We start from the raw sequence: 57,382 nt of genomic DNA, 5'->3' as shown, positions 1-57,382 counted from the left end.
GCCGCCTGGAACCGGTAGTTTCCTTTCAGTCACTACTTACTCCTTCATCCGAAGCGGTGTCGTCGAGTCGTCGCCTGAGAACGTAGCTCGTGGTGCCTGCGCCCGCCAGTGCTGTGAGTGGACCAAACCCTGGGCCGTCGTCATCGGCTGGACTTGCTGTTTCAGTCTCGTCGGGTGTCGGCTCGGCCGTTTCGGTGGCCGTTGGCGTGGCTGTTTCAGTCGGTGTCTGCTCGTCGGGACGCTTGGCGAATTTCGTAGCGATGGTTGACCCGAACGTTGCTTCCTGTTTGCCGTTTTGCAGACAATCAAACCGATACCCCAACGCGTTATACAGGAGCTGGTAGCCAAACAGCGTCAGCGAGTGGTCGAACAGTCCAAATGGATGGAGGTTTCCTTGCTCGGCCGGCGGGAGAAGCGACCCTAACAGATGGACGCCGACACGCTCTGCCTGTACTGGAAGGCTTGCAAGCCTGACTGCAGCGTCGCGACCAGTATGTACCTCGACAGCTTCGCCGAGTGCAAAGTCTGAGACGCTGTATTCTGGAGATTGCCCTCTTTTATATCCGAGCCGTGGATAGTTCCACGGTTCCTGGATAGAGCGCCCGCGGGTCGACTTGGACCCTGTATTGTCATCAAGAAGTTGCTGTGTCTCCTCATCACCGACTTCGTAGCTGGGAAACCTGTTCTCGGACCGGGAAACGCTCTCCTCGTCGACCGATTCGAGACCGGCTATATCGAGTCCAGCAGCGACTTCGACTCCCGCATCGGTCAACACGAGATTCCCGCCAGCCTCGACATACTCCGTCAGCGCCGTCAGGAACGCCGTATCGATACTGTCGTCATGACAGACCACGAGGTTATCGTACGTCGGAGTGCCATCTGCAACCAGTGTACCGCCGCGAATCTCGTCGGCACCAACCGGTTCAACAGGTGCGTCAGCGTAGTCGGCAAGCGTTTCGAAGACTGACAGCGGTGTCACCTCGTACTCCTGTTGCTGGTAGCCGAATACCGCTTCCGGGTCGGGTGTGTTTTCGGTTGCGGTCAGCTGTGTGGTCCCTGCATCAATCGTCCCTTTGCCGCCGAATACTCTGGTCTTGTGAACATACTCGCCACCGACCGGGCTTGCTGTGCCAACGCCACCGGCAACCGCTTCCCCCGCTCCGACGTAGGACAGGTCAGCCGAGGACCGGGTGAGACTGTCACTTTCGAGGTAAGCGGTCGACCGCTCCCCGGTTGCCACTGCCCCATCTACTTCGTTGGCTGCCTGTCTGATTGTCGTCTCGATTGCGGTCCCGTACGCCTCGAGGTGAAAGCGGGTTATCTCTGGCAGGAAACTGACCCGCATGTCTTCGGGAAAAGAGTTGGCGAACACGATTTCGAGTGTCAGTGCTGTCGCTCCAAGACCGCCTTTCGACTCTGGGGTGACTGCCCAGCTATCGATAGCACCCGTTGGCGTGTAGCCGAACAAATCCAATGCTGACCCGTACTCGAACAGGGTCTCCGGTGTCTCACAGAACCCGTTGTACTGGCAGGCATCCTGATTCTCGTAATCCTCGACTGCAGTCTCAAACGTGTCTTGCCACCTGTCAACCGACCCGAGTGAAGATTCTATATTCCGTTTCAGTGTACGGTTGAGAAGTTCCATCCCAGCCCGGTCACTGGGTGTCCCACCAGCGGGTGTCAGCGAAGCGATTGCACTCGAATTTGCGTACATCCCGTGTAGGTCTAGCAGATACTCGACGTTCTCGTAGGTCCGGAGGTGGTCGACAACGGCGAGTGTATCGGGTGTTTGCTCGCTACTGTTGTCAGGAACGTCGTCGTCTACGTCGCCGATATCATCATCGACGAGGTTTGACCCATCTGGCTCCCCCGGTGCATAGCTCGGCAGAATCCAGCCCGGGACGGGATACTGACGGTTCGGGTCAAGCCCCGCAGCATTGAAACGACGGAAGTCCGGCGGCTCAGTCGGATTATCGTATATCGGCTCCCTGACAACCCAGCCACCGGGGTTGGGGCTGACAAAGAGAAGCACAAACTCCGAGAGAAGCTCTTCGATGTCAGCTCGCTGTCCGTCCAGTATCTCTTCGACAAATCGGAGGCCGGCCTCGATTCCCGCGCGTTCGTCGCCGTGAACGCTCATCATAAAGACCAGTTTCTCCTTCTCGGCGAATGTGGCCGTATCACCGATGTTCTCTGTGACCTCGAGTGTCCAGACATCGCGTGGGTCTGTTGTTTCTTGATAGAGATTCTCGTGTCCGGGTCCGTTCCCGTGAGTCCGGACGTTCAGACGGTCACCATGGCGCTGTTCGAGAAACTCGACGCCGGAGCGAGCCTCTTCTAGCCCGATGAAATCGACACTATCCTCGGGGTCAAGGAAGACACCATCGCCGTACTTATCGAGTTTCCAGAAGGGGTTGGACCCGGGCGCGTACTCGACTTGTTCGGTCGGTTCTGCCTCGACGACTGCTCGTGCGTCCTTGGGAACCAGTTTTGCGTAGGCAGCGAGGTCAGCTTCATGACTCCGGTACGATGGCACGTGTTCCGCGAGTACGTCGTATCCAGAGTCGTCTGTGAACGTGACCAGCGTTGGAATTGTGTGGTCGTCTTCGACGTTGTTCAACAGAAACTCGTAGCGCGGGGTCGTTTCTACAGCTGAAAACGACCGGCTCGTAGCGGTACCAGTCCCGAGGACTGCACCGGCAGCCCCAGCGGAGAGGGCGGCAAACTCTCGGCGGGAGATGGAGGGATTTCCCATATATATCTATGGCTAAATATGCAAATAAAGGCTGTTGTTGCTGAGAGCTTCGCAGACCAAGATGGGAAGATTTGTACTCGATGGACTGGTAGTTTCTGGCAATGGAGACGCCACTGTGGACGGAGCAACATGCCCCCGCGCTGGATGAGTTGCCCCAAAAAGAGGTTAGGGACAACCTCGGCCGCGCGCTCGAAGAACCGATGAATCTTGTTGTCCACGGGCCAAAAGGAAGCGGCAAGACTGCAGGTGTCCGTGCGCTTACGCGGGAGTTACACGACAAACCCGACGCCGACCGAGTCGAAATCAACGTTTCGGATTTCTTTGACTCGACAAAAAAAGAGATCAGTAAAGACCCACGCTTCTCGCAGTTTATCGACTCCAAACGCCGCCGCAACTCCTCGAAAGCGGACCTCATCAACCACGTCCTCAAGGAATCAGCGGCCAACATGCCAGTCACCGGCGAGTACAAGACTGTGTTGCTCGACAACGCCGAGGGGATGCGTGAAGACTTCCAGCAGGCGTTACGTCGAGTCATGGAACAGTACCACGAGGTAACACAGTTTGTCATCGCTACCCGACAGCCCTCCGCCCTCATCTCGCCGATTCGGTCACGGTGTTACCCTGTTCCGGTCCGTGCACCGACGCAAGACGAACTAATCAGCGTACTCAAAACAATTGTCGAACGGGAAGATGTCCCATACGACGAGGAAGGACTAGAGTACGTTGCCGGGGCCGCAAGCGGCGACCTGCGAGAGGCAATCCTCTCAGCCCAGACAACCGCCGAACAGAAAGACGAACTGACGATGAGTACCGCATACGAAGTGCTCTCTGCAGTTGATACCGACGAGCGCGTTCAGGAGATGATTGCCGATGCCGAAGCCGGTGACTTTACTGACGCACGCTCGACACTTGATGAACTACTCATCGATGAAGGGTACAGCGGTGCGGAGGTACTCGAATCGGTGCTTGATGTCTCCCGGTCGCGGTACACCGGTTCGGAACTTGCCACCGTTCATCAGCTTGCCGGCGAAATAGACATGGATATTGCCGATGGGACAAGCGACCGGATTCACCTCTCGCGGTTTTTGGCGAATCTCGACGGTGGCGTCATAGCAGACTGACTCAGTCTTGTGGCTGGTGCTTGCTGGTAGACGTCTGTTTTGCCTCGACTGCGCGCTCTTTGAGCCGGTCGACTCGTGGAATTTCAGTCACGTTTGAGAGGAGAACACTCGCGGTGACTGTCGATCCGTTCGGCCGTGGCTCGTCGCCCGCAAACACCTCGGCTGCGTCACTCTCTTGTTCGAGCCAGTAGCGACCACTCTCGAAGCCTTTCCGTGAAATTTCCTCCGCCGGCCCGGAAACGAGCAGGAGCCCACGGTCTGTACTTGACATCTCACAGGGGGTTGTCAGGTTTCGCGTTGTTGCCTCTTGGACGAGGTCCTGTGTTCGCATCGCAAGCGTCGTCGTCGTCCCATCGTCTTCAGTCTCATCACCGTTCCGGAACAGCGAGACGATTCGGTCAAAGAACCCGCTGTCTTCTAACTCGACAGTTGCCTGTCCGATTACCGAAATACCACCGCTATCAAGTGTCTTTATCAGGTCGCTTGAGTCCAGCGTGTTCTCGGCGATGTCGGCATCCGCAAGTTCATTCAGCCCAAGCATTGCGCTTACTCGTTGGGCAAGCCCATCGTTCAAACTGTCATACGCTGTTTCAAGGGTGTCGGCGCTGTCGTGCCACGCGTCATTATCAAAGAGGATGACGCTGTCGGCAAGGCGAACAAATGACTGAAGCGATTCGGCTGCGTTTACGATGTGTTGGTCGGGTTCGCCGCCGTCAGGAAGAACGCCGATAGCATACACTGGAATGTCGGTCAGCGTCTGGAGGCTCTCCAGGATAACCGCGCCGAGGCCACCGCCGGTGCCTCCAGCGAGCCCACCAACGAGTACGACTGCGTCAAGTTCGTGGAGTTTGAGCTTGTCGAACTCTCGGTGAAGTTCGTTGCGGTCCTCACGAGCAACTGAGACTGCAAGCTCGATATCGCCGTCGACACCTTCCCCGCGGATGTCGGGATGAGTGTCGCCGACAAGGATATGTCTGTCCAGCGGAATATGGTCCATTCCCTCGAACGCCGAGCGGTCCGTATCGAAGGCGAGAAGGCTCCCGTTCGAAAACGACCGACCGGTTGCAGCTTCCTCCTCATGGAGTCGGTCAACGATTCGGCCTCCTGCACCCCCGACGCCGACGAGTGCGAATTTCATATCGGTATCACCGTACTGACCTCTCGGATACTGTCGTCACGGTTAGACAACCGGGTCGAGTTCGTCATCGTCATCCGTGATGAGCTCCTCGATTTCTTGCTCACGGACTGCGTCAAGTTCCTGAATCTTGTTCTGTGCGTCGACCGCTTGGTCCTGAATCTCATCGACACGCGGGGTCTCAGTCACGTTCGAGAGCAGGACGGCCGCGGCCAGTTCGGTTGCATTCTCTCGTGGGTCGTCGCCGGCCAGTACCTCGACGGTATCTGCGGTGTCTTCGAGCCACTGGCGGGCGCTTTCGAGCCCTTTTCTGGCGAACATCTCTGGGGGACCCGAGATGACTACCAATACGCGGTCGGCACTCGATACCTCACAGGGAATCGTCAGCCGGGAGTTAACCGCACGGCGGACGAGGCCCTTGATTTTTGTCGCGTCGGTTGCCTCATCAGCGTTGAACTCTTCGTCGTCTTCTCGGAACCGTCCGATAAGCCCTTTCTGTGCGTCGACTGGGCTCGAAGCATAGCCAATCGAAGAGATACCGCCGGTATCAAGCGTCCGCATGATGTCACTGGAGTCCATCACGTTCTCTGCGACGTCTGTATCGTCTTTCTCGCCCGCAGCGAGGAGTGTGACGATACGAGTCGCCAACTCGCCGTTCATCTCGTCGTACCCTTCTTCGATGGTCTGGTCACGAGCGCGCCAGGCGTCGTTATCGAAGGCGACAAAATTGTCGACTTTCGTAACGAACGACTGCAGTGACCGGGCCGCGTTCAGTGCGGGACGGCCACCCTCGTACTCGCCTGGGAGAACCCCCAGTCCATACACCGGTTCATCGTACATCTTCTGTAGTTCATCGATGACGACTGGACCGGCACCGCTGCCGGTACCGCCACCGAGACCGGCGGAGACGAGAAGGGCGTCTACGTCGTGAATTTCTACGTCGTCGAACGCCCGGCGAATCTCCTCAATCTCGGTCTTTGCGACATCAGCGCCGACTTCGACATCGCCGCCAACACCGTGGCCCTTTGCCCCTTGATGTGTATCGCCGATGAGGACACGCCGCTCCGGTGGAATAAAATCCGGTTTGGCAAGGTCTGTCCGGGCGGTGTTGATTGCCATTGCGTGTCGACAGAGGCTTCGATTCGTCTTATCTTCGAACTCCAGCATCCGGTCAAGAATCTTTGTGCCGGCGTTACCGACACCGATTGTTGCAAGCTTCATAAGTGTGGATTGATGTTGGGTCTGTTGAGTAGCGAGGTATGTCTGTGTTTCGGCCGTGTCTGCCACGGGGTTGCACTCTGTTGAGGTCCAGTATCTCCTCCTATTTGAATCTGTGTCTGACGCACCTGCTGGCGCTTCGATTAACACCGACATTCTCTCGGTGCCAATTGGGTCACCCTCTGCTCACATCGTTGGCTGCATGCGCTTTCTTTGCTGCGACACACGAACTATCTGTAACTTGTCAGTATGAGAGTATCCAGTGAATATAAACCAGCTGGCATCTTGTACTCGGGTATGTCCGTAGAGAAAACTACTACCCGCGCCGAGACTGTCCTTGATGAAGTACAGTCGGTAGTCGTCGTCGACCGGTCGGTTCTGAGAGAGCTGCTGGCCGGCGTTGTCGCCCGGGGCCACGTCCTACTTGAGGACGTTCCCGGGACCGGAAAGACGCTGACTGCCCGGTCGCTGTCGACTGCTCTCGGCCTTGACTTCTCCCGTATCCAGTTTACGCCCGACCTCATGCCCTCTGACGTGACCGGCTCCTACGTCTTCGAAGAAGGAACTGGCGAGTTCCACTTCACCCCCGGCCCCGTGTTTGCCAACATTGTCCTTGCCGATGAAATCAACCGTGCACCGCCAAAGACGCAATCTGCGCTGCTGGAAGCGATGGAAGAAAGACAGGTTACCGTCGACGGCGAAAGCCACAAACTACCGGAACCGTTTATCGTCATCGCGACACAGAATCCCGTTGAGCAGGAAGGCACATTCGAACTTCCAGAGGCGCAGCGCGACCGGTTCATGGTCAAAACATCGTTGGGGTATCCCGATGAAGCGGGCACGCGTGAACTTATCGACCGCCGCGCACAACGGGACCGTCCCGACCCAACTGTCTCACAAGTCATCGACAGTGAGACCGTACTGGAGGTACAGAAGAGCCCTGAGACTGTCTCTGTTGACGACCCGGTCCGAGACTACATTGGCGCGCTCTGTCGAGCAACCCGCACTGACGGACGCGTTCAGGTTGGCGTCTCCCCTCGTGGCGTCCAACGGTTGTTTGAACTTGCCCGTGCCCACGCTGCTATCGAGGGGCGATCCTACGTCGTTCCTGATGATATAAAACACGTTGCTCCCGCCGCACTCGCACATAGACTGGTCCTCGATCCCGAGGCGAGCGTCCGCGGTATAGACCCAGCCGATGTTGTACGATCTGTGCTTAATTCCGTTGACGTGCCTGCGATGGAGACTCCGGCTGAGAGCGCTACCGACGCAGGAACCTGAGAAGCCCCACTGTCGCAACGAGCGCGCTGACCAAGCCGACTGTTGATGGGAGTGAAAATGTTGGTGCAACGAACATCGCACACAGGTACCCGACGACTGCCAACACCATTCCGATAATGATGACGCTTCCCACGTAGGCAACGTGAACGAGTTGTGGCTCTGGCATTGTGGCTCGTCCGCCGACTTCTGCTGTAACCGTGGTCCCGTACTGCCCAATCGCGTACGTAAATAGTCCGCCACTCAGTGCGAGGACAGTCCCGAGTTCGGAGCGCCCAAGCGTCGCCGTTCCGCCGACACTAGCACCGACGGCAAGTGCTCCAACAAGGCAGAGAGCTCCGAGAACTGCTGGAAGTTCTTGTCTTGCCTTCTGGGTAAGGTTAAAATCTGCAAACACTACTCCCAGCCAGATACTGAGGCCGGCAAGCACGAGCAGCGTCGGCACAAGAAACAGTTGTTCTGCTGAGGCTCCAAGAAGTATGCCTCCGCCGATAATGACAGTCACGCTCATTATCGTCCCTACAATGATACCCGCATCTGGGTTCTGCCCGTCTTCTTTGCGATGCCACGATATTCGTACGAACAGCGCGGCAACCGTGATACCCAATCCGAGGGCAGAACAGGCTGTCAGTAACAGCCTGACAACTACCGTATTGAATATGTTCGTAACAACCCAGTCAGCGCCGACAGACTGGAGCATCCAGATGAGTGCGATGAACGACCCTGTGACGAGGACGGTAGCGAGCAGAAATTGCCGTCTCATTGTCACAATCCTGTTTCGGTTCCCCGGTGACGATATGGCGGCAGCTGGCGTCGCATAGGCCGAGAATACCAGTATTTGTGCCGAGAGCATAATGGCGGCCACGAGTTTCCCCCAACTGCCTCCGGTGGTGTAAGTGACTGTCTGAACTATGGACTCGGTTGAACTCGGGGTTGTGACCGACAGACTGAATCCGACAAGTCCCGCGGCCGTGAGCGCCCCCACGAATGCACTGAGGAGTGCTCTTGATGCCGCTTCGTGGGAGACGCTGTTGGTTACTGTCCCGACGACACCTGCTCCGAGTAACGTGGCGACGACAGCAGCAACACCACTATACACTGAACTGGAAACCACAACATTGCCGCCGAGCGTCGAGATAGTGACTCCAGTTATCATCACGCCAACCAATCCAACAGCGATACTAAGTCCCAGCGGGAGAATCGCCGCTCCCAGTGTGGCTCGCTCCGGGCAACCAGTGAGACCGACAACGCTGACTCCGACCAACACCCCAGCGATAGCAGCGCCGATAATGGCTGGCTCGTGTAGTGCCAGCCCACTGATAGCGATAGCGACGCCAACAATGAGCGTATTGCGTGTTGTTCGTGGCAGTTCATCCTCATTGCGAACAATACTCATATATGTGACACCTCTGATACAACCTTATTCAGGACAATACCAATTGGGTCGCCCATATCCCAGTCGACGACGTGTGAACCTGTTTGGCGTGTCTCTGTAAGTCGTGTCCGACGCTGGATAGCGGTCAGTCGGCCGGCTGTATCTTTACGACCGGTCGCAATATCCGGTGAAACGACACAGACGGGATAGCCGTGTTCTCTGAGTTGCTTGACCAAATCCACAGGATAGTCATCAATGAACGACGAAAACAGGATAACCTGTGCGTTGCTCGGGAGCAAAGACGGAATCACAGTGAGCGGTTCGCCCCAGCGTGTCTGGACGTGTTGCTCGGTGTCTTCTGTCTGTTCTCTGATTGCGTCAAGCAGTGATGTCGCTGTGGTCCGGGTTTGGCCGTCGGTTCCCGGCTCCACGAACCGATGGGAGCGGTTGTTGAGGCTGACGACACCCGTTGGATACCCATTGTCGATGACGGCGTCGAACGTCCGTTCGGCGGCAGCGACTATCAGGTTCAGTGCGGGCAGATGGTCGTCCGACGGCGCACGCTGTTGACTCCGCCGGCTATCCACGAGACACACCACTCGCGTCGCCCGTTCGGCTCTGAACTCAACAGTTGCAAGTTCTCGACTGTTCGCGTACCGTCGCCAATCTATCGAGCGGACTGAGTCCCCGGGCTCGTAGTCTCGGACAGAGTAGAATTCGACTCCGTTACCGCCATCGTTTGTCGGTATCTGACCGGCGAAATCGTTGGTCCCTTGATCTATCGGCACGTTATCAACGAACGCCAAGCAGCCAAGTTGTGCATCACCTGCGACAGGCTTTGTTTCGGTTTGTTGGCCGACCGCACTGGGGCCTCGACTCCGGACCGTTGCATCTCTAAAGGCGTGTTCACCGCGACGCAACTCGATTTCGTATTCGATTGTTGCGGTTTCGTCTGGGCCGAGGCTGTAACAGCCTCGCGGAGTTCCACTCACAACTGGGATGTCGGTGGGGACGCCATCGATAACCCGGATATCAGTGAGCGGATATGATGCAGTGTTTCTAAGCGTAAGGTTGACCGTAATCCGTTCACCCGGGTCGCCGGTTTTTACTTCTGTCTCGTGAGCGGTCACAAACTCACGGGTAAGCTCGACGGCTGGTTTCGGTGCGGTATCGAAGCCTGCGGCGGCGACAAACGACAGTGGTGCCACTGCAAGCCCGACAAGAAACGGCGTTCCAGTCGCAACTCCTACACCAACCAGTGCGAGAACAACGCTGACTGCCCATTGGTTATCGTTCATTTTGCACGCACCTCTTCAGGTGACCCACTGGAATCAAGCGTCTGCACCGTTCCAGCTTCATTCGTTTTATTACCTGCTGCAGTTTCGCTCAATGTTTCAGCGCCTCCGGCTTTGACGGTCGTCTCCTCTAGCGCTTCGATAGCTGTAATCGTCCGATTGAGACGACGATAAAAGCCTTGGCCGGGGTCGAGTACACTCCTGAGCCGTTCGCTCAATGGCTGTGTACACCGTGGCGAGAGAAACGCTGCTGCGACGCGGTCGTCGGTCCAGGTTCCACTTTCGAGCATCTGTCGTGCCTGCTCTTGGCTGGCTCCTGTACTTGATTTAACGGCTCTGATGGCGCTCTCTTTGAGGCGGTCTTTGATATTGACGATACTGTAGGTCTCCTCGCACTGGTAGCAGTCGATAGCAGCGTTCTCGATTTGCTGTTCGATCTCTCTTCCGGTGTGCGCTGTCTCTCGTTCGACCTGCTCGACGTTTGACTGGGCAAATTCGTCAGGCTCCGCCTTACCTTTGGCACTGCGCCGGACCGACCATAGGACACTGGTAACCAGTAGTAGTCCACCGGCCGGGAGCAGGTATGCGACCAGTCGGAGCGTGTTTATCACTCCGCTAAAATGCAGTACTGAACGCAACAGACCACCAACAGCGAGTGTTAAGACGGCAATCGTAAGCGAGAGACCGACTACCCAACGACCCAGACGGTGTCGGCTGAGCGTCATTTGGAATCCTCCTCTGGATCGTAGTCGCCAAGCGTATCTACCGCGGTCTGTGCGTCTGCTACGTCTGACTCTGACGGTTCGGTACCTCCATACTCCACATCCCGGAACAACGAGAGCAGGGACTGAACACTCTCCTGTGGATATCCAGCCGAGAGTGCGTACCGAGCGACCTCGCCTGGGGTTCGTGTCTCTCTATTGGAAACGTTGGCGTGGTCGAGGAACATATGCCAGTGTTTTCTGAGGACGGTCTGTCTGTCTGGCGACTGTGTCTCCTCATCAGCTACCGCTGGTGTTTCGTCTTCTGTCTCTGACATTTCACTTTGGTCTGTCTTTTCGTCCCGGGAAAATGCGTCTTCGATGGTTTCGGTCAGTGACGTCTCCGTCGATGTTCCTGTAGAGAACACTGACTCTATCAGTCCGGTAAACGATGGGAAACTCAATGAACGCTTGTCTGTCGAGGTTAGAATGCTCAGACTTGGTTTCGCGAGGCTCGGAAAACTAATCCGGGACAACCGGATTGCGGTCACAGAGTCGACGGTCCTCGCGATGGCTGCTGTTATACCTGCAAGCAGACTTGCTAACACGAGCATCAGTTCTGAAAGGGCCCTTCCCACGTGGCGTTGTTCCGGAATGAACCGCAGGTAGCTCCATACTATGCCAAGGAGAAGCCCCGGAATGACGAGCAAAATAAGGGTTGTCCGGAGATACAGGTTCGAGACGGTCGTCGTTACCTGCTCCTCGCCGACAGTCGCGGTGACTGTCACCTCATCACTGACCGGGAGACGAAGAAACGTCCCGCCACCGTTACCCGTCGTCGTCGTCGTGTTGCCGACGCTGACTGTCGCGTTTTGGATGGACTTCCCGTCAGCGCTCACTGAGATGTGGGTTGGCGCACCGGGGAAATAAACCGGCGTCGAGAACGATACCTCCGGGTCAGGCATTTCGACGGTATGATTCCCTGAAAGAATGTCGCGTTTGACCTGCAAGGACAGGTCTTCCGACGTTTTGGGCAGTTCGATGGTGGCTTTGCCGTCTGCATCGGTTGTCGTGACCGTCTCGCCATCGACGAGCACGGCTGCATTCGAGATATTGTGTTCTCCAATGGTTCCTTTGATGTCAATACGTTCACCCGGGACCCGAAAGCCCCGAGTCTCAATTTGCACGTCTGTGACTGTCTGGAATCGGGCGCTGTCGCCGGTGTCCTCAACAGTAATGTTCACGCTCTTGGCTTCCCGGGGAACAGAAAACGACGCCATTCTCTCCGGGGTCACAGCACCAACCCTTTTCCCGTCAACAAGCATCGTAACTCGCTGATGACCACTCGCTTCAAGCTGTGATTTTGAGACGCCAGCCTGTGCGCGTTCCCCCGGAACAAGCGTTCCGTTGACAATCGGATCGAGGTCCGTCGGTGATTCGCCGAGTGTCGTTTGCTCGGTTTCGGGCGTACTCTCTCCGCCTGCCCGTTCCGGCGTTTCGATCACATTTTCCCAGTCGCCGCTGGCGCGTTCGCCAGGCGGATCGACCCGCGGATCGGCCGCTGGGAGTGTGGCCGCTACAAGCAGTATTCCAACTATGCAGACGAATACGAGCAACAGGTTGCGTCGCGCCCTCATGTTGTTGCCTCTGCCCCGATGAGTGACTGGAGGCGCTCGATACGTTGCTCAACGGGTGGATGTGTCCCCGAAACTGGGTTGCCGGTTGTCCGACCGGCAATCCAGTCAGCAACAGCCGCTTCTCGGTCAGCAACGCGTTCGTCCGATTCCGGTGTCTCCCGTGCGACTGGTCCTGTCACGGGTCGCGTTGGGACCACACAGAGTGCCTGCGTGCGCCGCAGGTCCGTTGCTGGCTCGGCTGTTGCATCCGCCAGTGTTCCAAGCGCTGTAGCCAGCGCGAGTGGCTCTCCTGTAATTGTCGCCGCAGCCTCGTCAGCAGCGTATTCTCGGGCGTGTGAGAGCGTCCGCGTCGCCCAGTTTGCAACCCTCGGAAAGATAACTAGCACTGGTGAGACAACAATATAGACGACGACCGAAAGCGGAAGGAACCACCGAAGTGCGAGGCGCTCATATCGTGAGAGATTCTCCATCCCGCCAAAGGCACGGGGGACGAGTCTGACTGTGTGATAGGCACGCGTTGAGAGTTCGAGTACGAGTGTCGTGACCGTCATTAGCGTCACGTCGCGGTTGACAACGTGTGCAACCTCGTGTGCGAGTACCGCTTCGAGTTCATCCTGGTCGAGTGCCCCAATCAGTCCCGTCGTCACGACGATTGTTGCATCAGTAAACCGACCGACAGTGTAGCAACTTGGTGTCTCGTCGTCAACAATGCGTGTCGAAGGTGTCGGAACGTCGACAGTCATCGAAAGTCGGCGCACAATGTCGTCGACCTCGTGGGTCCCTCCCTCGCTGGACGTGGCCGACGCAGCCAGGACCCGGTTGTAACCGTAGTACAACTGCCCGCTGAGAAAGAGCACTACCACCCCGAGATCTGCTATTGGTGAGAGTGGCAATCGCAACAGGTCCGACAGCACTGATGGATCACCGAGGAAGGCTGCAGTCACAACCGTTGGCACAAGTACTGTAAATCCCCAAAGCAACGCAAGCGCGAACACTGCATTGAGACCGATAAGTAGTCCCAGAACAGCAAGCATTTGCATCCGGAGGGCCATATTATATCACCATTTTCGCGCGGTATGAAAAAAGGCAGGGGTGTGTTACATCGGGAGGAAACAGCCCGAAGAGTCGCGGTTTCGCTTCGGCTCTAGTTTCGGCGTCGCCGAACGACCAGCGTCGTCATGAGCACTGCAACTGCACCGACAACGATGCCAAAGCCAGCACCGTCATCGTCGGCATCTGTGCTGTCTGGCTCGGTAGCGTTGCTTTCGGTTTCGGTACTGTCGCCGCCGTCAGCGCTGGATCCACCATCGCTGCCGTCTTCAGTTGGCGTTTCGGTTTCGGTTTCAGTTTCAGTATTGTTCCCATCCTCACTGCCAGCGCTGTCTTCATTGTCCGATCCGTCCCCACTGTCAGTACCGTCGTCGCCATCTGTCTGCTCAGATTCGACAAGTTCGATATCGTGGATGGCGGTCAAGTCGTCGACAGTCGGGGCAGTAACGACCGTCACAGTACTGCCGTCAGGGACTATCGTAACGGCGAGATTCCATTCGTCACTGTCCTCAAACGTGTACGTATGTTTGTACCCGTCGACAGCCGTTCCGCCGCGGAGTTCGATGAGTTCCTTGTATGTGCTGACGAACGGCTCCCCATCTTCGGCAGAGGCCCAGTCGAGTTGCCAGACTGTGCCACTTTCCTCACCGTTTCGGTACGTGTATATCCGGTCACCACGCCAGCCCTCTGTTTCGGGGTGTGCGTAATTGTAGGGGCTAGCGGCCGGTCCTTCTTCGTCATTGAGGATATTCTGTGGGTTGTAGATGTTCACTGCGCCGCCCGATTCGGCTGTCGGGGCGATGAACATCGATGCGATGCTGGCAACGCCGAGTGTATCGTAGTCTTTGCTGTCTTCCCAGGTAAGGCGTTCCCACTCGTCGTTACTTTGATCAGTGACCTCAACTTCGGTAGGCTCGACGTCCGGATAGGTTTCGGGAAATACGGTATAGAGTGCGGACTTTGGTGGCTCTTCGTATAGTTCGTTCACAGCGTCCCATCCTTCTTGTTGATACAGTGACTGTACGAATGCCGGTCCGTCACTGTATGGCTGGAACGACTGGAAGTATTTCCCCCAGTTTGCTGGCTGTCCGCCACCACTGCTTTCGCTCTCGCCTTGTGTCTCGCTGACACACGACTCGCCCCAGAGGTCATTCTCGCACGCTTCGAGGTAGCGCTGGTCAACGAGGTTCATATCGCCCTCGATAAGACCGTTGATGCCGCTGTCAATATCTGTCGTTGACCGGTCGAGGTCCGTCAGGTTGAATTGCTGGTCCTGAATAGCATGACCGACTTCTTGGGCCAAGACATATTCCTCGATAAGCAGGTTGTCCGGGTCGTCGCTGACCATGACGATGCGGTTCTCTGTCGGACTGTAAAAGCCACCGACTGTCGCACCACGGTTTTGCTCACGGATGTCAATCGAGTCATTTTGCGAACTAATCATCATCATCGTCTCGAACACGGCGTTGTCCGAAAGTCTATCTTTCTTGCTGACATTCCCGTAGAGCCCACTCTGTTCATCTTGGAACTCTTCGCGGGTCTGGACCTCAATAGGCGGCGTGCCGTTTATTGCGTCCAGACAGCGGATTGCTTCCACACGGGCGGTGGTGCGGGCACCCAGATTCGCTAGCTCAGTGTCGTTGAGGCCATCTGTTGTGTCAAGGCTCAATCCCTCGTTGTACCAGAAGCCATCAACCCAGCCGATGACCTCGTCGCCATCAGGGTCGGCGAAATCGTCCGGCGGCTCGGCAGTACATTCGCTGATGTGTTCATCAGATATCACTGCGTTAGTCGATTCCACGGATTGTCTCTCGTCATCAAGACTCGCTGCACCTGGAACGGCTACCACTGTAATAGCCAGGAGGGCAACTGCGAGCGCAAACACGGTTGTACCACGTCTCATTATGACACAACCCTGTGGTTGCTGGGTAATAAGCTATGCTATCTTGGCAAAGAGTGCCAACACTGTGACGTGTTGCGACTGGAGAGTTATTTCTCACTCAGTTGATTCGTGAGAGCCAGGCACGGGGGTCATCAAGCTCTGTGTCGGTCGGCAACCGTTCGGGCGACTCCCAGACGCGGCTTGCTGTCTCGATATCTCGCAGTTCGACAACTGTCTCGAAAAAGTTCTTTCCGCGCTCGTATTGGCGGCGCTTGACACTGAGTCCGAGGACCCGGCGAATCAGCTGTTCGACAGGCCCTTGTCCATCTCGTCGTTGCTCCAGTTTCCGACGCATGTCGTCGTACTCTTCGTCGAAAGCACGGTCCATAATAAGCTCTGCGTACCCCTCGACCGCTGTCATCGTCGTATCGAGTTGTCCAAGTGTCGATCGGTCGAGATTGCCACTTGACAGCTTTTCAATGGTTTCTTGCATGTTGGTTTCGAGGTGGGCGGACAACCACGGAGCCCCGCCGAACTCTGCTGCATGTGTAATCTCGTGGAACGCGATCCAACGACGGAAGCGAGGGTAGGAGACGTCTAGCACCTCTGCAACATGCTTGATATTCGGGCGGACAAAATAGAGTGCATGAGCGTCGTTATCAGCAAGCAAGAGCGGGTCATACTGGCCGAGGACATGGCTAGAGAGAAACCGCAACGAGAAGGCCATTGAGCCTGTGTTTGTCATCTGTGCCACTCCTGGCGCTTTCTGGGTCTGCTGTTCGAGTGGCGTCATCACACGCTCGAACGTTGCTATGTTTGCGTCGAGCCAGTGGTGTCTGTTCTGGATTTCGACACGCTCGGGCAAATCGAAGTCAAGAGATGTAACCGCACGGACGCGGTCGCGCGCATCGCGAGCATCATTGGCGTATGCCTGCTGTTCGGCCGCGGAGACGTCGAGGTTGCCCGGGTCGACCGATGCTTTGGCTGCTTTGGCAACGGCATTCCAGTCGATGGGCCCGTCACCACTCGCTCCTGTGACGGCCCGGACACTGCGGTAAAGTCCCATACTCGAACCTGGTGGCTAATCAATATAGGCCTTCTCCTCCTTTTTTTTATTCCACCTTCGATTTCGCAGCTTTTCGACCCCAACCGGACCGCTAGCTCAACAGACCCCGGTTCTATCAGGACTCAACGAAGCTGACGCCAGTGATGGTGAACTGTGTTCCACCTGCCTCGCTTTCAGTTACTGCGATTTCCCAGCCATGGGCTTCGATTATTTGCTTGACGATTCGGAGGCCCAACCCAGTTCCGGTCCCGCTGGCCGAGTAGCCTGCCTCGAAAATCTGGGCACGGTCTGTTGCAGGGATACCAGCCCCAGTATCTGCAACATAAAAGCCACCCTCCGTTTCACCGACATGGACAGCCACGTCCTCACCAGCGTGTTCGATTGCGTTTCGGTAGAGGTTTTCGAACAACTGTTGAAGTCGGCTTCTGTCTGCCTGTATCGTGCTTGTCACATCGACAGTCAGTGTTGTGTCTCCGGTGTCGACGGTTTGCCAGCTATGTCTGACCAGAGTTGCAAGCTCGATATGCCTGATTTCACCGACTGTCTCACCATTTTGTGCAAGCGTTAGTAGGTCGTCGATGAGTGCCTTGCTTCGGTTGATTCCCTCGGTTGCCTGTGCAAGATGTGGATCGTCATGGTTGTCCTGAGCCAGTTCGATATGTCCTTCAGCCACAGTCAGGGGACTGCGCAAGTCGTGGCTGATGATGTTTGCGAACTCGTCTAGCCGTTCGTTTTTTCGAACAAGTGCTTCCTTTCGGTTGCGTAGCTCCTGTTCTTGACTGATTCGATCCAGTGCAGCCTTGGTGTTTGCAGCGAGTGTTTGAGCGAGTTCAACCGTGGGCTGGTCGAATGAGTCCGATTCCGGTGAAGAGAGAATAAATATGCCGTGGTCACCAAGCGGGAGGCACATTTCACTCCGCACTTCGGTTTCAGGATTGAATAGGTTTGATTCTTCGCGTAAGTCGTCATAAAACCGGTTCTCGTTTGCTTTGAACGCCTCCCAGGCGATACCCTCATCTACCACTGGCATTTCGTCCCACAGTTCACGACTCGCAGACGAGAGGGTAACAGGAACCAGTCCGTCCACGCTGTCGTCGTAAAAATAGATGCCGTTTAGCGGTAAATCGAGGATACTGTTGGCCGACTCGCTCGCTGCCGCTGCCACCTCTTCGGGGTTGCCGGCGGCAAGCAGTTCACGAGTCACATCGTGGAGCTGTGTCAACTGTTCGTCGCGCTGCCTGAGTCGCCGACGGTCCTGAATGTCGTCGGTAATGTTCTGTGAGACGGCCATAACTTGTTCGATATGCTTTCCTGACCTGACCGGAACTGTCTGAATTCGATAACACTCGCCGTTGTATTCTTGCCTGAACGTGTGAGATGTGCCTGCAAAAGCCGCGTCGTAATAGTCACATAGTTCCGACGCGATATCGTCCGGGAACAGTTCATGTGGTGTGTGTCCCTCGATATCTTCGGGTGTAAAGCCAACTTCGCTCAACTCCTCACCACGAGCGCGGAGACAAACCATCTCTTCGTCAATCAGGTACACTGCCCCATCCGGAAAGTTCTCTGCTAACGTCTCATACTGATGTTTTTTCGTCCAAAAATCCTGCTCGCGTTGCTTTTGGCTTGTGATATCGCGTGTGACGATAACTATGCTATCGTCATCATCAGCTGTGACACGGGAAAGCCGGCATTCGAGCGTACGAGTCCCCCATCCCGAAAAGTCCGCAGTCACCTCGCTTCGCAATGTCGCTAGAGAACCATCACGCAATGCGTCGAATGCGTCTGGTTTCTCCTCACGAACTTCTGTGAGATACGGGCTTGACTTCCCGTTGAGTTCTTCACGTGACTGGTCACGAATCTGAGTAAACGCATCGTTGACAAGGGCGTACTGTCCATCCGCGTCGCAGACTGCTACAGGGTCCGGTAGCTCGTTAAATACGGTCCGGTATCGCTCCAGTTCGCGTTCGTGACGTCGCTGGTCAGTGATATCCTGCAGTGTGACAACCAACTCTTCGACCTGCCCAGTCGAACTGACAGGGGCGACCTTACAGTCCCGAATTACGCGTTTCCCCGACTGCGTGAGCGTGACCGTATACTTGACTGCCTCTCCCGTGTCGATACATTTGCGGTAGGCTCCGGTGACTTTGGCTCCGTCGACCGGACCAAGGACCTCCTGTGGCGTCGCTCCGATAACGTTCTCTCGGTCTTTCCCTATCAGCTCAACTGCTCGTGGGTTACATTGCCGATAACAAAAGCCATTGTCGTCAACGTCGACTAAAAGAAGCCCGCTCTGTGCGCTCTCGAAAACGGCTGTATACTCGTCACGCGTCGTTCGAAGCCTGGCTTTTGAGCGATATTGGCTGACCGCGTTCAACACACGGTTTGCCAACAACCGGTACTGTTCGCCGCCAGACTGTTTTTGCAGGTAGTCGGTTGCGCCGGCGGAGATTGCCTCGCTGGCGACCGCTTCATTTCCTTTCCCAGTATACAGAATAAAGGGAAGGTTCGGCTGTGTGCTTCTGACAGCCTGTAGAAATTCAATTCCATCCATTCCCGGCATATTATAATCGGAGATGATACAATCAGGCGAGCAGTCATCTAGCACCGATAACCCTTCCTCCGCGCTAGTCGCCGTTGTCATAGTGAACCGGGCGTCCTCCTCGGTAAGAAATGTTTCAGTCAACTCCGTTACCTCAGACTCGTCGTCGACATGAAGTATCTGAATCTGTGTGTCGACTGTGCCGGACATGGTTTTTGATTGTGTGAACGGTATGAAAGAGTTTTGTAATATTATGTATATAAGTTTGCGAAGAGTGGGACTTCATTCCAAGTCATTTCGGCGAAAAGCATCGATTACTTCTCTCTCAAAGTATCGGATATGTCGGTCACAGTTGACGGTCCGTTTTTTCCCGTAGCCATTCTGTGAGTTCATTGCCGGAGACGAATCCGTCGTCCCGTCGCCCAACGGGGTCGCCATCCACAAAGAGAACGAGAAGCGGGATACGCTGGATTTGAAACCGATTCACCAGCGTCGGGTCATCTCGTGGATTGAGCAACCCGACCGAGAGATTAAGTGCTTGTGCAACAGTACCAATGACCGGTTCCATGCTTTGACAAATGCCACAATTGTTGGTATAAAACTCGACGAGTGCGACGGAATTATGCTGTCGGAACGCATCTAGTGCTGTCTCGTCGGCAAGCTGCTCGGGGCAGTTTTGGGCCGCGATGAGTCCGCTCCCTGACCGCTCGCTTTTCGTCTCATCCATACAAGACACTCAGACCACAGATGCCTAATCTCTTCGGCAGACACACACCCAGACAACCCTTTTTCGAACTCCAGGGTTCCATCTCGGAGCCAATCTTAGCGACGCCATCTCTCTGTGATTGCCTAGCAACTGTCCTCTTTGCCTTGATGAGTCTTTCAAATGGTTGGTTTACGGTCTTGACTTGGACCGTTTGTGTCTGTTCTCGCGCACGAAAAGGTGAATTACTGTGGTAGATGTTTTGCTCTCTCCCGATACGCCCTCCCGCAAGCAACGCCGAGTGGAAACGGCGGATTGACTCCGACCTACCCCGGATTCGGCCGATCTATATAACGTATAATTTGTTTGGTTTGTGAGAACAACTGCCAAATAACTGGTATAGAAAATCAGTCTTGGGTGCTGAAAACAATATGGGATCGGTACAAAACTATGGTGGAGGGGTTCAGTCGTCAGCGGGCGCTATCGAGAGCGATTCTTTGTCGGCGGGCGAGTCCGTTTCAGGGTTATCGATGGTTACATCGAACCCATCAGGACCAAACGAGATTGCGAGCTCGTCGACTGCGAGCCGGTACTGTTCACAGTGGTGTCCACCTGGGTCGATGTGGAGCGCCGATTCGACGATACCGGCATCCTGCAGGTCATCGAGACGACGGTACGCTGTCGCTTTTGAGACACCCGTACAATCGATGAGTTCACTCCCTGTAAGAGAGTTATCACCGAGGGCAGCCAAAACCTGCTGTGTGTACTCGTCGCCAAGGAGTTCGAGCAGCGATTCTGCGTCGTATTCTCGACTATCAGCCCCGTCTGTGACGGGGGATTCCGGTGGGTTCGTCGACAGGTGAGTGCTTGCCATATCTACACTATCGCATCCGTTCCTACTGGAAGGGTATGCTAGTTATTTGCGTAGCCCACTCAGATAGTGTCTAGCTATACAGATTGCAAGGATTGCCGGTATACATACATATCAATGTTGTGGTCTGTCTCAGGGACGGAAACGGGGGAGCGACGTTATATTGGTTCTCACCATATGGATAGATGGCGGCGACATATCGCCGCTTTACTCCGTCCCCCTGACGGACAGCCAGCTTTCATTGAACGGGCGCGGTATCGGAAACCTTGCCCCGGTTTCCCCGCCCTCGCGCCCGTTCGTTCTTCTCTATTTCACCGTACGACCAGTCTTGTTTACCTTTTGTTCATTCAACCACACTGTTAGGTTGTCGTTTTTCGGGCTCGTTGTCCCTGTAGAAAATCGGGTTGATACTACGATATCTGTATAGCTAGTATCCACCACTAAGAGGGTAGAGCACTGACGATGAAATAGCACCGCTGGTGGTGTCACACAAAAAGTGCATCACCGGCTAACAGAATGATGGATAACGGAAACCCACAGATCGATGCTCTGTCGGCTGACACCCTCCCGGTACCGGTATGTCGATTTAGGTTCGATGACGGTGGGCCGGTTGTCAGTGGGACAAACAAGCCGTTCGATGACCGACTGGTAGCGCTGAAAGCGGGTGATTCGTTCACACTGGTGTTCGATTACTTTGACACACCTGATTCCCATGAGATACGAACTGCGCTGCGCGATGGAGAGCAGTTCACTGCGACAGTCGAACCAGATGGTGGCCCGACCCAGCGATACCTTGTCGACGTTACAGCACCGACTGACTCGACTGCCGGCTGTCTGTTGTTTACTGACGTTTCTCACATGTCCGAGACAGATTGCACACCCGCAGAGACGGAACAAACCTGTGAAACAGAAGCCGAACCATTTGAACAGGGTATCGCTGTCGACCATGTTGCCAGTGTTGTGAGCCACGATCTCAGAAATCCACTTGATGTTGCGCGGGCGCGGCTAGATGCTGGTCGTGAGTTTGATGAAGACAAGCATTTTGACCACGTTGAGCAGGCCCACGAGCGCATGGAGCGTATTATTCAGGATGTCCTCACACTCGCGAGAGGCGAAGACGTTGTCGACCCAGATGAGAGCGTCGACCTTGGTCTTGTTGCCAAGCGGGCCTGGGAAACGGTCGAAACGAACGGCGCAACGCTAACTGTTGAAGACGAACTGCCAACTGCACAGGCAGACTCAGACCGAGTCAGCCGACTCTTCGAGAACCTGTTTCGCAACGCCGTCGAACACGGGGCAACGAATCATAACTCACAGACGAGTGACGCTGCTACAGACGCCACAGCCGAGGATGAACATACGTCCACTGAGGTTTCTGTCCAGGTAACAGTCGGAAACATTGCCGACACAGATGGATTCTACGTTGCGGACGACGGTCCCGGGATTCCGGAACATCAGCGCGAGAAAGTGCTCGAACCGGGCTACTCTTCGGATGAGCACGGAACGGGACTGGGGCTAGCAATCGTCGCACGTATTGCTGACCTTCACGGATGGTACGTCGACGTGACCGAGTCGACTCTTGGTGGCGCGCAGTTCGAGATACGAGGAGTTGACCAGCAGTGACTCGTTTCTTTACCGGTCAGACTTGCTCTCTGGCACGATCTATGGAGGACTGATTATGAATGACTCATCTGCCCGCGCGCCAGTCGGAATTCTAACCGTCGACTACGACGGGACTATTCGGGACTGTAACGATGCCGCCTGTGACCTGCTTGAGTGCTCCTGTGAACAAGCAGTGGATTCCCGGATTCAATCGGTCTTTCCTGACTCAATCGAGGCTTCACTCTCGAATACGTTCGCCTCACCACCTGCGGAAGAACAGTCTTTCGAGGAGTATTATCCGTCACTCGATCGGTGGTTCGAGGTGACAGTTGTCCCCGCCGATGACGGGGTTTTCGTCTACGTTACTGACTCGACCAGCCGCTACCGAGAACAACAGCGAACTGAAGCGGTGCGTGACAACCTTGAACGACTGACCGTTCTCAACGAACTTATCTCAGATATTCTTGCCGACCTTGTCGATGCAGCGAGTCGCGAAGAAATTGCGGAGACAATCTGCCGCCAACTCGGCAAGACCGATATCTACGAGTTCGCGTGGGTTGGTGAGCACGAACTCGGCGGTGATGACATTGTCATCCGTGCAGCAGCGGGCCGCACTGGGCGAACGCTCGACGAAATCGACGCCTGTCTCGATGAGGTCACTGTCCCCGAGGAACGGGCCATCGACTCCGGTGAGTCAGTTGTCGTCCAGCCAATTGGGGACGATGACGGCGTTGCCGAGCCGATTCGGCGGGCTGCCTTCGCAGACGGATTACAGTCGTTGCTGGCGATTCCACTTATCTATGGCTCCAGCGTGTACGGTGTCGTCGGCGTGTACACCGCCGAACAGGATGCCTTCTCCGAGCGCGAACGGTCGAGTTTCGAGACCGTCGGTGAAATGGCCGGGTTTGCGATTAACGCGACTCGTCACCGGAACCTCCTGCTCTCAGATACGGTCGTTGACCTTGATTTACAGGTGTCTGACCCCGAAGCCCCGCTTGTCTCAACCGCGAGTCAGGCAGAGACGGCGCTTTCACTTGATGGCGTTGTCCCGCAGGGTGAGGAGTTGCTCTGTTATGTTGTCGCTGAGGAGAACGTGCCATCGGTTGCCACGGCGCTCCGAGAACATGATGGTGCACACGAAGCTCGTGTCATCGGTGAGTACGAGGAGGGTGGTGTTCTCGAAGTCTGTCTCGGCTCGCGGACACCACTTGGGTTACTTGCTGCCAGCGGCGTTACCGTCCGCTCTGGGGAGTTTACGGCCGGCGAAGGTAATATTGGTATCGAATGCTCTCCGGAAGAAGACGTTCGACGCATTGTTGCGGCGCTTTCGCGGGAGTACGATGTTGACGTGCTCGCCAAGCGTGAACGCGAGCGCGATGTTACTACCGCACGGGAGTTTCGGGACGAACTTCGCGACAAACTCACTGACCGACAAGAGAACTCCCTTCGCACAGCCTTTTTCGCGGACTACTTTGAGTCACCCCGAGGCAGCAGCGCACAGGAAGTGGCAGAAGCCCTCGACATAACGGGACCGACGCTGTTACACCACCTGCGTGCAGGCCAGCGAAAACTGCTCGAAGAGTTCTTCGACGTCGCTGATGAATCCTGAGTAACAACTCAGTCTTCTTCTCCTGTAAACCCCTGATACGGACAAACAAACTCGTCACGAACGAGTTGCTCGTCAACAACTGTCAGCCCCAGCTCGGTCAGCTCTCGTCCAACCCGACTGAGCTCATCGTGGTCCTCACCAATGGCGTTGACGTAGACGTTTCGCTCACCAGTCATTATTTCACGAACCGCAGTTACGCCTTCGACTTTCGTCGCCCGCTGTGCGAGCTCTCCGCGTTTGTCGATAGGGGCTGTACAGACAATCTTGGTGTACAGCGGATACCCTGCCTGCTCGTAGTCGATATCGATATGGTATCCCCGGATGATACCACGCTCTTCGAGTTGCGTAATCCGGTTACGGACAGTACTCGCGGAGATACCGATTCCATCGGCGATATCGCTTGAAGATGTCTTCCGAGCGTCTTTCTGTAACTCGAATAAAATTTGCTTGTCAACGTTATCAAGAGGACGACTCATCGCTTCCACATTCTGACGGTTTGTGAATGAATCTTTCTTCTTAGTGAGCAATGTGACTGACGTTCCGGATTACACGTATTATACATGATTTAACAGTATAGTAGTATCCCGGCGTATAAATATCGTTTGAACAGGTGTTTTAAATACTTGAAAGACAATACCACAAATAAGAACGATAATGTTCACAAGAAAGACGATCGTCCGGGACCGACTGGTACTACCTTGGGTGGGTAAGGGTGAGTGTCCTGACTGGGAATCGTCGGCTGCTGTTGGTCCCTTGGTTTGGCGCGGACTACTGACCACTCAGAGGGGGAGATAGATGGTCAGTCACGACGATTCGGAATTAAGCCGCGACCTTGGGGTATTCGAAGTTTTCACCGTGACAGCTGGGACAATGATTGGGGCCGGTATCTTCGTGTTGCCTGGTCCAGCAGCTGAGGGGGCAGGTTCCGCGGCTGCAGTTTCGTTTGGAATTGCTGGCCTGATTGCACTTGTCGCCACGATGTGTGCGGTCGAACTGTCGACAGCGATGCCCCAATCTGGCGGCTCGTATTACTTTACGAGCCGCGCAATGGGGCCACTCGTGGGGGCCGTTGTCGGGTTCGGGGCGTGGATATCTCTCATCTTCAAGGGATCATTTGCCCTTGTCGGTCTTGCATGGTATATCACAGAGTTTCTCGATGTACCGGTTCTTGGCGTCGCAATTGGTGGCGGATTTGTGCTGACCATCATCAATTGGGTCGGTGCCGAGGAGAGCGGTCAGTTACAAAACGCGGTCGTCGTCGGACTTGTCGGGATTCTCGCTATCTTCTCTGGTGGGGGCGTTCTCGCTGCGGACCCCGCAAACTGGTCCACAGCTGCAACGTCGGGGGTTGAAGGAATTATCTCGACAACAGGACTCGTGTTCATCTCGTATCTTGGTATCGTCAAGGCCACTGCCGTCGCCGAAGAAGTCGAAGACCCTGGTCGGACGCTTCCCCGCGCGATGTTCGGGGCCGTCATTTTTGTCACACTCCTCTATATTCTGGTGATGCTCATCGTCACCGGCGTAATGAGTACCGACGAAATCGCCCAAAGCACTGCGCCGGTGGCTGACGCAGGCGGCTTGTTCCTTGGCAGCATTGGCGGGGCAGTTATTACTATCGCTGGTATTCTTGCGACCGTCTCGACAGCCAACGCCGCGGTACTCACCTCATCACGGTTCCCGTTTGCGATGGCCCGTGATAATCTTCTTTCGTCCGCCTTCGAACGCTCCTCACCCCGATTTGGGACACCAGCGCGTTCTATCTGGCTTACTGGCGGTGTCATGGTCGCGCTTGTCTTTGTTCTCGATGTCGAAGGACTTGCAAAACTCGGTGGAACGTTTGGGATTCTCGTATTTGCCCTGCTCAACATCACTGTCGTGATTCTTCGAACTGCCCAGCCGGAATGGTACGATCCCGACTATAGAACGCCATTCTCGCCGGTTCTGCCACTGGTGGGTGCGGCCGCGGCGCTCGCACTGATTCCGTTTATGGGTCTGCTCTCACAGGTCACGGCAGTTGGGTTCATTGTGCTCGGTGTCGTCTGGTATTTCGTTCAGACGCGCGTCGGTGACCCGGTTCAGCCAGACCACGACATTAGAGACCAGATACTCGGTGCCCAGTACCGGCAGTCAATCGACAAAAAAGAGGGGCAAATTGGCGACGATAGCCCGATTGGGAAACACGTGCTTGCCGAGACCATCGAGGGAACAACTAGCCCTCATCTGGTCACAGTCATGCGTGCGTTCGCTGACCGACTGGACGCTGACTTGGACGTACTGACTGTCACCGAAGTCCCGTCACAGCTCCCACTGTCAGAAGCCGAGCACGATGTTGACGACGACTGGCAAGAACAGATTGAACACAAACTGGCGTTGCGAGACCATGCTGTCGTCTTTGACCACGTCCGAACCCACGACCGAACAGATGCACTTCTCAAGAGTGTCAACGACCAGACCGAACTGGTACTGGTTGACTGGCTCGACCCAATCCGGAAACGACACCTCCGGGAGAGTCACGTCGACGAGATTCTGCGTTCGGAGTTTCCAGTCAGGCTGGCCGTGTTAAAACACCGCGGGACGGGTGAGATTGGAGATATCATCGTTGCGACCGAGACCGGGCCGTTCGACCGCGCCGAGGTTGGGGTTGCTGACACAGTAGCCACTGCAACGGGGGCCTCGCTCACGCTGGTCAAAGCCATTCCCGAGGACGCCTCCGAAGCAGCCGAAAACTCTGCCCGCGAGTATCTTGCTGATATGACTGACCTCCTCTCCTCGCCAGCCGAGACGGAACTGATTCGGACAAACGATATCGAAACTGCGCTGGTCACTCGGGCTAATCGGGCAGACCTGCTTGTCATGGGAGCGCCAGCACATCCTGACCGATATCGCGAATTCTTCGGCCAGACGACTGACTACGTAGCCGCTGAAACAGACACATCTGTCCTGGTTGTGAAAGAACCGGGAGAACAAGTCCCGCTTGCACGGCGACTCTGGCGTCGAATCCGGCGCCTCAGTTCGTGACGGAGGGCGTCATGTGCTCACGTATCGATGCTTTCGAGTAGGCTGTCGAGGTCTACTTCGAGGGTGTCTAGTTGGGCCTCGTACACCTTGTGATGGTGTCCCTGCTCTGTATCAATACGTTGGTGAACGTGCACCAACCCTTCCTCGGCAAGCCGATTGAGCCGCCGAAACGCGGTCGGTTTCGACATCGAGGTACACTCTGCGACCTCTGAGCCACTCCGGGGTTCGTCAGCAACGCTCTGGAGGACTGCACGCGTATACTCATCACCGAGAAGCTCCAGCACGACCTGTGTCGATACGCCGTCCGCGGCGGCTTCTTGCTCGTCGGGCGTTTCTGACGTTTTCCGGTTACGGGGACGGTGCTGTAACATATTTTTATCAAAGCACCCTGTCTACTTCGCCTGTATTACTAACTACAAAGAACCTGATGCCAACCACCCTCTAGTAATACAGACATACGCGGTAACTCGCCGTTCGTGGTTGACAGCCGCCCGCTGAGTCGGGCGTTCCTAAGGAATGCCAGCCATTATATATACCGACAACAAACGGAGCAGTAAGACTGGCCTATGGAGGATACGACGGAACACCGTCCTATCGCACTCATCGTTGACGACGAGAAGGAGGTGGCGGATGCGTATGCCCTCCGTCTTCGAGGTCTTTGTGAGGTAGAGACGGCCTACAACGGCGAGACAGCTCTTTCTACGGTCAAGAACGAAGAGATAGATATCGTGTTGCTTGACCGCCATATGCCGGGAATGTCCGGCGATGACGTGTTGGCTGAACTCGATGAGTACGGCTTCGACGGCAAGATTATCATGGTAACGGCAATCGACCCGGGGTTCGACGTACTCGACATGCCTTTCGACGACTATCTCTGCAAACCTATCGACCGCGAAGACGTGCGCACTGCCGTCGAGCGTCAGTGTGAGATTCTGGGGTACGAACTGCTCGGCGACTACTTTGGTGTCGAATCCAAACGCCGCGTCATTGCTGCAGAGATTCCCCACGAAGAACGTAAAGCCCACGAGGAGTACCTCTCAATTGAAACGAGTTCCGAGGAACTGGAACAGCGGGTCCAGCGACTTTTAGATGACGTGACAGATATCGTCGAAAGCTTCGAAGCAATCGGTCGCGAAGGTCGCTGACCTGTAACACCGACCGCCGCTTTTAGCTCACAGTAACGTGTTCGATCATGCCGTCTGCAACAACGACAAACGACAGCAGTATTGTGGTTCCCATACTCAGCGCGCCACTCCAGTGGAAACCTGCCGGGGTAACGTAGTATTGATACAGTGCCAAACAGCCCGTGAGTATACATGGGGTAGCAAACAACGCTACTGTGACATCTGCTGGCTCTTTGGACGTAGCACGGACAATAAGCGTCACAGCGAGTGCAAGCGGCAGACCGACGAAGACAACGACTGAGTCGTCTACGGGACTTATAGTACCGAGATTCCAGTCTGGGCTCACCGCTGAGAACGGGATGAACTCAAACACTCCAAGAAGGCCACTCGTGAATAGCAGTATCATTCCCGCTAATGCGTATGAACTGAGACGACCTATCTCGGACAGACTTGGATGTGAATGTTCCATCAGTTTTTATCACGACAGAGACTCTCTTAAATCTATTGTGAAATAGTCAATCAAATGTAAGATTTGCCGATCTCACACCGCGACAGCGAGCGCACAAGCCCGCGAAGGCCAAGAGAGTTTAGTTCGTTTCGACGTGAATGTCTTCTTCGGGAGCGACCGGTTCATTCGAGCCTTTCAGACGAGTGACTGCGTACGCGACGGTTGCAAAGAGTGCGATACCTGCTGTGAGTTTCTTCTTTGACACCATATCATCCATTTACTCCTTACAAAACATAAACCCAGATTCTGTGTTTCCGAGCGAGAAACGAACTACTGCAACAACTGATTATCGCCGGGAGCCTCTAAGTTGCACTGCTCGGCTTGCTCAACAGCAGACGCTGCCAAACGCTTAATATTGGTTGGCTCAGTCTCACGAACTGTTGCCAGCGGTGGGCGTGTCGCAGGGTTTTCTGGGGCAAGTCGGTTACAGCCCGCATCAATTGTTGACTCCTCGTAGGTCCCGATCTCGCGGGCACGGTCTGTTATTTCGTGTTTGTCTAGCGTGAGGAGTGGTCGGTGGACTGGGCAGTCTGTGACTGCGTCGGTGACCCGGATTGCTGCGCTGGTCTGGCTCGATTTCTGTCCGATAGATTCGCCAGTGACGATTCCGACTGCACCGGTTTGTTCCGCGATGAGTTCGGCAATCCGGAGCATATACCGACGTGTCAACAGCATCTGGTACCGCTCTGTCTCTTCGGCAATCTGTTCGAGGCCGTCGCCGCCGGGGACGACCCACATCGTGAAGCCGTCGGGGGTATATGTAGTCAACTGTTGTGTGATTTCCTCGGCACGAGCGCGGTGGTCAACGCCGCCAAACCGTCCGAGGTTGACGTATACAGGGACGACAGGGCACCCCCGTTTCATTAGGTGCCAAGCCGCCACCGGCGAGTCGATACCACCGCTCATCAGCGCAACGACTGGTTGCTGGGTGCCCAGCGGTAATCCACCGGCACCGGACTGTATACCGACGTAGACGAACGCTCGTTCTGGCCGACACTCCACGCGGAACGTGAGATCGGGGTCGTCGAGGTCAACCTCAGGCTCGATATCTGATGCTTGGGCAGCCTCAAACACTGCCGCTCCACCCTCCCGTTCGATATCCGTGCTCGAAAACGGGTGGTCTTCCTCGTTGCCGGCCCGACGAGCGCGCACTGCGAACGTTCCGCTCTCGTAGTGCTCGCGTGCCGTCTCCGCTAGCAAGTCACGGATAGCGTCCAGTGTTGGGTCGATTTCCCTGACAGAGCTAACGGAGGTAACGCCAAACACTCTGGCAGTGACCTCGGCGACTGCATCGACTTCTTCGGGTGTCGTATGAACGTACAGTCGCGCGTGCTCAGCCTCGATAGACACATCAAGGTCGTGTCGGGCGAGCATCTGCTTGAGGTTCTGCCGGAGTTGCCTTTCCATCCGGTGTTGGACGGACCGGCTCTTGACGCCGACCTCGCCGCTGAACCGCACGAGGACGGTATCGGCTCCGGGTGGGTTCATATGCTGGCAAAACGTGTCGAGGCTTAAACCCACATTGAATCGACTGCCGGTTAGAATGTGGAAAGTTCGCCGTCGATAACCTGTTGAGTCAGGTCAGTCACGCTGCTGAGTTCGGCGTCGATAGCTGTTGCAACCTCGTCGTGGATATCTTCGACGGTCACGTCGTCGTCAGTGACAATCTTTGCGTCTGCAACGTGAGGTCTGTCGATAGGCCGCCCAATCTGTGAGAGAAGGCGAATCTGGACCTCACGGACCCCGGCAACGTCTGCGGCGACAGACTTGGCAATTTCAGTGCTGAGTAGGTTGTAAATCTTCCCGATGTGGTTGATAGGGTTCTTGCCGCTCGTTGCCTCCATACTCATCGGGCGGTTTGGTGTGATAAGACCGTTCGCTCGATTACCTCGACCGACGGACCCGTCGTCACCCTGCTCTGCGCTCAGACCGGTTGTCGTCAGATAAATCGACCCATCTTCGTACTCGTCTGCAGTGTTTACATGCACTGTCACATCGCAGTCAGTGTACTCCGTAGCCAGGTCCGTAACGAACGTCTCGACGTTGGCGACCGCGTCGCGATACGCATCAAGGTCACTGAGATGTTCGTCAACCATCGCGGCGGCGACGGTCACGTCGATGTGGTGTTCCTCGCGCTTGCCCATCACCTTGATATCCTGTCCTAGCTCGGGGTTATTGGACGCATACTCCGTGTTGAGCTTGTGCTCTGTGTTGTAGACAATTTGCTCGGTCTCGGTTAGTGGCGCGTGACCGACGCCGTAGCTGGTATCGTTTGCGATTGGGACAGACTGTCCGTCCTCGCCGAATACTTCCTGAAGATCGCCACTTCCCTCCCCAAGCTTCACGTCGACGATGATATCCGACCCAACGTCGAGATACGGGAACTGTTCGTCGAGATACTCCCGTGCAGTCCGGAGTGCGATTGTCTCGACGGGGATTCGCTCGCCGTCGTAGGTCTTGGTTGCACGCCCGACGATGAGTAAATAGATTGGTTCGAGCATCTCGCCACCGCCAAACGCTGGCGATGCAGTCCCGGCAACTAACTGGGTCTCGTCAGTGTTGAAATGCAGGGGCTTACCAAAGCGGTCGATATATGTCTGGGCAAGGGTGCGTGAGACCTCCTCTGCGACACCGTCACAGATTGAGTCAGGGTGACCGAGACCCTTGCGCTCGACAATCTCTACGTGTTGGTCTTCGACTGCAAGCCCTTCTGTATTTTCGACACGAATGTTCCGCTCTGTCATTGCTCCTGTTTCGACACCGGCGTGTCTATAACTTACGGAAACGCTAATGCTTACTCTGATACCTGTGAGTAATATTTAAGATGAGTCGCCTTCGCTGAGAAGTAAGTCAAGATAGGACGTCCGAATCTGGTCGTCGTGGTCAAGTCCAAGCTGTTCGAGGACATCGATAGTGTCTGCCCGCGCGGCCGAGAGCGCCTGTTCGGTGTCTTTGGCATCGCGTTCAACCTCGACAAATTCGCCAACTCCTTCGACCGTATCCAGCGTGACGGTACAGTCATCGAGGGTGTACCGTTCCCGTGTTTTGGTCACTGTGGCAGCAGCCTCATACCCCAATCCTGTCAGGACAGCATGCATCGCTTCATCGTCCTCGATGTACGTCTCTGCCTCCTCTCGGGTTTTCGAGGCTTCCTCGACAAGTGGTCCTTTGTAGGTCACGGCTGTCCGATTCGTTCCACCGTCAGTTGTTTCACGACGAATCCGCAGTGCTTCGTCGGTTTCGACAAACTCGCGGTCCGGTGCATCGTAGTACGTATCTTCCTGTTGTACCGATTCGATGTGACTCGCGCCCACTCGTTTTAGCGTGTCTCTGACCACCGCGTGCTCTGCGGATACCTTCAGTTCAACCTCGTACATGGGTCTGATTGTGAGTTACACCGCTAAAAACCGCGTGGTGTTGTCAGGCCTGAAACCAGTCTCTGGTCATAGCGCCACGTTCCTACGTGAAATCCTGTCACGAGCGCGTCGAAACGGAGTGCTTAAGAGTACAACGACTGACCAAAACGGTATGAGCAACGAATCCGAGGCCGACGACGAGCAGACACAGGCCGACGGCGACATCGAGGAAGAAGAAGTCCAAGAAGAAACAGAAAACGAAGAGCAGAGTGGACTGCAGGACGACGACTTTATTCACCTCGATTACACCGCCCGTACGATTGAGGACGGCCAACTTGTCGATACAACCTCCCAAGAGGTCGCCGAAGAGGAAGGAATCGACGAGGAGGACCGAGAGTTCGGTCCGCGGACGATTGTGCTCGGTCAGGGTCACATCTTTGCCAGCGTCGAAGACGACATCCGCGGTCAGGAAGTCGATAGCGAAGGGTCCGTGACTGTTCCAGCAAGTGAGGCGTTCGGTGAGTTTGACGAGGATGAAGTCCGAACCATCAGCAAAGACAAGATTCCCGAGGATGACCGCTACCCCGGTGGCCAGGTCACAATCGACGGCGAAGAAGGGTTTGTTGAGACAATCATCGGCGGTCGCGCGCGTGTCGACTTCAATCACCCTCTTGCCGGTGACGACATTGAGTACGATTACGAGATTGTCGACACTATCGACGACCGCAAAGAGATGGCCGACGGACTGGTCGACATGTACCTCGGTCTCGACCTCGAAATGCGCTTCGAGACCGACACCGTTGAAGAAGAACAACTTGTCGAAGACGAGGAGACAGACGAAGACGACGAAGACGACGAACCCGAGTACGAGACCGTCGAAGTCGAAAAGGAGTCCCTTTATATCGAAGCGACGCCCCAGCTGACGATGAACCAGCAGTGGATGATGCAAAAACAGCAGATTGGACAGGAACTCATTGACCTGCTCGGTATCGACCGGATTGTCGTCGAAGAAATTATCGAGGACAGCCCGATGGGCATGCCCGGCATGATGGGCGGCATGGGTGGCGGCGGTGGCGCTGGCCTCGAAGAAGCGCTCGAAGACGCTGACATCGACGCCGACGACCTCGCTGAAGAACTCGAATAAGGCTCTTCTTGAACCGCGAACGCTATTATCCTACAGCCCGCTGTTGCGTGTATGCTTAGACTGGCGGTGGCGACGAACGCAGAGACCTACGATAGGATACAAGAGCCACTGGCAGCCCGCGGTATCGAAGCTGACCATGTGGATTTGACCACCCAGTCGATTTCACTTTCGTCCCCGCCCGTCGATGCTGCTGCATTTGACGTTGGGTTTGTCTATCCCGCGCGGCTTGCTGAGGGTGGCGTCACGGACGCACTGCTTGATGTGCCGTGGGTAAACGGTCGCGACGAGATGCTGCGCTCGCGGCATAAGGGTGAGTGTCTTGCGCGCTTGTCAGCTGCCGGTCTCTCTGTGCCTGAGACAGTCATCGTCTCGAACCCTGCTAACGAAGACGACCTTGTGGCCGCCTTCGAACAGATTTCGGGGCCTGTCGTGGTCAAACCGAACTCGACCACGCGAGGTATCGGGGTTGCAAAAGTCACTGACCTCGACTCCTTTCTTGGGGTCTGTGATTACCTTGATCTCGTCCATGACTACCGCGCGACCGGTGACCAGTCGTTTCTGGTCCAAGAGTATGTGCCCAATGCACGTGATTTCCGTGTGATGCTCGTTGATGGAGACGTGGTTGGCGCAGTTGAACGCCGACTGCCCGACGACGCTCTCGCCGCCGGACAGTGGAAACACAATGTCCATCGTGGGGCTGAAGCAACGGGCATTGACCTCACCGACGACCTGCAATCGCTTGCCAAATCAGCTGCCGATGTGCTAGGTCTCTCTTGGCTCGGCGTTGACCTGCTCGTTACCGACGACCGAGCTGTTGTCAACGAGACGAACGCCCGACCCACTGTCGACTCAGCGACAAAGTACGATGACGGCTTCTGGGACGACGTGGCTGACATCGTATACGAACAGGTGTAGTTGTCTGGCTCTGAGACTGGCCTGTTTGTTCACATTTGTCACATAATGTTTTTATCCGTTGATACGCCACAGATAGATAGCATGAAGCTCTCCTCTTTCTGACGGGGTCTCTCAACGCGTTTGCTTTTCGCCAGGCTGCCGAATAGCTAGCGTGTTGTTGACGCCCGTCTTGCTTGATTTACCCCTAGCGGCAGCGCTGGGGTGGGACAGAGCAGTGAGTACTGCAGCCGTCCATCACACATGTTACAGACGGCAATTGTCGCACAACGAACAGCTGAAGAGAAACCGGACACAGAAGAGATTCGCGGACTGACCGAGGCCGCCGGCGCACGCATCCTCGGGGAGGTGACACAACAGCGACCGCCGGACCCCGGGACCGAACTCGGGCCCGGCAAGGTCGACGAAATCGCCGACATGGTCGAAGCGACGGGCGCGGATACGGTCGTCGTCGACGCCGAACTGACGCCCCAGCAGACGGTTACGCTCGAAGATACCGTCGGGGCACACGTCGTCGACCGCCACCGTGTCGTTCTCGAAATCTTCGCTGAACAGGCCAGAACCCGACGGGCACAGTTACAGGTCGAACTGGCCCGCCTGCGCTATCGCCTACCGCGGGTCAGGGCGCTCTCCGATGAGGGTGCGCTCAACCGATTCACCGAGAGCGGGACGCCCTACTACGACCTGCTTGACCGCATCGACGAACTCGAACGCAAACTCGACGACCTACCCTCGGTCGCCCAGCAACACCGCGAACAGCGCCGCGAAAACGGGTTCGAGCTTGTCGCGCTGGCCGGCTACACGAACGCCGGCAAGTCGACGCTCCTCCGGCGGCTAGCTGAGGAGATGGAACTCGACCCCGAGAGACACGAGGACCTCGATGAGACCGCCACCGTCGAGGACCGATTGTTCAAGACCCTCGAAACGACAACTCGACGCGCAACGCTGAACGGCCGGTCGGCCTTACTGACTGATACAGTCGGCTTCCTTGATGACCTCCCGCACTGGCTGGTCGAATCGTTCCGAAACACGCTCACGGCTGTCGAAGAGGCGGATACGGTCGTCGTTGTGGCAGACCTCGCACAGTCTGCTGACGAACTTCGGCGAAAACTCGAAACCGTCCACGACGCGCTTGGTGACGACCATCCGCCCGTTGTAACCGTGCTCAATAAAGCTGACCTCGTTTCCGAGGCGAAGCGGACAGAACGAGCCAAAGCCATCGCTGACCTCGCACCCGATCCGGTCGTTATCAGCGCAGAGGAAGATACCGACCTCAATGGGTTGACGACGCAGATTTGCAAGCAGCTACCAACGCTAGCGCATACAGAGTTGACACTCCCACTCACCGACGAGGCAATGTCACTGCTGTCGTGGCTACATGACGAGGCCGTCGATGTCGAGGTTACATATGGAACCGATAGGGCAACTGTCGAGGTCGCTGCCAGACCACCCACATTGGAGCGTGCGCGCTCTCGACTCGAAGAGCTTCCTGCCTGACTAAGGCAGAAACAGGGTAAGCGCGAGTGCAAGCGTAAAGGTCAGTGCAAGCCAGAGGGCTATGACCTGCATGAGCTGCTGTTTCAACTCTGTTCCGGCGATTGGAAGGTGCTGTGTCACTTCCATACGCTACCTACACGCCAATAGCCCGTAGCGCTGTTACCCTGATATTGGGGGACATATTTAGTACCTGCCAGCCCACAACGTGTCGTTCACACGGAAGACAACTCAGATATCGATGCTTGTCGAATCGCCATCGCGGTCAAAAACAACTTCGAGCACGCCGTTATTGTAGGTTGCCTGTGCAGACTGCTCATCGACAGAAACTGGGAGTGATACTTGCTCGCGATACTCTCGAGTCTCTCCTGTCGCGTCGAGGTGTAGGGTCCGGCCGTCGCACTGGAGTTCGATATCCTCTTTGTCGACGCCAGGGATATCCGCAACCAGTCGAACCTCGTCGTCGCTCTCATGAATATCCATGTGGACATTTCCGGTCGGTTCCGGACCACCGTTTGTCCCAGCATTGTGTTCGAAATGTACGTTTGCATCGCCGCCCATCATCTCGTTCATCATGCGCTCTATCTCGCTGAAGAACTCGTCGAACGGGTCGTCGCGGTCGTCTCTCATACTACCTGCTAGGTACAACATCCCCAAAAGCCTTCGGCACGCACGGTCTCGACAAGCTTTTGCCTATCTCGGAGGCAGTCGCCATGTTTTTGTTTAGACCAACTCTAATCTTTCCTATGATGTTGAGCGCGAAGATGGAGGATTATCTGAAGGCTATCTACGAGCTCAAGGAGATGAAGGGGGACCCGGTTTCTACCTCTAGCATCGCCGAGTATATGGAGGTGACATCGCCGACAGTCACGAGCATGATGACGAAACTCGAAGAGCGAGAGCTTGTCGACCGCGAGAAATACAGTGGTGTCGAGCTCACCACAGAGGGTGAGACAGTCGCACTTGAAGTTCTCCGGCACCACCGACTCATCGAAACCTACCTCGCTGAACATCTTGACTACGACTGGGCTGAGGTCCACGACGAGGCCGATCGTCTGGAACATCACATAAGCGAGGAATTCGAGCGTCGCGTTGCGGACGCACTCGACGACCCAGCTGTTGACCCACATGGAGATCCAATTCCGACTGACAGCCTGGACCCGATCGACGGGACTGACGGGGGAACGCTTGAGGAGTGCGAGGAGGGGACAACCGTTGTGGTCGAGCGTGTCAGGGACCGCAACGCTGAGGAACTAGATTATCTCAAGGATGCCGGTCTCACGCCGGGGACAGAAGTCAGCGTCACAGAGGTTGCCCCAATTGGAATGGTAACTGTCGGTCTCGACGACTGCGACACTGTCTCGATTCCTGAAACAATTGCGGGTTCGATCCATGTTCGGGCTGCTGATGGGGATGACGATTCTTCTGAGAGCATCTGAACTGTCCAACCATCGGTTATTTTCCACCACCCCACGAAATATCGGTATGCGAGGACTTGACGACACGGACCGTGAAATCATGCGACTTCTGCTCGAAGACGGGCGACGTTCGTACAGTGAGATTGCAGAAACAGTCGGTCTCTCTGCCCCTGCCGTCTCAGACCGCATTGACCGCCTCAAAACAGTCGGTCTCATCGAGCGGTTCACGGTCGCAATTGACCGCGGTATGTTACGTGAAGGAACACCGATACTCGTGAGAATTCAGGCGTCACCGGGCGAGGGTGAGCGACTACACACAGAACTCCAGACGAGCCAGCCGGTCGAACACGTCTTTCGCACAGCCGACGAGACGCTCGTCTGTACTGCAACCGTTCCTGACGGCAATATCGAGCAGTTGTTTGATGCGGAGTTTCCGACTGATGTGATCCGGTCATACGATGTCAAACTTCTTCAGAATACTACGTGGAGTCCCAGCCTTGATAACGCAGAGTTGGCTCCTGAATGCGTCGAATGTGGCAACACTGTCTCTACTGAAGGCGAACGCGAAGAGTTTGACGGTGAGGTGTACCACTTCTGTTGCTCGTCGTGCCTGGCGAGTTTCCGCGAGCAGTACGAACACCTTCGTGACGGTATGTGAACACACTCTGCCCACAGACAAACAGCCGCCGAGTCGCTCAGACGAACCGGACCGCTGTCCCCTGCGGCAACGATTCGGGGACAGTCATAGTCTCCGTTGTCTCTGCACCCGTCCCGGTCGTCACTGTCACCGTCACCGTCTGTCCGGGCTTGAGTCGCTCACCAAACTGCTGGATATTTTCGATATCATCGCTTCCCAGGTCGAAGGTTAACAGCGCGCGGTCCGACGGGGAAATCGACCCTTCGCCCCGGACCATTTCTACCCCGAACGAACCGCCACCAGCATCAATTTGTTCTGGCGTCAGTGTGTGTTGGGTGGCCCCATCCCACGTCACGGTAACGTCGGCAATATCAACTGTGTCGCCAACAGGCGTAACTAGCAACTCGACGACGCCGACGCTTGTTTGGTCGTCGTTAATATCGCTCCCGAACGACGAGACGACGAGAAGCGCTCCGTCGTCGAGGTCGCCTACTGCTGTCTCACCGGGCGATTCGTTCCGGACGTCGATGCCGGCCAATCCAAGCGCTGCCGGGACGACTGCCACAATAACCGTAATCACGATAACGAACGCAAGCAGTCTGCCGACACCGGCCTGTCCCCTCTTGGGGCCTGTCATGGTTTCTGCTTGTGTGTTGTCGCCTCGTCGGTTAAGTATGCTGGCACGGAGTTCTACTCGTGTTCTCAAATCGGGCGCACGTCGAAATCGAAGTGGTCGGTACTGAGAAGGGCAACGCCAAACCCGACAGCGAGGGCAAACGGTGCCCACGCATGATAAAACGCGTTGATAGCGCCCCACAACAGAATAAAGCTCACCAGGTCATCCAGCATGTAGGGACAGTTTCGGACCCGTGACAACAGCGCGGTTCGGTCAAAGGCCGCGTCGATGAGCAGCGTGGCAACGATTGCGCTTAGGACCCATCCCGCGTAGTTCATCGGCGGCACGCCATAGAACCCTCCATCGCCGAACGACCAAAACCCGAGTGCTACCGCTCCGGGGTCAAGGACGAGGTCAACGGCAACAACAGTCGCCGCAACTGCCGGGATTCGGAGTGCCGGGGAGTTTGCACGAGGACCAAGTACCAACAGACAGAGCAGGTAACTGTTGACCACCAGTGGGACAAAAAACAGCGGGAGCGCTAGCGGAATTGTCCCCAGCAACATCGGTCCAAGAGAGACCGAGTAGCTAAACTCACCGTAAGGGAAACCGGTTGTTGCCCCGATATACTCGATAGCGTAGGTATAACCAAACAACACTGCAAGCGCCGCCCCAGCCCGACGGCCAATGAGCGGGAGGATACCGGAAACGAGCGGCAATCGCATCACGAATACCCCTACAAGAACTAGATAGGGGTTGAACGCGAGCACGGATGGGAGCAACTGCTCGGCGCTGGCGAGTAACAGTCCTGCCCCAATAATCGGGAAGACAACGGCGATAGTGAACCGGTTGGTGTCGACAACATAATTGAGGACTGCCTCGAAGTGGTCCCGGTCAGAAAACGTCCGTGTGAGGTTTTTTCTGGCCAGTAGACTACCGTACTCCGGTGAATACGGCTCCTCGCCGTCAGCCATACAGCATCACCCAGATGCGACCCATTGTCAGTACAGCCCCGGTGACAGTATTGAGCACCGGGAACCACCAGTAAGCACGGGCAATATCGATATCAAATGCCTCGATGAACCCCACAAAGGCCGGGTAGATGAGAAAGATACCACCCAATCGCAGGTCGACACTTGCCATCAGGACAGCCGCGAACACCCAGCAGGCTGCACAGTAGATGAGCGTTCGTGTCTGGCCCAACAGTGTCGCGGTCGTTTCGATACCGGCTTGACGGTCCGGTCGGATATCGGGAATTGCCGAAAATGTATGCATCCCCATTGCCCATACCCAGCCGCCAGCGACAGCCAACAGTGGGGGCGCAGTTCCGGCGACAGCACCGTAGGCGACGACAGCTGGCATAACGTACAGCCCGTTCGACACTGAATCGACTATCGGCGTCGTCTTGAAACGCACTGGCGGGACGCTGTAGGCTGCCCCGAGAGCCAGAAACGCCACTATCGCTGCAGTTCCCTCGACGGGAACCACCGAAACAAAAGCTAAGCCTGCTGCTCCGCTAACGAGGACAACGGTAGTAACAGCATTGCCTCCTGCGTATCGGACCTCACGTCCTTCCGCGGACTTTTTGGGATTAACCTCGTCGATATCGACATCAAACCGGTCGTTAATACCGTAGAGAAAGATGTTCGCCGGTACCAGAAAGTACACGAACAGCGCAACGGTAACTGGCTGGAAGAACTCTGTGGTCGCGGTCGCAGCGTAGACCACCCCGACAACCACTGGTCCTGCCAGATACAGCCAGAACCGGGGACGAGAGAGCCAGAACAGATAGCCAGCAAACGTTTGCTCCGACGGCGCAACCCGTCCGAGCAAGTCTGTCACGTCGCTCACGTATGCCGGTCTGGTCGCCAAGCTACTAAAGACGACGGTACCGGTGTCTCAACCCGCAGTCACTCCGGCCCGACAAGTTCCACTTTCACACCCTCGGGGTCCTCGCAGTAGAGTGCATAGTACCCGCCTGCGTAGGGGTGTTGCTCCTCGTACAGAACAGTCGAACCGTCCCGCTTCCGGATGCTTTCGGTCAGTTGGTCTACCTGTTCGCGGGATTTGGCATGAAACGCGAGATGATTGAGGCCCGACTCGTGCCGGTTGAATGGGTGGCCCTCGTCGGCCTGCTTCAGGACGATATACGTCGGCCCACGTATCCAGGACCGACCGCCCTCCCAGTCGTTTTTCACCTCGTAGCCTAGCTCTGCCAGGAACCAGTTCCAGAAACCCAGCGAGGACGGGAGGTCGGCCGTGGACAGCTCGACGTGATGCAGTGTACCCGCGTACTCGGGGTCGGCGTGGTCATACCCCATGCTGACCACTCAAAGCAGGCCAACAAAAGGATAGTGGTCCCGTTACCGGTCGTCGCTTGGCAGTTCTGTCTCAGTTTCTATCATCTCAGCCATCGCGGCCAGCTCTTCCGAGGAAAGCCCCGTCAACAGGTCGACGAACTGCTCGATTTGCCGGTAGTACGCCTGGAGTTCACGGACCCGCTCGAGACTGTCTGTTGCCTGTTCACTGTTGGTCTCTCCGAGCTGTCGTTCGGCCGATTCCAGCGCCCGGGTCATCGTCACGACCTCGCGTTGACCTTCGGTTTCGAGCACCCGCCTCATGACGCTCCACCAGTCACGCTCTGCCTCGAAGAAGGCGCGCTTTCCTTCACCCGGTAGCGACCGCCGCTGTACAAAATAATACCGCTCTAGCGTCGTCATCGCGGTACTAACCGTCGATTTGGCATAGTCGCTTCGTTCAACGAGTTCGTCAAGCGAGAGCGGGCCATCCGCGAAATATAGGATACCATACAGTCGACCGACACTCCGTTTCATCCCGTACATCTCAGCGGTCGTCGCCATCGCCTCGACGACCTCTTCGCGTGCTGTGGCTACCTCGTCCCCAGCACTCGTCCCATCGTTGTTTGTCATTACGGGGCGTTAGGGCGTAAAATACAAATACCTTAGTACTGAATATTCGGTATATGCCGAATATACAAAAAACAAAAACAAGTATCGACGCAGTGCCTGACGGCGGGAAAGAGAGCGGGAACAAAGATGAGTGGGTCATTCGCGGGACGGACATCGAGAAGACCTACGATTCGTGGCTCCCGTTCGGGAGAACGGTCGAGGCCCTCGATGGGGCATCGTTGACGGTCAACGAGGCCGAACTCGTCGGTATCGTCGGCGGAAACGGGTCAGGGAAATCAACGCTGATGGAGATACTCGTCGGGGTGTTAGAGCGTGACGGCGGGACTGTCGAGCGTCGCGGGACGGTTGGCTGGTGTCCACAGGAGACGCTTCTGTATGACCGGTTGACGGTTCGGGAGACGATGGGGCTGTTCGGCAGGGGCTACGGGATGGACAGGGACGAAATTGCGGACCGACTCGGGTGGCTGGCCGACAAACTCGGGTACGAGGAGTACCTCGACACCCGCATTGACCACCTGAGCGGCGGCAACCACCAGAAGGTAAACCTCTCAGTCGCTCTGCTCCACCAGCCGGACGTACTGTTGCTCGACGAACCCTACACTGGCTTCGACTGGGAGACATACCAGACGTTCTGGGACCTCACCGACGAACTGGCCAAACAGGGAATTGCTATCGTCATTATCAGCCACTTTGTTGAGGAACACGACCGGTTCGACCGGATTTACGAACTCCAAGACCACCGGCTCGCTCTCCAGGAGCCGGAAAAACAGGCTGTGCCAGCGGAGGGTGTGTAGATGGGGCGGGCAACCCGTCAGCGGGAGGCCGTCAGCGCGGGCGTCCGTACGTTCCTCCGCGAGCCGACGAATGTCGTCTTGCTGGTCGTCCTCCCGCCTCTCGTGTTGTTCATGTACGACCTCGCGCTCGGCCCGATTACCGAAGCACCTGGTATCGAGTTCGTACCCGGTGGGGCCGAACTTGGTGGTGCGCTGTTCGCGACTGCCTTTCTCTCCGGGTTGCTGGGTGTGTTCCAGGTTGTCGGGACCGTCGACTCAGACAGGCGACTTGTCGTCTGTGGATATCATTCTGTCGGGGTTCTCCTCGCACGCTTCCTGACCATCCTGCTGGCTGGCGGACTCGTGGCGGGGATTACGTTCGTTACTTTTCTCTTACGGAGCAACATCACTCCCGAGCGACCAGCCCTCGCCTTTGGCGTACTCGTCAGTGCCGCGGTCATCTACGGTCTTCTGGGAATTTGTCTTGGCGCTCTTGTTGGGCGAGAACTCGAGGGCTCGCTCGTGTTGGTTTTTCTGGCAGACATCGACTCCTTCGGCGCAATCGGTGCAGTCCCGACCGAGAACGATGTTCTGGAGTACTTCCCACTTGCCACCCCTCATGACATGCTAGATGCGACCGTCTATGAGGGAACGGTTTCGGGTGGGGATGCAGTGACTGTCGCCGTGTACATCCTCGTTCTTGGACTCTTTGCAATCGGTGCAGTTCTTATCGGAGGTGACTCGATATGAGTACCGACACCCTGCGCCGCTCTGAAACGCGGGCAAGACTTTGGACCGCGACGACGGTCGCTAGTCGTGAGGTGTTGCGCGACCCCGTGTTGCTAGGCTTGCTCGCGTTCCTTCCGGTGTATTTCATCGGTCTCTGGGGGTGGATTCTTCCCCAGGACCCGGTACAGGCCGAGATAGCCACCGCCGAGGGAACTTCCACGGTCACCACTGATTTCGTCTCTCTGATGCTGGCGCTGGTCGGTCCTGTAACGGGGGCGCTCTTGGTGGGTATCGCGGGATTGTTTATCGTCCAGCGCTCACGAGGTATCGACGAGCGCCTGCGGGTCGTCGGGTACTGGGGGCCGGAAATCCTCGTCGCTCGATTTGTCCTCCTTGCAGGGGTTACTGCAGTTGTCGTCCTGATATCGTTGGCTGTCACCGTCGTCCGCGTTGTCCCAGAACACGTAGGGTGGTTCCTGTTTGCACTCCTGCTGGCAGCAGGAACTTACGGTGCAACTGGGGTGTTGATAGGGCTATTCCTCGACCGGATGGCTGGCGTCTACCTCCTGTTGTTCGCACCGATGCTTGATATCCTTCTGTTGGGGATGCCCCTGGGCGAACCACCAAGCTGGAGTCGCTGGCTCCCGGGTCACCACGCCGCCGAACTCGCCCTAAGCGCGTTCCTCGCAGAGAGCGTTGCTATCTCACACGGGCTGTGGGGTGTCGCGGTTGTCGCTATCTTTGCAGTACTCTCGGTTCTCGTCTCAGTATGGCGATGACGCCTAGTTTGGACATGGCCAGGCCCTCTGACGGATGAATCTTACCTCAGAAGGACCCGAAACCGGCCAATTATATGTAGCGAATGCATACTTACACTCGACATAATGAGCGAACACGACGCGCCTGAACGAGACGAAGAGTGGCAAGAGATCCTAACCAAAGAAGAGTACAACGTACTCAGAGAAGGCGGTACAGAGCCACGATTCAGCGGTGAACTGCTCGATATCGACGAGGACGGTATCTTTGCGTGTGCCGGCTGTGGGTCAGAACTGTTCCACTCCGAGAAAAAGTACGATTCGGGGAGTGGCTGGCCGAGCTTTTTTGATGTCCTCGACGAAGGTAACATCGAAACACAGGTCGACACGAGTCAGGGAATGCGCCGTACTGAGGCCGTCTGTGCGAACTGTGGCGGCCACTTGGGCCACATCTTCGACGACGGTCCAGAACCAACCGGCCAGCGATACTGTATTAACTCTGCATCGCTCGACTTCGAGCCTGACGAGTAGTCGTTATCACTCAGGTAAATCACCCCCGAAACTTTTTATTCGCTGTCGTCGCGCACACATGTGTGAGCGATATAATCGACTTCAACAAACTGGGGGACCGTTTTCGAGGCGTCCCGCTGCTTGGCGGGCTTCTTGGAGGTATCCTTTCGTTTATCACTGGATACCTCGCATTCTTGGGGCTCGCTGCGGGAACTGGGGACGGTATCGACCTCGAAGCCCAATCGCTTCGGCAGGTCGGACAGTTCTTCTATAACTCGCTTCTCGTGCCAACACACGAACAAACTACGCAAGTCTTTGAGAACGAGGCCCAAGGCGAGACAGTCGTACAGGAAACCATCCGAGATATCTGGTATAACCCGTTTTTCGAATCAGGGACCGTCGATGTAGAGACCAGCACGTATTTGGATGGAAACCTCTACAATGAGCAATCACAGACGCTGACAGCCGAGAATCCTGGTTCGTTAACGCTGCCAGAGTTGACATTTCCAGATATTGTCTATCTTGCCATCCCGGTTGTGGTGTTGCTCGGCATCGGCTTTTTGCTTGCCTACCGGTTCGTCTCGCTTGAGGGTGCCCAATCGTGGGATGATATTTTGACCCGGAGTCTCATCACTGGCGGGACGATGACACTCGGCTTTGCTCTCTTGGTTCTTGCCGGACTGTTCCTGTTCGTCATCGATGGCGTCGCTCTCTTTTCAGGTCTGTCAGGAGAAGACGTGTTTACTCGCCCAGAACGGGTTCCCGCGCTCATGTTTGGGTTAGCCTATCCCGCCGTCTGTTCGTCGGTAGGTGCGTTTCTGGGGCTCGTTGCGCAGCGACCGTCCTTTGACCGTGACGAACACGACAGAACACCAGATGAAGCGACCGAGACGGAGAGTGCGATAGATGGTGGTGGTTCACACGACGACAGCATAACACAGGACCGAACTCATTCCGAAGAATCGGATTCCGAAGAGTCGGATAGAGAAGCCGAGCCAGCGGCCCAATCAGCCAGTACCACAGACTCAGCTCCCAGTACTGACAGACACTGATTACGTCCACCGACAGCAGCTCCACTGCTGTTCGTATCTACAGACTTAGAGTTGGCGAGCGTTTTATTATTGCGTGCGACAATAGTTTGGTAGTGATTTCCTATCACCAACGACAATAGCGGTAATCGCGGCGGTGATGGGGGAACATACACCGAGCAGTCACTACCCCGGTCTTTCTCTAGCGATATCGTTGAAGATACTGACAAGATTCAGTTCGCTCTTGTGAACGAAAATGGGCTTATTCGGACGGACGGAGATAGCCAAGAGCAAGTCGAGATTCCAGTCGGGTTGATTGTGACTGAGAAAGAGCTTGTCTTTGGGGCGGTTGACAGTGACGGTTCGAATGCCGTCTCTTTTGGGTACGGAGAGCTTGCAAGCGTCGACGTGACGGAGAACGCGCTCGTATTCACGACCAGTGATGGGGTACACTGGCGGTTTGTACTCCCGGACTCTGTGCATGACGGTGTCGATGGTGCCATCCGCCATCTGAGTTGGGTAGGTGACGTTCGAAATCACATCCGTAGCACTGTAAACGATGTCGAGTTGGCGACTGGACAAATCCGCGCGCTCAGGGACAACCACGAGTGGGGGGCTGCAGTTGATACCTACCGGAAAATACGCACCCAGCTCGATGCAGTTATTTGCATGGTTCAGACGACAACACCACTGTCTGATGGCACTCTCTCACCAGAACTTGCTAACCTTGACCGCCAGCTAGAAAGCGCGTGTGCTCGCCTGTACATCGACCGTAGCCGGTCACAACTCGAACTTGTGAGTCACCTCCTTGAGTGTCAAGACTATGAGCAAGCAGAAACTGTGTTTGGGCGTGTTATCGATTACTACGACCATGCGCAGTGCCACTCCGAAGAGATTAGACGCGCCGATGCGTTCCAGTTCGGACGCCAGCGTACGCTTGTTGATGACCTCGAAGCACTGCGTTGGGATATCGATACCACCGCGGCAGAACCGGTCCAACAGGCCAAGGAGGCGACGGTACGGGCCGAGACTGCCGAGACACTTTCGGCGGAGATTGACCATCTCGAAACGGCGCTTGACCGGTACCGTGGGATTCAGACTGTTGCGTGGTACGGGTACCTTGCCAACGATGCCGAAGCCATACAAGAGACCAGCAAACAGATTGGCACACAACTCATCGACTGTCACGAGCGCGCTGCACGGACCAAGTGGAATGACGGCTCCCGGCTTGAGACCGAGAACTGGCTTGAGGATGCGATTGAGGCATGTACCGCCGCAACGGAGCACCTCGAACGCGCTCACGAACTTGCTGAAACGTTCGACCCACAGAGAGTTTCTGCATTCGAGTCACGACTGAACCAGATGTTCGATATTCTCCTTGGGATGCAAGACACTGCAAGAGGAAGTGGTACGGTGAAAAATACCAACTCAAAAGAGACCGCTGACACAGGCAACGACGTGACCGCCGATAACCTTCCTTCTGTTCGGACCACTGACAGCCACCAGCGACCGACGCTCGATGATGTTGCGGGGCTAGACCTTCACCATGATATCACGCTCGACTTAGACGGTGAGTCGAGGCCGCTCAACAATTCACAGAGAACAGACAAGGAGTTACCGGCTGATGTCGACGGCCTTGACGACGCTAGGGACGACACAGACAACACAACAACTGAAGACGAAACTCATTCGGAGCCATACCAAACGTCTAATCGAACGGAGTAGGTCCTGATTTGGAAAGTAGAATCGCATTACCTATAACGGTCCAGTTGCTACGCGGGATTACAGGCCGCCAAACCTGAAAACAGTGCGCGAGGGTAGCCAAGCCTGGCCAACGGCGGCGGACTCAAGATCCGCTCCCGTAGGGGTCCATGCGTTCGAATCGCATCCCTCGCACTGTGAGGCGCGTTCGCGTCTCGATACACGGCGTGCGATGCCGTGAACTGCGGCCCACGCGGGCCCTCGCACCAGTGCGGAAGACCCACGGAAGCGGTCTTCCCTCGCACCATTTCCTACTCAACGCTGTCCCACTGAGCAGTGAGCTTCTCCACCGACCGGACTAATTTCAATCAGTGACCGGCTATGGCTCTTATTCGATAGTGACGTTCGATGTCTATCCGTCACGTTTTATTCTGGATACGGTCGCTGTATGGGTATGGACTCTCGAAACATCGAAGCGATTTCGTTCGACCTTGATGACACACTTGTGCAGTACACACGACCCCCTGGTGATGTCCTTCAGGTGTGTTTTGATCGGCTCGGAATCGCCCCAATATTTCGTGTCGAGGAGTATTATGCTCGATACGATGAGTTCGCGAAACAGTGTGACTCGATGGACGAACTCCGAGCAGAATGTTTTGCTACGCTCGCTGCGGAGAACGGACAGGAGCGACACCTCGGAAGGGAGGTCGCAGCGGTGTTCAGCGACGAACGCGACCAATCGAACGTAGAGCTTTTGCCATCCGTTGGCAGCCTCCTTGATGAACTTGTCGACGAATATCAGATTGCTATCGTCACCAACGGCGCACGGGACGCACAACAAAAGAAAATCGAGGCTGTTTCTCTCGACCAGTGGGTCGAGACTGTTGTCATTGCGGGACACGACACGCCACCCAAGCCCAACCCAGAACCGTTTGAACGCGTACTGCAGTCGTTCGAATCAACCCCAGCCACCACAGTCCACGTCGGTGATTCGCTCGAAACTGATGTTGCCGGCGCAACCGCTGCTGGACTTGCGTCTATCTGGGTCTCAGCACAGCCGAATGTACACGACTATGACCCGACGTTCAGTGTGGATTCGGTGGACGAGATACGGCCACTCCTGTTGGAGACCGCGTCAGAATCGGAGGGGAACTAAATCGGTGGTCTGTCGCGGGAGTAACTGTCTATGTTGCTCGAGTTTGAAGACTCGACTCTGATTGGATTCCCTATTGTGCCTTTGTGATACGAACGTGGAATGTCATCATCGGTGTCCGTTTCCTTGACTTGGGACTGCTTTCATCTGGTGTTATATTGCGACAGATTCGAACGAGAGAGACGGACAGAGAATTACTGGAAGCCGACACGACCGCCGGGACGACGGTCCGAATCGGGACCACTACCGCGGAACTCTTCTTCCATCTGTTCGTAGTACTCCCGAATATCGTCGGTGACGGTCGGCCTGACGTTTTCAAGCGCCTGCCGGAAGTGACGCATCGTCACTTCGTCGGCATCCTCATCTTGCCGGAGCGCCTCGATGGCTGCCTCCTGGGTAATCGTTTCGAGGTCGGAGCCAACGTAGCCACCGCTGATTTCCGCAAGCTCTCGCAGGCTGACATCCGCTCCGAGCGGCATGTCGTCCGAGTGAATCTGGAGAATCTGCTCGCGGCCCTCAATGTCGGGTTCACCGACCATCACAAGGCGGTCGAACCGGCCCGACCGGATGAGTGCTGGGTCGATCATATCCGGACGGTTCGTCGCGCCAATGACCATCACTTCACCCATCTCTTCGAGCCCGTCCAGTTCGGTTAGAAGCTGGTTAACCACGCGCTCAGAGACGTTCGATCCGGCATCGCCACCACCACGACCGGGTGCAAGCGAGTCCAGTTCGTCGAAGAAGATGACTGTCGGAGCCACCTGCCGCGCCTTCCGGAACGTCTGGCGGATTGCCTTCTCGCTTTCACCGACCCACTTCGAGAGAAGTTGCGGGCCACGAACACTGATGAAGTTTGCGTCTGTCTCGTTGGCGACGGCTTTGGCCATCAACGTCTTGCCCGTTCCGGGTGGACCATAGAGCAAGACGCCCGACGGTGGCGAGATACCCATACGGTCAAACTTCTCGGGCTTGTTCATTGGCCACTCGACACTCTCACTGACTTCTTTCTGTGCAGCTTCGAGGCCGCCGACGTGATCCCAGTTAATCTTGGGTAACTCGACGAGCACTTCCCGCATCGCGCTTGGAGACACTTCATTGAGTGCGCCGCTGAAGTCGTCGCGCTTGATTATCATCCGGTCGATGAGACTTGGCGGGATATCTTCTTCGTCGAGGTCGATTTCCGGGAGGTAGCGCCGGAGCGCCTTCATTGCCGCCTCTTTTGTGAGACTCTCGATATCAGCGCCGACGAAGCCGTGGGTTTCCTCGGCGAGTCGACCAAGGTTCACGTCGTCTGACAGTGGCATGCCACGAGTGTGTATCTGGAGAATCTCTTCGCGGCCCGTCTCGTCGGGGACGCCAATCTCGATTTCGCGGTCGAACCGGCCCGGCCGACGGAGCGCGGGGTCAACCGAGTCGACACGGTTCGTTGCCGCGATGACAATAACTTGACCTCGCGATTCTAGACCGTCCATCATCGTCAGAAGCTGGGCAACGACACGGCGTTCGACCTCGCCGGTCACATCCTCGCGTTTGGGTGCGATAGAATCCAGCTCGTCGATGAAGATAATACTGGGTGACTCCTCGCTTGCATCCTCGAATATCTCCCGGAGCTGTTGTTCAGACTCGCCGTAGTACTTCGAGATAATCTCCGGTCCCGCAATAGAGAAGAAACTTGCGGATGTCTCGTTGGCGACAGCTTTTGCCAGCAACGTCTTTCCTGTTCCTGGTGGGCCATGCAAGAGCACCCCCTGTGGCGGCTCGATGCCGAGTTTCTTGAATATCTGGGGGTGTTTCATCGGCAGCTCAACCATCTCACGGACTCGCTGAATCTCTTTTTGCAGGCCGCCGATATCCTCGTATGTGATACCGCCCCCGGTCTTCTCGTAGCCAGAGATTGGCTCTTCACGGAGTTCGACGTCGGTATCTTCCGTGATGAGGACAACACCCGCTGGTTCGGTTTCGACGGCGATAAGCGGAATCGCCTGTCCGGGCGAGCGCATGAACGGATGGTTCGTCGAGGACATCACCGGCACAATGTCGCGCTCGACGACCGGGCGTTTCAGAATCTGCCGTTTGACCATCCCGGCGGCGTCGCTCCCAAACTGGACGCTCGCCTCTTCAGGCGGCGCGAGCACGAGTGAGTCCGCCTTCTCGGCCTCTGCTTTTCGAATCTCGACCCGTTCGCCGATGCCCACGTCGGCGTTTTGACGGGTGAAACCGTCGATACGAACAGTATCCGTGTTCCAATCCTGACGGTCCGCACGCCAGACTTTTGCGGCGGTCGTGTCTGCACCCTCTATCTCAATGATATCTCCCGGCGAGAGTTTGAGATGGAGGAGTGTGTCGGGGTCGAGACGGGCGATTCCACGTCCCGAGTCGTTGGGGTAGGCTTTGGCCACCTCCAGTTGCACTTCATTCATAGTAAGCTGTGATGTATTGACATTCAGTTACCCCGAGAGAAATGCTTTGTGCTACCGGCGGTTGTCAAGGGGTTCCTCTGTCGGTTGGTACCCCCAATTGACAGGTGATAAGGGCAGTTACAACCCAAGTTCTTCCAAGACTGCCGTTTCAGCCTCACGTTCGGGGCCGGGATCGCGTTCTGGGTCGACTGGTCCCTCGATAGCGTTCTCGAAAGCACGACGGGGTGAGAGTGGCTCCCAGCCCAATGCTGAGAGTTTCTCTGTTGAGAGGATGTGTGGGTCCGGATTGTACAGCGGGAACTCCGTCGAGTCAATACCGCCAGTATCGAGTTCGCGCTCGCTTGCAGTCACGATTTCGACATCTTCGTCGAGAATGCTTGCGATAGTTTCGATTGTCTCGCCGAGCGTACAGATTCGCCGGTCGCCGACGTTGTAGACTTCACCTGCCTCGCCCGCTTCGGCGACCGTTCGGAGCGCCCGAACAACGTTCTCGACGGCAACAATATGGTGGATATTTGTTCCGTCGCCAGGGACGAGAATCTGGTCGTGGTTCCGGACGCGGTCGACCCAGTACTCAAAGCGGCCGGTGTAATCGTGGCTTCCGTAGACGATGGTTGGCCGGACGCTCATCGCTGGGAACCCATGCGTGGCGGCCTCAAACACCCGCCGGTCACCTTCAGCTTTTCGTGGCCCGTACGTCTCGGGGCTATCATCGACAGCCTGTTCGTCGCTACACGGTTCCATCGGTGTTTCGCCCTCACGCTTTGGAATTTCGTCGACCCCATAGGCGTCGCCACTGGAGATATAGACGTAGCTCTCAATGGCGTGACTCTCAATGTCGTCGAGCCACCGGGTTGCCTGTTCGACTTCACCGGGGTAGTACGCAACCATGTCAAAGACAGCTTGTGCTTCAGACTCTACGGCGGCTTCGGCGATGGCTGCCCCGCTTTGTCGGTCTCCAGTGATGTGATTTACGTCGCTGTGGTCCTCGAAGGGATTGGCGTGTTTCCCCCGATTAAGCAGTGTGACTTCGTAGCCGTTATCGAGTAATTCTTCGACGAGATGGCGGCCAATAAATCGTGTGCCGCCGATGATGAGTGCGCGGTCCATACCATCGAATTGACCGGCACGTTTGAAAAAGAGTCGATAGCGGCGAACACTCTCCGAGTGTCCGTGTGCCGGAATTGGTGATGTCTGTGGCTGGTGCTGTGGCTGCTGTTTGGGGGTCTTCTTGTGTCGGGGGTTCGGATGGCTGCCGTAACCTCAAAAGTTATCTCTCTGCCGAACGCCGTGTTTAATATGACTGGCTTCTCACGGCGGGTCGAACAGGTTTCGATAAGCGGTATCCGCGAAGTCTTCGAAGCAGCAGGCGACGACGCTATCAACCTCGGTCTCGGTCAGCCCGACTTTCCGACACCAAAACACGCACGACAGGCGGCGATTGACGCAATTGAGGCCGGTGACGCCGACGCGTACACTTCGAATAAGGGAACCGAAGGGCTTCGGCAGGCCATCGCCACCAAGCACGCCCGGGACAACAACCTCGACGTTGACCCGGAGAACGTCATCGCCACTGCGGGCGGAAGCGAGGCGCTTCACCTTGCAATGGAGGCCCATATCGACGCCGAGGATGAGGTGCTCATTCCGGACCCTGGGTTCGTCGCATACGAGGCACTGACCAACCTTGCCGGCGGGACGCCCAAATCTGTTGCCCTGCGTGACGACCTCACGCTTGACCCTGCTGCTGTCGAGGCAGCAATCACCGACGACACGGCGGCGTTTATTGTCAACAGCCCCGGTAACCCCACTGGCGCGGTCCAATCCGTCGCAGACATGCGTGAGTTCGCCCGCATCGCCGACGAGCACGATGTCCTCTGTATCACCGACGAGGTGTACGAGAACATTGTTTTTGACGGCGAGCACCGCTCACCGCTGGAGTTCGCCGACTCGGGGAACGTCGTCCTCGTCAATGCCTGTTCGAAGAGCTATTCGATGACAGGGTGGCGTCTTGGGTGGGTGACCGGTTCGCACGAGCGCATCGAGCGGATGCTGCGCGTCCACCAGTATGTGCAGGCCTGTGCCAGCGCACCCGCCCAGTACGCCGCCGAGGCAGCACTGTCTGGGACACAGGAACCAGTCGACGAGATGGTTTCTGCCTTTGAGCAGCGCCGCGACGTGGTTCTCGATGGACTAGAAGACATGGGGCTCTCGGTCCCGACTCCCGAGGGTGCGTTCTATGCGATGCCCCAAGTGCCTGAGGGCTGGGTCGACGAGGTAATCGACCGTGGCGTCGTTGTCGTCCCCGGCGAAGCCTTTGGTGACCACGGGGAAGGCTATGCCCGTCTCTCCTACGCGACGGATACGGAGACGCTTAAGGAAGCACTCGACATCATGTCGGAAGCGACAGCCGCTGTTACCGAACTGTGATGAAAACGTCCCGGCTTTAGCGTGGGACAGAAGTCACGTAACAACGACCGCTATCTTTTGGGCTAGCACTGTTACGGCGGTGTCAAGATATCGCTCTGAACGGCCAGCACGTTCATATTGTCACTCCTGTTGGTTGTTTCATCGAGGCTGTCACCTGCTTTGGCGATATTCTTGCCCACGTTTGAGACGATTCTATGGTACTGTATTCTCTGGACGTATTTACTGGAGTATAAACATCACACATTACTCGAACAGGGAGCCCGTCGATACAATCTTGAGGATGCAGGCCAACTGGTAGTATGGACCGTCTCTATCCCCAGCATGTCCCAATGTACGAGAGTGACGAGCAACGCGAGCGGCTGTGGGGTCGTTGTAGCAAGCGCGGCGAACCTGTCATAGCGATCCGGAATGCCCGCCGGGGGTTCATTGTCAGATACGACCTTCAGCATTTAGACAACGAACTCACCGACCCAGCACTCCGTCAACTTCGCGACCACACCGCCGAGTTCCAGCCCTATCCAACCGGCGATATGGACCAATTCCCGAGCGGAACTGACCCCCTCTCACAGGCCGAATCGGTCGGTGGTGAGGCCGGTGCAGTCTCTGGAGATTTACATACACCAAGCGAGACAGCGGCCCGAAACCTTGCATCACAGCTCTCGGCAGTTGTCTTTGACCGTTCGAACTGGCGCTGAATCACTCCGTCGAGTAATCTAAGTGTGCGTTGCTCTGTCGCGTCCATTCGAGAGGCTTATTTTTTGAACTGCCCGTGCAGTCGACTTCGGTGTCGGCCTTTTTACTGTCTGAAATGACAGAGACTCTCTTGTACTCTCAGAGAAAGGGCAGTTGTCGACGAGTGAGTTGAAGCGGGTGTCCAGATGATGGCTACCGCCGAGTCGGTCAAGGTGTTTGGACAACCACTGACGAGCTTGTCTCTTTTTGTGCCTTCGGAGCTGTTTCTACGGTACTCCTCTTCGAACAGTCCCTGGGGTAGCACCTCAAATGGCCGGGCATCGATTGACTTAAATGGAATCACCGGCTGGTTACAACCAGTTCTGAGGTGAGACGGGATGTCAGATAACGACCATACGACAGAGGGGGAGCCAGGAGCACTCCGCACGCCAATTGTCGCCGTGCTGGGCCACGTCGACCACGGAAAGACGAGTTTGCTCGACAAGATACGTGGCTCCGCCGTTCACGAGGGTGAGGCAGGAGCGATTACACAGCATATTGGGTCGACGGCTGTCCCGCTCGATACCATTTCAGATATCGCGGGTGAACTCGTTGACCCCGACGATTTCGACCTGCCTGGATTGTTATACATTGACACGCCCGGTCACCACTCATTTTCGACGCTCAGGTCCCGAGGCGGTGCGCTCGCGGATATCGCTATTCTCGTTGTCGATGTCAACGACGGGTTCCAGCCACAGACTCACGAGGCAATGGATATCCTCGCCAGAACCGGGACGCCATTTATTGTCGCAGCGAACAAGATTGACACCGTTCCAGGCTGGAACCCCGAACCGAATCGCCCCTCAAAAGTTGCTATTGAATCCCAGAGTGACCGCGTCGAATCCGATCTGAACGAACGTCTCTATGAAATTATTGGCCAACTCTCCAGCAAGGATATCTCCGCGGATATGTACTGGCGTGTCCAGGACTTCCAATCTAACGTCGGCGTCGTCCCAGTGTCTGCCGAAACCGGCGAAGGAGTTCCGGACCTGCTGACTGTCCTTATGGGTCTCTCACAGCGGTACATGAAAGACGAGATGGCTATCGACGTTGGCGGGCCTGCTGCCGGGACGGTTCTCGAAGTCAAGGACACGCAAGGATTTGGTACGACCATCGACGGAGTCATCTACGATGGTACGATTCAGGCTAATGACACCATTGTCGTCGGCGCGAAGCCGAACTCGATTGTAACTGAAGTTCGGGCATTGCTTCAACCGAAACCGCTGGCCGAGATTCGCTCTGACGAAGAGTTCGAACAGGTTTCTGAGGTAGCCGCCGCCGAGGGCGTAAAAATCGCTGCACCTGACCTCGACGACGCGATGGCAGGTGCACCCATCCGGGTTGTCCGCGACCGCGACACGTCAGATGTGGTCGACCTTGTCCAGCAGGAACTCGCCGATATCGAAGTATCGACAGATGATGACGGGTTGACAGTCAAGGCCGACACTCTCGGTAGTCTTGAAGCACTCGTAAGTACACTCGAAGAGTCCGAGATTCCGGTAATGGATGCGAGTGTGGGAGATGTTGCGCCACGCGACGTGCGGATGGCTGAGACAGCTTCATCTTCCCAAGAGCAGAGCATCCTCGCGTTCAACGTGGATGTCCTCGACGACGCCCAACAACTAGCTGACCAAGAAGACGTGCGCCTGTTTGGACACGATGTCATCTACCGACTTATCGAGGAATACGAGGAGTACGTCGAAGAAATCGAAGAAGCTCAACAAGAACAGATTCTAGAGAACATTACCCGCCCCGCACGGTTCAAGATTCTCCCAGACCACACATTCCGCCAGTCCGATCCGGCGGTCGTCGGTGTCGAAGTGCGTGGCGGCCTCCTGCGCCGGAACTCGAACGTTGTTCTGTTCGATGGTTCCACACCTGACCGCGTTGGCTCTCTCAAGACGATTCAGGATGAGGGCGAAGATGTTGACGAGGCCCGCACTGGTGAACGCGTTGCTGTGTCCATCGATGGGCCGACTGTCGGTCGGCAGATTAAGGAAGGCGATGAGCTATGGGTCGAGATTCCAGAAAAACACGCAAAAATTCTTGAGCAAGAACTCACCGAAGATATCTCTGCCGACGAACGAGAGGTTCTTTCGATGTATCTTGACAAACATAGAAACCGCGACCCCTTCTGGGGGAAGTGACTGATTAACGAGCTTATGCCGTAACACGAACGTCTTTTACGCGGTGGAGGTCTTCGCCAATACCGCCACCATCGCAATCTGATTCCGGACATCGGTAATGCCATCCGTCTTCTGTTGCCTCCTGTTCTGCAAATCGTGCGCCACAACTGTCACAGAACAACTGCCCGGCTTCGCAATTATCCTGGTGGAGTTCGAGTTCGAGTTCCGAACTGAATGTCCGCTTACAGTCCCTGCAGGTCTGGGTCATACCAGTAATATTTGCTGTTCTCTCTTAAAATTCCACCGGAACGTTCACCTCTGTCGGTTTCTCTAATCTTACTGTTGATACTGGGCGCTCAGTGACCGACTTAATATTTATCTACATTTGTATGTCTGAAAGTAATCAAAGCAAATAATTATTATTTCTCACGGAGTTTCACCGTGAGACAGTGCTTCGGATTGGCGCTTTTATGTCGATAAGCACGTGGCCGATGTTGGACTGCAAACAGGTCAAAGCGCACGACAAGTCTGCGCCCGTTATCGAGCGTCACGCGACAGAGTGGACCCCGACTGGTGACAACAAAGTACGGCGGTGCTGGGACTGGTTGGCCTTGGACTGTCTGTCCGGCCGCCGTGAGAGCGCTCGTCACAGCATCGAGCAGTCGCCGACGAACGTCTTCCCCCAGTCGATTGGCAAGTGGCTCTGTAACTTGGTGTGGCTCAGTTACGGTCGTCCCAGACCACGATGTGGCGACGGCTCGGCCAGCCTCACACACTGCTATCACTGCCTCGCGCTCAGCGTTGAGAAGCTGGCGCTGTACCTGTACACTGACCCGGTCATCCATATGATGGCTTTGCTGTGGCTGCTGGAAAATAGCCGCGGTTCCGGTACTGTTGCCGGGCGAGTGTTGGCTTCGATTATGCCAGGTAACCGCTCCGATACATTCTCTCCCGGTTACGCTGTCAAATCTGGAATGTCCATGAGGACCGTCGAATTATCACTGTCGACCTCAATGTTTCCATCGAGACGAGTAACACACCACTTGATAATCCAGAGTCCAATCCCACTCCCGTGGAGAACCTGTGTCTCCTCTTCTTTGCGGAGCGGTTCGAGTTCGCTTTCTGGGATACCCGAGCCGTTGTCTTCGATACGGAGGTTGAGAGCGTACTTTTCTTTGGCCGCTGGACGAGCGGTTATCTCGACGACTGGAGAGTCTGGGTCGCCATACAGCAGAGCGTTCTCGAATGTCTCTTCGAGGATGTTCTGGAACAGACGTTTGTCGCTGTCGAGTTTCAGTTCCTCAGCCGAATAGTCACAGTGACACGTCAGGTCGTGGTGACTCTCAAAACGTGCCACTATTTCGTCGATTGCTTCTTTAACGTCGAATCGAGCCAGTTCGAGCGGAGAATCGATTGCCATTTGCTCGATTTTTCTGGCTTTCTCGACGGTATTGAGCAACTCGGTTGTCTGGCGTCTTATCTGTTCAACTGACTCTTCTGGGTTGTCAGCGACGGTCTCAGAGGCGTTGAGGATGATATTGAGCTTGTTCCGGAGGTTATGTCGCAGAACGCGGTTGAGGATTTCGTAATATTGGTCCCGGAGCTTTTCTGTCGTTGGGTCATCGGAGAGCAAGCCGAGCTTTTCAAGCGACGCCGTTGGGTCGTACGTAATATTGACACTCTGGAACAGCTCATCCTTGACCTGAATAAATGCAGTGGCATCTTCACTAAACCGCTCGTTTTCGGGGTAGACACCGAATGCAGTGCCTTGATGTTCTAGGAACAACTCATGTTTCAGTGCAATTTTGCTCTCCTGTTCGACCACCGTTTCAATAGTCACGTCAACTACCTCAAATTGCTTATCGTGGCGTTTGAGTCGGTCGAAATACTCTTCATGATTGTACCCGACGCCGTTGATAGTAATGAGGGTGTCATAGAACAGTTCTCATACCAGAGAGCAGGGTGAACGCTGAGGTGGTATGAGCCCAGCGACCCTGCAAGATAATCCTACGGTAGAGACGTTCTTCA

General features: G+C 55.9%; 54 protein-coding genes and 1 tRNA gene (1 of these 55 cut by a window edge). 23 read left to right on the top strand and 32 right to left on the bottom strand.

The window, feature by feature from the left end; all coding sequences use genetic code 11:
- On the top strand, positions 1-18 hold the final stretch of the coding sequence (locus N5098_RS17255; protein WP_267639082.1) for an aldo/keto reductase. Its footprint begins 780 nt before the window's first position; only the last 18 of its 798 coding nucleotides appear in the window; the start codon falls outside the window, past its left edge; the stop codon is at positions 16-18.
- 7 nt (positions 19-25) lie between these two features.
- Here the strand turns inward: N5098_RS17255 and N5098_RS17250 are convergent, their stop codons facing one another.
- Positions 26-2,755: a M14 family zinc carboxypeptidase gene (locus N5098_RS17250; RefSeq protein ID WP_267639081.1), complete on the bottom strand. Its 2,730-nt coding sequence runs from the start codon at positions 2,753-2,755 to the stop codon at positions 26-28.
- A 101-nt stretch (positions 2,756-2,856) separates the two neighbouring features.
- Between N5098_RS17250 and N5098_RS17245 the strand changes: the two genes are divergently transcribed.
- Positions 2,857-3,876 (top strand): AAA family ATPase, encoded by a 1,020-nt coding sequence (locus N5098_RS17245; RefSeq protein ID WP_267639080.1) that lies wholly within the window; start codon positions 2,857-2,859, stop codon positions 3,874-3,876.
- 1 nt (position 3,877) lies between these two features.
- Here the strand turns inward: N5098_RS17245 and N5098_RS17240 are convergent, their stop codons facing one another.
- Both N5098_RS17240 and N5098_RS17235 read right to left on the bottom strand, forming a co-directional pair.
- The gene (locus N5098_RS17240) at positions 3,878-5,014 is read right to left on the bottom strand and encodes a tubulin/FtsZ family protein (protein WP_267639079.1); all 1,137 of its coding nucleotides are present in this window, start codon (positions 5,012-5,014) and stop codon (positions 3,878-3,880) included.
- 42 nt (positions 5,015-5,056) lie between these two features.
- Positions 5,057-6,232, bottom strand: a complete 1,176-nt coding sequence (locus N5098_RS17235) for a tubulin/FtsZ family protein (protein WP_267639078.1) — start codon at positions 6,230-6,232, stop codon at positions 5,057-5,059.
- A gap of 294 nt (positions 6,233-6,526) precedes the next feature.
- Between N5098_RS17235 and N5098_RS17230 the strand changes: the two genes are divergently transcribed.
- The gene (locus N5098_RS17230; RefSeq protein WP_267639077.1) at positions 6,527-7,510 is read left to right on the top strand and encodes an AAA family ATPase; all 984 of its coding nucleotides are present in this window, start codon (positions 6,527-6,529) and stop codon (positions 7,508-7,510) included.
- Here N5098_RS17230 and N5098_RS17225 read toward each other — a convergent pair.
- From N5098_RS17225 to N5098_RS17180, 10 genes are all read right to left on the bottom strand, one after another.
- Positions 7,491-8,903, bottom strand: coding sequence for a hypothetical protein (locus N5098_RS17225; protein WP_267639076.1), 1,413 nt, complete (start codon positions 8,901-8,903; stop codon positions 7,491-7,493). The two genes, N5098_RS17230 and N5098_RS17225, sit on opposite strands and share 20 nt — an antisense overlap.
- A complete protein-coding gene (locus N5098_RS17220) occupies positions 8,900-10,180 on the bottom strand; it encodes a DUF58 domain-containing protein (RefSeq protein ID WP_267639075.1) in 1,281 nt (426 codons plus the stop codon). The genes N5098_RS17225 and N5098_RS17220 overlap by 4 nt, the downstream gene beginning before the upstream one ends.
- Positions 10,177-10,902, bottom strand: a complete 726-nt coding sequence (locus tag N5098_RS17215; protein WP_267639074.1) for a DUF7269 family protein — start codon at positions 10,900-10,902, stop codon at positions 10,177-10,179. Before N5098_RS17215 ends, N5098_RS17220 begins: the two co-directional genes overlap by 4 nt.
- Positions 10,899-12,515, bottom strand: a complete 1,617-nt coding sequence (locus N5098_RS17210; RefSeq protein ID WP_267639073.1) for a DUF4129 domain-containing protein — start codon at positions 12,513-12,515, stop codon at positions 10,899-10,901. Before N5098_RS17210 ends, N5098_RS17215 begins: the two co-directional genes overlap by 4 nt.
- Positions 12,512-13,567, bottom strand: a complete 1,056-nt coding sequence (locus N5098_RS17205) for a M48 family metallopeptidase (RefSeq protein WP_267639072.1) — start codon at positions 13,565-13,567, stop codon at positions 12,512-12,514. Before N5098_RS17205 ends, N5098_RS17210 begins: the two co-directional genes overlap by 4 nt.
- A gap of 92 nt (positions 13,568-13,659) precedes the next feature.
- Entirely contained in the window at positions 13,660-15,468 is a 1,809-nt protein-coding gene (locus N5098_RS17200) for an Hvo_1808 family surface protein (protein WP_267639071.1), read from the bottom strand.
- A gap of 97 nt (positions 15,469-15,565) precedes the next feature.
- The gene (locus tag N5098_RS17195; RefSeq protein WP_267639070.1) at positions 15,566-16,513 is read right to left on the bottom strand and encodes a zinc-dependent metalloprotease; all 948 of its coding nucleotides are present in this window, start codon (positions 16,511-16,513) and stop codon (positions 15,566-15,568) included.
- A gap of 115 nt (positions 16,514-16,628) precedes the next feature.
- Positions 16,629-19,265: a PAS domain-containing protein gene (locus N5098_RS17190; protein WP_267639069.1), complete on the bottom strand. Its 2,637-nt coding sequence runs from the start codon at positions 19,263-19,265 to the stop codon at positions 16,629-16,631.
- 136 nt (positions 19,266-19,401) lie between these two features.
- Positions 19,402-19,782, bottom strand: a complete 381-nt coding sequence (locus N5098_RS17185) for a thioredoxin family protein (protein WP_267639068.1) — start codon at positions 19,780-19,782, stop codon at positions 19,402-19,404.
- Positions 19,783-20,221: 439 nt separating this feature from the next.
- Complete coding sequence (locus N5098_RS17180; RefSeq protein ID WP_267639067.1) at positions 20,222-20,632, bottom strand: ArsR/SmtB family transcription factor; 411 nt, start codon at positions 20,630-20,632, stop codon at positions 20,222-20,224.
- Between the two features lie 513 nt (positions 20,633-21,145).
- Between N5098_RS17180 and N5098_RS17175 the strand changes: the two genes are divergently transcribed.
- On the top strand, positions 21,146-22,252 hold the full coding sequence (locus tag N5098_RS17175; RefSeq protein WP_267639066.1) for a sensor histidine kinase: 1,107 nt from the start codon (positions 21,146-21,148) through the stop codon (positions 22,250-22,252).
- Positions 22,253-22,307: 55 nt separating this feature from the next.
- Positions 22,308-23,840 (top strand): bacterio-opsin activator domain-containing protein, encoded by a 1,533-nt coding sequence (locus tag N5098_RS17170; protein ID WP_267639065.1) that lies wholly within the window; start codon positions 22,308-22,310, stop codon positions 23,838-23,840.
- 8 nt (positions 23,841-23,848) lie between these two features.
- Here the strand turns inward: N5098_RS17170 and N5098_RS17165 are convergent, their stop codons facing one another.
- A complete protein-coding gene (locus N5098_RS17165) occupies positions 23,849-24,316 on the bottom strand; it encodes an Lrp/AsnC family transcriptional regulator (protein ID WP_267639064.1) in 468 nt (155 codons plus the stop codon).
- 319 nt (positions 24,317-24,635) lie between these two features.
- Here N5098_RS17165 and N5098_RS17160 point away from each other — a divergent pair, with 319 nt between their 5' ends.
- Entirely contained in the window at positions 24,636-26,861 is a 2,226-nt protein-coding gene (locus tag N5098_RS17160; protein ID WP_267639063.1) for a universal stress protein, read from the top strand.
- A gap of 17 nt (positions 26,862-26,878) precedes the next feature.
- Here N5098_RS17160 and N5098_RS17155 read toward each other — a convergent pair whose 3' ends face one another.
- Positions 26,879-27,232, bottom strand: a complete 354-nt coding sequence (locus N5098_RS17155; RefSeq protein ID WP_267639062.1) for a winged helix-turn-helix domain-containing protein — start codon at positions 27,230-27,232, stop codon at positions 26,879-26,881.
- A gap of 195 nt (positions 27,233-27,427) precedes the next feature.
- On the opposite strand from N5098_RS17155, the gene N5098_RS17150 reads away from it, so the two are divergent.
- The gene (locus tag N5098_RS17150; RefSeq protein WP_267639061.1) at positions 27,428-28,006 is read left to right on the top strand and encodes a response regulator; all 579 of its coding nucleotides are present in this window, start codon (positions 27,428-27,430) and stop codon (positions 28,004-28,006) included.
- A 22-nt stretch (positions 28,007-28,028) separates the two neighbouring features.
- Here the strand turns inward: N5098_RS17150 and N5098_RS17145 are convergent, their stop codons facing one another.
- From N5098_RS17145 to cyaB, 5 genes are all read right to left on the bottom strand, one after another.
- A complete protein-coding gene (locus tag N5098_RS17145; RefSeq protein ID WP_267639060.1) occupies positions 28,029-28,454 on the bottom strand; it encodes a hypothetical protein in 426 nt (141 codons plus the stop codon).
- 118 nt (positions 28,455-28,572) lie between these two features.
- Positions 28,573-28,701 carry a hypothetical protein gene (locus tag N5098_RS17140; RefSeq protein ID WP_267639059.1) on the bottom strand — a complete coding sequence of 43 codons (129 nt, stop codon included), beginning with the start codon at positions 28,699-28,701 and terminating at the stop codon, positions 28,573-28,575.
- A gap of 62 nt (positions 28,702-28,763) precedes the next feature.
- Positions 28,764-29,981, bottom strand: a complete 1,218-nt coding sequence (locus tag N5098_RS17135; protein WP_267639058.1) for a tRNA sulfurtransferase — start codon at positions 29,979-29,981, stop codon at positions 28,764-28,766.
- Positions 29,982-30,031: 50 nt separating this feature from the next.
- Entirely contained in the window at positions 30,032-31,237 is a 1,206-nt protein-coding gene (locus N5098_RS17130) for a methionine adenosyltransferase (RefSeq protein ID WP_267639057.1), read from the bottom strand.
- A gap of 75 nt (positions 31,238-31,312) precedes the next feature.
- Complete coding sequence (gene cyaB, locus N5098_RS17125; RefSeq protein ID WP_267639056.1) at positions 31,313-31,870, bottom strand: class IV adenylate cyclase; 558 nt, start codon at positions 31,868-31,870, stop codon at positions 31,313-31,315.
- Between the two features lie 151 nt (positions 31,871-32,021).
- Between cyaB and N5098_RS17120 the strand changes: the two genes are divergently transcribed.
- The 3 genes from N5098_RS17120 (at position 32,022) to N5098_RS17110 (ending at position 35,402) form a co-directional block, all read left to right on the top strand.
- Positions 32,022-32,993, top strand: a complete 972-nt coding sequence (locus N5098_RS17120; RefSeq protein WP_267639055.1) for an FKBP-type peptidyl-prolyl cis-trans isomerase — start codon at positions 32,022-32,024, stop codon at positions 32,991-32,993.
- 51 nt (positions 32,994-33,044) lie between these two features.
- Complete coding sequence (locus N5098_RS17115; protein ID WP_267639054.1) at positions 33,045-33,908, top strand: ATP-grasp domain-containing protein; 864 nt, start codon at positions 33,045-33,047, stop codon at positions 33,906-33,908.
- A 240-nt stretch (positions 33,909-34,148) separates the two neighbouring features.
- Positions 34,149-35,402: an HflX GTPase family protein gene (locus N5098_RS17110; protein WP_267639053.1), complete on the top strand. Its 1,254-nt coding sequence runs from the start codon at positions 34,149-34,151 to the stop codon at positions 35,400-35,402.
- Here the strand turns inward: N5098_RS17110 and N5098_RS17105 are convergent, their stop codons facing one another.
- Both N5098_RS17105 and N5098_RS17100 read right to left on the bottom strand, forming a co-directional pair.
- Entirely contained in the window at positions 35,403-35,528 is a 126-nt protein-coding gene (locus N5098_RS17105; RefSeq protein WP_267639052.1) for a hypothetical protein, read from the bottom strand.
- Between the two features lie 102 nt (positions 35,529-35,630).
- Positions 35,631-36,029, bottom strand: a complete 399-nt coding sequence (locus N5098_RS17100; RefSeq protein ID WP_267639051.1) for an Hsp20/alpha crystallin family protein — start codon at positions 36,027-36,029, stop codon at positions 35,631-35,633.
- Between the two features lie 119 nt (positions 36,030-36,148).
- Here N5098_RS17100 and N5098_RS17095 point away from each other — a divergent pair, with 119 nt between their 5' ends.
- On the top strand, positions 36,149-36,838 hold the full coding sequence (locus N5098_RS17095) for a metal-dependent transcriptional regulator (protein ID WP_267639113.1): 690 nt from the start codon (positions 36,149-36,151) through the stop codon (positions 36,836-36,838).
- A gap of 46 nt (positions 36,839-36,884) precedes the next feature.
- Complete coding sequence (locus N5098_RS17090; RefSeq protein ID WP_267639050.1) at positions 36,885-37,475, top strand: AsnC family transcriptional regulator; 591 nt, start codon at positions 36,885-36,887, stop codon at positions 37,473-37,475.
- A 37-nt stretch (positions 37,476-37,512) separates the two neighbouring features.
- Here N5098_RS17090 and N5098_RS17085 read toward each other — a convergent pair whose 3' ends face one another.
- The 5 genes from N5098_RS17085 to N5098_RS17065 form a co-directional block, all read right to left on the bottom strand.
- The gene (locus tag N5098_RS17085; protein WP_267639049.1) at positions 37,513-38,091 is read right to left on the bottom strand and encodes a hypothetical protein; all 579 of its coding nucleotides are present in this window, start codon (positions 38,089-38,091) and stop codon (positions 37,513-37,515) included.
- A gap of 65 nt (positions 38,092-38,156) precedes the next feature.
- On the bottom strand, positions 38,157-39,044 hold the full coding sequence (gene cruF, locus N5098_RS17080; RefSeq protein WP_267639048.1) for a bisanhydrobacterioruberin hydratase: 888 nt from the start codon (positions 39,042-39,044) through the stop codon (positions 38,157-38,159).
- On the bottom strand, positions 39,037-39,921 hold the full coding sequence (locus N5098_RS17075) for a prenyltransferase (protein ID WP_267639047.1): 885 nt from the start codon (positions 39,919-39,921) through the stop codon (positions 39,037-39,039). The genes cruF and N5098_RS17075 overlap by 8 nt, the downstream gene beginning before the upstream one ends.
- 59 nt (positions 39,922-39,980) lie before the next feature.
- Positions 39,981-40,391, bottom strand: a complete 411-nt coding sequence (locus tag N5098_RS17070) for a VOC family protein (protein ID WP_267639046.1) — start codon at positions 40,389-40,391, stop codon at positions 39,981-39,983.
- A 42-nt stretch (positions 40,392-40,433) separates the two neighbouring features.
- Positions 40,434-41,000: a GbsR/MarR family transcriptional regulator gene (locus N5098_RS17065; RefSeq protein WP_267639045.1), complete on the bottom strand. Its 567-nt coding sequence runs from the start codon at positions 40,998-41,000 to the stop codon at positions 40,434-40,436.
- Positions 41,001-41,053: 53 nt separating this feature from the next.
- Between N5098_RS17065 and N5098_RS17060 the strand changes: the two genes are divergently transcribed.
- The 8 genes from N5098_RS17060 (at position 41,054) to N5098_RS17025 (ending at position 47,652) form a co-directional block, all read left to right on the top strand.
- Positions 41,054-41,794 (top strand): ABC transporter ATP-binding protein, encoded by a 741-nt coding sequence (locus N5098_RS17060; RefSeq protein WP_267639044.1) that lies wholly within the window; start codon positions 41,054-41,056, stop codon positions 41,792-41,794.
- Entirely contained in the window at positions 41,795-42,523 is a 729-nt protein-coding gene (locus N5098_RS17055; protein WP_267639043.1) for an ABC transporter permease, read from the top strand.
- Entirely contained in the window at positions 42,520-43,281 is a 762-nt protein-coding gene (locus N5098_RS17050) for an ABC transporter permease (RefSeq protein ID WP_267639042.1), read from the top strand. Before N5098_RS17055 ends, N5098_RS17050 begins: the two co-directional genes overlap by 4 nt.
- 105 nt (positions 43,282-43,386) lie before the next feature.
- On the top strand, positions 43,387-43,788 hold the full coding sequence (gene msrB / locus N5098_RS17045) for a peptide-methionine (R)-S-oxide reductase MsrB (RefSeq protein ID WP_267639041.1): 402 nt from the start codon (positions 43,387-43,389) through the stop codon (positions 43,786-43,788).
- A gap of 62 nt (positions 43,789-43,850) precedes the next feature.
- Entirely contained in the window at positions 43,851-44,819 is a 969-nt protein-coding gene (locus tag N5098_RS17040; RefSeq protein ID WP_267639040.1) for a DUF7978 family protein, read from the top strand.
- A gap of 222 nt (positions 44,820-45,041) precedes the next feature.
- The gene (locus tag N5098_RS17035; protein WP_267639039.1) at positions 45,042-46,520 is read left to right on the top strand and encodes a hypothetical protein; all 1,479 of its coding nucleotides are present in this window, start codon (positions 45,042-45,044) and stop codon (positions 46,518-46,520) included.
- 86 nt (positions 46,521-46,606) lie between these two features.
- Positions 46,607-46,691: transfer RNA gene (locus N5098_RS17030), tRNA-Leu, on the top strand.
- Between the two features lie 259 nt (positions 46,692-46,950).
- On the top strand, positions 46,951-47,652 hold the full coding sequence (locus N5098_RS17025) for an HAD family hydrolase (RefSeq protein WP_267639038.1): 702 nt from the start codon (positions 46,951-46,953) through the stop codon (positions 47,650-47,652).
- Positions 47,653-47,843: 191 nt separating this feature from the next.
- Here N5098_RS17025 and N5098_RS17020 read toward each other — a convergent pair whose 3' ends face one another.
- A complete protein-coding gene (locus N5098_RS17020) occupies positions 47,844-50,069 on the bottom strand; it encodes a CDC48 family AAA ATPase (protein ID WP_267639037.1) in 2,226 nt (741 codons plus the stop codon).
- A gap of 117 nt (positions 50,070-50,186) precedes the next feature.
- Positions 50,187-51,179 (bottom strand): NAD-dependent epimerase/dehydratase family protein, encoded by a 993-nt coding sequence (locus N5098_RS17015; RefSeq protein WP_267639036.1) that lies wholly within the window; start codon positions 51,177-51,179, stop codon positions 50,187-50,189.
- A 189-nt stretch (positions 51,180-51,368) separates the two neighbouring features.
- Between N5098_RS17015 and N5098_RS17010 the strand changes: the two genes are divergently transcribed.
- From N5098_RS17010 to infB, 3 genes are all read left to right on the top strand, one after another.
- Positions 51,369-52,496, top strand: coding sequence for a pyridoxal phosphate-dependent aminotransferase (locus N5098_RS17010; protein ID WP_267639035.1), 1,128 nt, complete (start codon positions 51,369-51,371; stop codon positions 52,494-52,496).
- Positions 52,497-52,795: 299 nt separating this feature from the next.
- Positions 52,796-53,191: a hypothetical protein gene (locus N5098_RS17005; RefSeq protein ID WP_267639034.1), complete on the top strand. Its 396-nt coding sequence runs from the start codon at positions 52,796-52,798 to the stop codon at positions 53,189-53,191.
- A 375-nt stretch (positions 53,192-53,566) separates the two neighbouring features.
- Positions 53,567-55,375, top strand: coding sequence for a translation initiation factor IF-2 (gene infB / locus N5098_RS17000; RefSeq protein WP_267639033.1), 1,809 nt, complete (start codon positions 53,567-53,569; stop codon positions 55,373-55,375).
- Positions 55,376-55,388: 13 nt separating this feature from the next.
- Here the strand turns inward: infB and N5098_RS16995 are convergent, their stop codons facing one another.
- The 3 genes from N5098_RS16995 to N5098_RS17660 all read right to left on the bottom strand — a co-directional run bounded on the left by N5098_RS16995 (position 55,389) and on the right by N5098_RS17660 (position 57,194).
- Positions 55,389-55,622 (bottom strand): HVO_2901 family zinc finger protein, encoded by a 234-nt coding sequence (locus N5098_RS16995; protein ID WP_267639032.1) that lies wholly within the window; start codon positions 55,620-55,622, stop codon positions 55,389-55,391.
- A gap of 151 nt (positions 55,623-55,773) precedes the next feature.
- Positions 55,774-56,199, bottom strand: coding sequence for a DUF7988 family protein (locus N5098_RS16990; RefSeq protein WP_267639031.1), 426 nt, complete (start codon positions 56,197-56,199; stop codon positions 55,774-55,776).
- A gap of 110 nt (positions 56,200-56,309) precedes the next feature.
- On the bottom strand, positions 56,310-57,194 hold the full coding sequence (locus N5098_RS17660) for a sensor histidine kinase (protein WP_267639030.1): 885 nt from the start codon (positions 57,192-57,194) through the stop codon (positions 56,310-56,312).
- Between the last annotated feature and the right edge of the window lie 188 nt (positions 57,195-57,382).

This window comes from Halovenus rubra (assembly GCF_026586665.1).
Classification (GTDB): domain Archaea; phylum Halobacteriota; class Halobacteria; order Halobacteriales; family Haloarculaceae; genus Halovenus; species Halovenus rubra.
This window is presented reverse-complemented; position numbering and strand designations above follow the sequence as displayed.

Excerpts from the sequence above, each read along its gene's own strand:
- N5098_RS17250 (WP_267639081.1), bottom strand. The coding sequence starts at position 2,755 with ATGGGAAATCCCTCCATCTCCCGCCGAGAGTTTGCCGCCCTCTCCGCT.
- N5098_RS17245 (WP_267639080.1), top strand. The coding sequence starts at position 2,857 with ATGGAGACGCCACTGTGGACGGAGCAACATGCCCCCGCGCTGGATGAG.
- N5098_RS17240 (WP_267639079.1), bottom strand. The coding sequence starts at position 5,014 with ATGAAATTCGCACTCGTCGGCGTCGGGGGTGCAGGAGGCCGAATCGTT.
- N5098_RS17235 (WP_267639078.1), bottom strand. The coding sequence starts at position 6,232 with ATGAAGCTTGCAACAATCGGTGTCGGTAACGCCGGCACAAAGATTCTT.
- N5098_RS17230 (WP_267639077.1), top strand. The coding sequence starts at position 6,527 with ATGTCCGTAGAGAAAACTACTACCCGCGCCGAGACTGTCCTTGATGAA.
- N5098_RS17225 (WP_267639076.1), bottom strand. The coding sequence starts at position 8,903 with ATGAGTATTGTTCGCAATGAGGATGAACTGCCACGAACAACACGCAAT.
- N5098_RS17220 (WP_267639075.1), bottom strand. The coding sequence starts at position 10,180 with ATGAACGATAACCAATGGGCAGTCAGCGTTGTTCTCGCACTGGTTGGT.
- N5098_RS17215 (WP_267639074.1), bottom strand. The coding sequence starts at position 10,902 with ATGACGCTCAGCCGACACCGTCTGGGTCGTTGGGTAGTCGGTCTCTCG.
- N5098_RS17210 (WP_267639073.1), bottom strand. The coding sequence starts at position 12,515 with ATGAGGGCGCGACGCAACCTGTTGCTCGTATTCGTCTGCATAGTTGGA.
- N5098_RS17205 (WP_267639072.1), bottom strand. The coding sequence starts at position 13,567 with ATGGCCCTCCGGATGCAAATGCTTGCTGTTCTGGGACTACTTATCGGT.
- N5098_RS17200 (WP_267639071.1), bottom strand. The coding sequence starts at position 15,468 with ATGAGACGTGGTACAACCGTGTTTGCGCTCGCAGTTGCCCTCCTGGCT.
- N5098_RS17195 (WP_267639070.1), bottom strand. The coding sequence starts at position 16,513 with ATGGGACTTTACCGCAGTGTCCGGGCCGTCACAGGAGCGAGTGGTGAC.
- N5098_RS17190 (WP_267639069.1), bottom strand. The coding sequence starts at position 19,265 with ATGTCCGGCACAGTCGACACACAGATTCAGATACTTCATGTCGACGAC.
- N5098_RS17185 (WP_267639068.1), bottom strand. The coding sequence starts at position 19,782 with ATGGATGAGACGAAAAGCGAGCGGTCAGGGAGCGGACTCATCGCGGCC.
- N5098_RS17180 (WP_267639067.1), bottom strand. The coding sequence starts at position 20,632 with ATGGCAAGCACTCACCTGTCGACGAACCCACCGGAATCCCCCGTCACA.
- N5098_RS17175 (WP_267639066.1), top strand. The coding sequence starts at position 21,146 with ATGATGGATAACGGAAACCCACAGATCGATGCTCTGTCGGCTGACACC.
- N5098_RS17170 (WP_267639065.1), top strand. The coding sequence starts at position 22,308 with ATGAATGACTCATCTGCCCGCGCGCCAGTCGGAATTCTAACCGTCGAC.
- N5098_RS17165 (WP_267639064.1), bottom strand. The coding sequence starts at position 24,316 with ATGAGTCGTCCTCTTGATAACGTTGACAAGCAAATTTTATTCGAGTTA.
- N5098_RS17160 (WP_267639063.1), top strand. The coding sequence starts at position 24,636 with ATGGTCAGTCACGACGATTCGGAATTAAGCCGCGACCTTGGGGTATTC.
- N5098_RS17155 (WP_267639062.1), bottom strand. The coding sequence starts at position 27,232 with ATGTTACAGCACCGTCCCCGTAACCGGAAAACGTCAGAAACGCCCGAC.
- N5098_RS17150 (WP_267639061.1), top strand. The coding sequence starts at position 27,428 with ATGGAGGATACGACGGAACACCGTCCTATCGCACTCATCGTTGACGAC.
- N5098_RS17145 (WP_267639060.1), bottom strand. The coding sequence starts at position 28,454 with ATGGAACATTCACATCCAAGTCTGTCCGAGATAGGTCGTCTCAGTTCA.
- N5098_RS17140 (WP_267639059.1), bottom strand. The coding sequence starts at position 28,701 with ATGGTGTCAAAGAAGAAACTCACAGCAGGTATCGCACTCTTTGCAACC.
- N5098_RS17135 (WP_267639058.1), bottom strand. The coding sequence starts at position 29,981 with ATGAACCCACCCGGAGCCGATACCGTCCTCGTGCGGTTCAGCGGCGAG.
- N5098_RS17130 (WP_267639057.1), bottom strand. The coding sequence starts at position 31,237 with ATGACAGAGCGGAACATTCGTGTCGAAAATACAGAAGGGCTTGCAGTC.
- cyaB (WP_267639056.1), bottom strand. The coding sequence starts at position 31,870 with ATGTACGAGGTTGAACTGAAGGTATCCGCAGAGCACGCGGTGGTCAGA.
- N5098_RS17120 (WP_267639055.1), top strand. The coding sequence starts at position 32,022 with ATGAGCAACGAATCCGAGGCCGACGACGAGCAGACACAGGCCGACGGC.
- N5098_RS17115 (WP_267639054.1), top strand. The coding sequence starts at position 33,045 with ATGCTTAGACTGGCGGTGGCGACGAACGCAGAGACCTACGATAGGATA.
- N5098_RS17110 (WP_267639053.1), top strand. The coding sequence starts at position 34,149 with ATGTTACAGACGGCAATTGTCGCACAACGAACAGCTGAAGAGAAACCG.
- N5098_RS17105 (WP_267639052.1), bottom strand. The coding sequence starts at position 35,528 with ATGGAAGTGACACAGCACCTTCCAATCGCCGGAACAGAGTTGAAACAG.
- N5098_RS17100 (WP_267639051.1), bottom strand. The coding sequence starts at position 36,029 with ATGAGAGACGACCGCGACGACCCGTTCGACGAGTTCTTCAGCGAGATA.
- N5098_RS17095 (WP_267639113.1), top strand. The coding sequence starts at position 36,149 with ATGTTGAGCGCGAAGATGGAGGATTATCTGAAGGCTATCTACGAGCTC.
- N5098_RS17090 (WP_267639050.1), top strand. The coding sequence starts at position 36,885 with ATGCGAGGACTTGACGACACGGACCGTGAAATCATGCGACTTCTGCTC.
- N5098_RS17085 (WP_267639049.1), bottom strand. The coding sequence starts at position 38,091 with ATGACAGGCCCCAAGAGGGGACAGGCCGGTGTCGGCAGACTGCTTGCG.
- cruF (WP_267639048.1), bottom strand. The coding sequence starts at position 39,044 with ATGGCTGACGGCGAGGAGCCGTATTCACCGGAGTACGGTAGTCTACTG.
- N5098_RS17070 (WP_267639046.1), bottom strand. The coding sequence starts at position 40,391 with ATGGGGTATGACCACGCCGACCCCGAGTACGCGGGTACACTGCATCAC.
- N5098_RS17065 (WP_267639045.1), bottom strand. The coding sequence starts at position 41,000 with ATGACAAACAACGATGGGACGAGTGCTGGGGACGAGGTAGCCACAGCA.
- N5098_RS17060 (WP_267639044.1), top strand. The coding sequence starts at position 41,054 with ATGCCGAATATACAAAAAACAAAAACAAGTATCGACGCAGTGCCTGAC.
- N5098_RS17055 (WP_267639043.1), top strand. The coding sequence starts at position 41,795 with ATGGGGCGGGCAACCCGTCAGCGGGAGGCCGTCAGCGCGGGCGTCCGT.
- N5098_RS17050 (WP_267639042.1), top strand. The coding sequence starts at position 42,520 with ATGAGTACCGACACCCTGCGCCGCTCTGAAACGCGGGCAAGACTTTGG.
- msrB (WP_267639041.1), top strand. The coding sequence starts at position 43,387 with ATGAGCGAACACGACGCGCCTGAACGAGACGAAGAGTGGCAAGAGATC.
- N5098_RS17025 (WP_267639038.1), top strand. The coding sequence starts at position 46,951 with ATGGACTCTCGAAACATCGAAGCGATTTCGTTCGACCTTGATGACACA.
- N5098_RS17020 (WP_267639037.1), bottom strand. The coding sequence starts at position 50,069 with ATGAATGAAGTGCAACTGGAGGTGGCCAAAGCCTACCCCAACGACTCG.
- N5098_RS17015 (WP_267639036.1), bottom strand. The coding sequence starts at position 51,179 with ATGGACCGCGCACTCATCATCGGCGGCACACGATTTATTGGCCGCCAT.
- N5098_RS17010 (WP_267639035.1), top strand. The coding sequence starts at position 51,369 with ATGACTGGCTTCTCACGGCGGGTCGAACAGGTTTCGATAAGCGGTATC.
- N5098_RS17005 (WP_267639034.1), top strand. The coding sequence starts at position 52,796 with ATGGACCGTCTCTATCCCCAGCATGTCCCAATGTACGAGAGTGACGAG.
- infB (WP_267639033.1), top strand. The coding sequence starts at position 53,567 with ATGTCAGATAACGACCATACGACAGAGGGGGAGCCAGGAGCACTCCGC.
- N5098_RS16995 (WP_267639032.1), bottom strand. The coding sequence starts at position 55,622 with ATGACCCAGACCTGCAGGGACTGTAAGCGGACATTCAGTTCGGAACTC.
- N5098_RS16990 (WP_267639031.1), bottom strand. The coding sequence starts at position 56,199 with ATGGATGACCGGGTCAGTGTACAGGTACAGCGCCAGCTTCTCAACGCT.